Raw genomic sequence first — 55,870 nt, 5'->3', positions numbered from 1 at the left:
GCGCGTGACCGAACCCGAGGTGATGATGCTCTCCAGCACGCTGCGCGCCGTGGAGACGGGAATCGCGAAGCCGATGCCGAGCGAGCCGCCCGAGCGCGAGTAGATGGCCGTGTTGATGCCGAGCAGGTTGCCGTTCACGTCGACGAGCGCGCCGCCCGAGTTGCCCGGATTGATTGGCGCGTCGGTCTGAATGAAGTTTTCGAACGTGTTGATGCCGAGGTGATTGCGGCCCAGCGCGCTGATGATGCCCATCGTGACCGTTTGTCCCACCCCGAACGGGTTGCCGATGGCGAGCACGACGTCGCCCACGCGCGTCTGGTCCATGCGGCCGAGCGTGATGGTGGGCAGGTTCGGCAGGTTGATCTTGAGCACAGCGAGATCGGTTTCCGGGTCGATGCCGATCACCTTCGCGTTGGTGGTGCGGCCGTCGGAAAGCGCGATTTCGATCTGGTCCGCGCCGTCGATCACGTGCTGGTTCGTTAGAATGTAACCGTCCGGACTGACAATGACGCCCGAACCGAGGTTGGCGGCAGGCTGCTCCTGCTGCTTGTGGTTTTTGTTGCGATCGCCGAAGAAGTAGCGAAATAGCGGGTCGTTCTGGCGGGGGTCGGGCGGCAGCGACCCATCCTTGCTCGAGAACACGTTGACGACCGCGGGCATTGCCTTCTGGGCGGCGTCCGCATAGGAGCCCTGGGTGGTGCCTCCACCGATGCCTGGCGCCACCTCCCGCAGTGCGACGATCGGTTCGGCAAGCTGCTTGCCGAACTGCCCCTGGTGCTGCAGCCACTGCGGTTTGAGCGTGGCGATGATGAACATCAACGCCAGCAGGACCGTCACCGCCTGGGCGAAGAACAGCCAAAAGCGTCTAAGCATCTGAAGATTAGAGGATTATATGGATCGGATCGAACTGGAATTGTATCTGAACAATCTTCTGGAATCCGCGCGGTTCAAGGACTACTGCCCCAATGGTTTGCAGGTCGAAGGGCGGCGTCGGGTGGAGAAGATCGCCACGGGCGTGACCGCTTCACTCGCCTTCCTGGAAGCCGCGCTCGAGTGGGGCGCCGACGCCGTGCTCGTGCACCATGGCTACTTCTGGAAGAACGAAGCGCCGCAAATCACGGGCCGCAAATACCGGCGCCTGAAGACCTTGCTCGCGAACGATATCAACCTGTTCGCGTACCACCTGCCGCTCGATAGCCATCCGGAACTGGGCAATAACGCGCAGTTGGGCGCCAGATTCGGCTGGATCGGCGAACAACGCTTCGGCGAGCAGGATCTCGGCTGGATGGCCACGCTGCCCATGCCGATCACGCTTGCGCACTTCACCGCCGAGGTCACGCAAACGCTCGGCCGCGCGCCGCTCGTGCTGGGCGACCCCGACTGGCAGCTGCGCCGCGTGGCCTGGTGCACGGGCGCCGCGCAAAGCTACTTCGACGCCGCGATCGACGCCGGCGCCGACGTCTTCCTCACCGGCGAGATCTCCGAGCAGACCACGCACACGTCGGCGGAAAGCGGGGTGGCGTTTCTCGCGGCGGGCCACCACGCAACCGAGCGTTTCGGCGTGCAGGCGGTGGGCGCGCACCTCTCGGAAGCGTTCAACATCGAGCATCTTTTCATCGACATCGACAATCCCGTTTAAACGAACTTTTCCATGCGCATGCCGGCGTTCGCAAGGCGAAAATTGTCGTGGTGCAGCATCGTTTTATTCATCGGGCATTTACAAGCTGAAAAGAAAGTGGCCCTCTTTTCTGCGGGAAAACCCCGAGATATCAAGGACTTCCGAAGCTTTTTCGAGAACGCCCCTTGTAAATGCCAACTCCATTCGAGCAAACTAGCGTTCGGCAGCACCGCGGGTAAGCTGGCGTGACGGAAAAATCCAACTCAGAAGTGGGGCGATGTGATGCGAGACAACGAGAATGACCGCGTCGATGGCAGCCGCCGAACCTGGCTGATTGCGACGTCCGTAGCAGGTGGCATTGGAGGCGTGGCCACTGTCGTACCCTTCGTAGGTTCCTTTGCACCATCCGAAAAAGCGCGTGCCGCCGGCGCGCCCGTCGTAGCCGATATCACGAATCTGCAGCCCGGCTCGATGATGACCGTGGCCTGGCGCGGCAAGCCCGTGTGGATCCTGTACCGCACGGATCGCATGATGGCCGACGTGAAGAAGGCCGATCCCGACCTGGCCGATCCGAACTCCGAGCATCCGTTCTCGATGCCGATGCCGGAGTACTGCATGAACGAATTCCGTTCGCGCGCCGAGCATCAGAACATTCTCGTGGCGGTTGCCGTCTGCACCCATCTGGGCTGCACGCCGACGCCGCGCTTCCAGGAAGGCCCGCAGCCGAACCTGCCCGACAGCTGGCCGGGCGGCTTCCTGTGCCCGTGCCACGGCTCCACCTACGATCTCTCCGGCCGCGTGTTCAAGAACAAGCCGGCACCGCAAAACCTCGACATTCCGCGCTACATGTTCGCGTCCCCGACGCAGATCGTGATCGGCAAGGACGAAAAAGGAGAAGCGTGATGACGACGGGAACCGAAAAGGATGCGGGGGAGACGGCCGGCCTGCAGGGCTGGATCGACAAGCGCTTTCCGATGACCTCGACCTGGAAAGCGCACCTGACCGAGTATTACGCGCCGAAGAACTTCAACTTCTGGTACTTCTTCGGCTCGCTTGCGCTGCTCGTGCTGGTGAACCAGATCATCACCGGCATTTTCCTCACCATGAACTACAAGCCCGATGCGACGCTCGCGTTCGCCTCGGTCGAGTACATCATGCGCGAGGTGCCGTGGGGCTGGCTGATCCGCTACATGCACTCCACGGGCGCTTCCATGTTCTTCGTGGTCGTGTATCTGCACATGTTCCGCGGGCTGCTTTACGGCTCGTACCGCAAGCCGCGCGAACTCGTGTGGATTTTCGGCTGCGCGATTTTCCTGTGCCTGATGGCCGAGGCGTTCTTCGGCTACCTGCTGCCGTGGGGCCAGATGTCGTTCTGGGGCGCGCAGGTGATCGTGAACCTGTTCTCGGCGATCCCCTTCATCGGGCCGGATCTCTCGCTGTGGATTCGCGGCGATTACGTGGTGTCGGACGTCACGCTCAACCGCTTCTTCGCGTTCCACGTGATCGCCATTCCGCTCGTGCTGGTCGGGCTCGTGATCTGCCACATCATCGCGCTGCACGAAGTGGGCTCGAACAACCCGGATGGCATCGAGATCAAGGAGAAGAAGGACGCGAACGGCGTGCCGCTCGATGGCATTCCGTTTCATCCGTACTACTCGGTGCACGACTTCATGGGCGTGTGCATCTTCCTGATGATCTTCGCGGCGATCGTGTTCTTCGCGCCGGAAATGGGCGGCTACTTCCTCGAGGCGAATAACTTCGTGCCGGCCAATTCGTTGCAAACGCCGCCTGAAATCGCGCCGGTCTGGTACTTCACGGCGTTCTACGCGATGCTGCGCGCCACCACCGACCCGTTCAAGATCGTGCTGATGATCGTGATCGCGCTGCTCGGCCTGCTCGCGCTCGTGCGCGCCCGCGGCAAATGGCGCGCCGGGCTGCCGGTGCTGGCGGTGCTCGTGATCCTCGCCATGTACTTCACCGAGTCGAAGTTCTGGGGCGTGGTGGTCATGGGCACGGCGGTGGTCTCGCTCTTCTTCTTGCCGTGGCTCGATCGCTCGCCGGTGAAATCGATCCGCTACCGGCCGTTCTTCCACAAGGTGTTTCTCGGCATCTTCGTGCTGGCGTTCCTGACGCTCGCGTTCCTCGGCACGAAACCGCCATCGCCGGCGGCCACGCTGATCGCCCAGATCTGCGCGCTCGTCTATTTCGCCTTCTTCCTCGGCATGCCGTTCTGGACGCCGCTTGGCACGTTCAAGCAGCCGCCCGAACGCGTGCGGTTCAAGCCCCATTAAATGACGAGCGAGGAAGATATGACGAGAAAATCTCTTTTTTCGACGCTCGCGAAGGTGAGCATACGGGCTGCCGGCGTCCGGGCCGGCTTGGCCGCGCTGGCGCTCTCATGTGTATTCGGGGTCGGATCTGTGGCGGCGCAGGAAAACTTTCCGCTCGACCGCGCTCCCGATAACGGCGAAAATCTTGCTTCGCTGCAACACGGCGCCAAATTGTTTGTAAACTATTGCCTGAATTGCCATAGTGCGAACTTGATGCGCTACAGCCGGTTGCAGGATCTCGGCATTCCGCAGAAGCAAATCGAAGATAATCTGTTGTTTACGACCGACAAGGTCGGCAACACGATGTCCATCGCGATGCGCCCGGACGACGCGAAGGCGTGGTTCGGCGTGGCGCCGCCGGACCTCTCTGTGGAAGCGCGGGCGAAAGGGCGCGACTGGCTGTACACGTACCTGCGCACCTTCTACCGCGACGACACGCGGCCGACTGGCTGGAACAACCTGGTGTTCGAAAACGTGAGCATGCCGCACGTGCTGTGGCAGTTGCAGGGCATACGCACGGCGAAGTTCGAGGACACGACTGATGAGGAAACCGGGGAAAAAATCCGTCGCTTTGCCGGGTTCCAGCAGGTCACGCCCGGAACGCTAACGCCTGTGGATTATGATGCCGACGTGGCCGACCTGGTGGCCTACCTCGGCTGGATGGCCGAACCCGAGCAGAAAACCCGCAGGCAGCTTGGCGTGTGGGTGCTTCTGTTCCTCGGCGTCTTGAGCTTTTTCGCGTGGCGATTGAACGCCGCGTACTGGAAAGATATCAAATAGGCACGTCCTGACCGACGTGGGGCCGGTGCGACGAGATGCCGTCTGACGGTTCAGGGACCGTCAGGCGGTTTTTTCGCCCGCTGGCCTTTTGGGTTTATTGAGGAAATGTAAATCATGATGGTTCTGTACTCCGGCACTACCTGCCCGTTCTCCCAGCGCTGCCGGCTGGTGTTGTTCGAAAAGGGCATGGACTTCGAAATCCGCGACGTCGACCTGTTCAACAAACCGGAAGACATCGCCGTGATGAATCCGTACGGTCAGGTGCCGATTCTGGTCGAGCGCGACCTGATCCTGTACGAATCGAACATCATCAACGAGTACATCGACGAGCGCTTCCCGCATCCGCAGCTGATGCCGGCCGACCCCGTCCAGCGCGCCCGCGCGCGTCTGTTCCTGCTCAACTTCGAGAAGGAACTGTTCGTGCACGTGAGCACGCTCGAGAACGAGAAGGGCAAGGCCGCCGAGAAGAATCACGAGAAGGCGCGCCTCGCGATCCGCGACCGCCTCACGCAGCTCGCGCCGATCTTCCTGAAGAACAAGTACATGCTGGGCGAAGAGTTCTCGATGCTCGACGTCGCGATCGCGCCGCTGCTGTGGCGCCTCGACCACTACGGCATCGAGCTGTCGAAGAACGCCGCGCCGCTCATGAAGTACGCCGAGCGCATTTTCAGCCGTCCGGCGTACATCGAAGCGCTCACGCCGTCTGAAAAGGTCATGCGTCGTTAAGTAGTATCCTGGCGGTTGCAGGTAACAGAGGCGGCGTGCGCAGCGTGGGTGTGGATGCCGCCTCGTGAAAGGATTGTTGATGCAAGAGATTTCCACCAAGCCGTATCTGCTGCGCGCGCTGTACGAGTGGTGCACCGATAACGGCTTCACGCCGCATATCGCGGTGCGGGTCGACAACCGCACGCGCGTGCCGCGCCAGTTCGTGCGTGACGGCGAGATCGTGCTGAACATCAGCTTCGAGGCGACGAGCCAGCTGCAGATGGGCAACGAGATGATCGAGTTCCACGCGCGCTTCTCGGGCAAGTCGCACAAGATCGAGGTGCCGGTGTCGAACGTTCTCGCGATCTACGCGCGCGAGAACGGCCAGGGCATGGCGTTCCCGGTCGAGTCGCCGGCGGGCGACGCCGACGACGTGCTGTCCTCCGAGGACCACGAAGAAGCCGAAGCGCACGAAGTGCGCGACGAGCCTGCCGAGGAATCTGCCGCACCGCTCGCGCCCGTCGCGTCGCGCGCTGCCGATAAAGATGACGAAGGCGGCAACAAGGGCGGCAAGGGCCACCTCAAGATCGTGAAATGAAGTAGAATAGCGGGCTATGCCGGCTTAGCTCATCTGGTAGAGCAGTTGATTTGTAATCATCAGGTGGCGGGTTCGAGTCCTGCAGCCGGCACCAAATTCGAAGTAAAGCGTCAAGACAAAGGGTTACGTGAAATTCACGTAACCCTTTGTGCTTTCTGGGCTCACTCCGCCCATTCGGGGTCGCTCGTGAACATGATCGTGAGCCAGCGGTGCGACTCGTCTCCGCCTATGGCCCGGCCAATTTCGTCGCGGATCGCATCCCACTCGGCAATGCGCTTTGGCGGCATGTCGGGCGGCACGACGAAATACAACTCGATCTCGCGCGAACGCCCCACTTTCGCGACGTAGGCGCGGTAATACTCAAAGGCGTAGCGCTCGACGAAGCGTTTCGCGACGGCATCGACATGCTGCTTGAGATCCGCGGGCGCGACGAGCAGCACGTCCAGCAGGGCCTGGCGGATTTCCGCGAGCGGAATCGGAATGATCACCGCGCATACCACCACGAGCGCCGCCGGGTCGACGTAGGGCGTGAGGTGCTCCCACGCCGTTCCCTGAATCGCATAGCCGACGCTGAACGCGATCAGCAGCGCGGCCGTGATGCCCGCGGACATGATCCACGACTTGATGTCGAGGCGCACGAAGTCCGAGTGGATCCGGCGGTTCGCGCGCGATTCGAACACCGCCATCGCCACGCAGGCGCTCACGGTGAGCACGGCGTAGACGAGCGCCGGGCCGAAGTGCAGTTCGTGGCCGCCGGCGAGCAGGTTCGTCACGCCGTTGATCAGCGCATAGACGGCCACGCCCACGAGCAGCGTGCTGTTCAGGCCGAGCACCATGGGTTCGAGATGCCAGAAGCCCATGGTGAAGCGCTCGCGCCATTTACGCGGCAGGTCGACGTTGACCGCGTAGGAGGTGATGAGCCGCACGACGGCGAGCGCGAGCGCGCTCATGCTCGCGTCGATGAGCGAATAGACGCCGTCGAACACAATGGAAAACGAGCCGGAGATCAGGCCGAACAGGATGCCGATGAGGGCGATCACCAACGTCGTGGCGATCGATAACGTCAGCACGCTGCTCTCGTCGGAGGGACTGAAGAATCGTAGCCGTTCCATGATGTCTGCTCTCGCGCGAGGATGAGCAAGACTAGCCGACTCGCCGTGACGCCGTCGTGCGGCTGCCCGGTCAGCTTGCTTCGTGCGCGATCGGGCCGGTGCGGCCTTCCACGAGGTCGATCTCCTGCCCTGACAAGCCAAAAGCCGCGTAAAGGCGTCGATCTATCTCGCGCGCGATGTCTTCCACTTCCGGGGCGCCGCATCCGGACTCGTGAGCGCGCAGCAACCGGGTTACGCAGTCGGCGATCTCGTCGCGCACCGAAGCGCAGCCTGGCACGGGCAACGCGTCGATCATCGCTTTCGTGAATGCCACGCCGCCGTTGTAGCTTGACGATCCGTACTTCGCGCGAATCAGGAAAATCGAGAGCGGGCAGTTGAGGAGCGCCGCCGCGAGCTTGAGCACGGGCTCGTCGTTTGAGCGCAGGATAAGCGTGGTTTTGCCGGGGATGGTGTCGCCGGCGAGATCGAGTGTCGCGTCGAGCCGCGTGAGGCCTTTCACGATCACTTTTTTCGCATGGGCTTTCGCGCCGTAGCCGTTCGAGAACGTTGAGGCGAAACGCTCGCGCTCGACCACGGGTGCGTTGTAGCGTCGCCCGAGGTAGGTCATCGGCTTGCTGCCCCAGCGCGAGACGTAGCGCCCGAGCGTGCCGGTGTTCACCACGCGGTAGTGATGGTCAGCGAGCGCATGCTTTTCAGCTTCTTCGACGAGGGGCGCGAGCCGGTAGGCGTCCGACGTCGCGCATGCGTTTTCGCAGGGCAGCAAACCGCCGAGCGTGGGGTGCGCGCGGCCGATCCGCTGCACGAACGCGGCATGTGGCGAGAGCAGCGCGTCGAGCGGCCACGGCGCCTCTAGCGTGCGTTTGTCGGTTTGCGCCAGCTCGCGAAGCGTTTCGCCCTCGATGCGCGCAGTCGCGATGGCGGGCGTGCCCGACTCGCGAAAGACCGTGATGATCGAATCTACGCGCGCCTGTTCGAACACGTCACGCCCGAGCCCGACGATGCGTTCGATCTTGTCCAGATGCCGCGCGCGCAGCGCGTTGCCGAAGGGCTTCGAGAGCCACTTGTCGGGCGTGAGATACGCCATTGCGCCACCAGGCTTGAGGAGCGCGAGGCCTAGCTCCATGAACACGATGTACAGGTCCCAGTTGCCTCGCGCGCTCGGCCAGCGCTGCACGAGGCGCTCGCGCAGCGCGCGCTGGCCCTGGTTGATCATGCGCTCGGAATCGATATAGGGCGGATTCGCAATGACGGCGTCGAAACGCTCGAAGTGGCCTTCGTCGGTGAGTAGCTCTGCGAACTCGATGCGCCATTCGAACGCCGTGGCCTCTTTGGGCGGCGTTTGGGCCGGGATATTTGCAAGCGCGTTGCGCAACGTGTCGCGCAGTTGGGCGAATCGAGCGGCTTCGGCGCGTCTTGCGGCGCGTGTGTTGGTCGTCCGCAGTTTTGCTGCACTCGCACGATAGTTCGCGATTAGCGCTGCGTACTCGCGAATGGGCGTATCGAAGTCAAAACGGCTGAGCGTGGCGTTGCCTTGCTTGAGGTTGGTCTCGAGGTTTGGCAGCGAAGCGGTGAAGTCCGCGTGTTCGAGCAGTTCGATCCACAGCCGCAAACGCGCCATGCCGACCGAATCGGCATGGATGTCCACACCAAAGAGCGAGCGCTCTACGATGTCCCGCTTGACACGAAAGAGCGCGGCTTCGATCTTGCGGATGGCCTCGCCATCGCGCTCGTGTGTGAGCGGCTCGCCGTCCGCGTGCGTGACGCCAAGCCGGTCCGCAGTCACGTCGATGCGGCAGGCGCTGAGCGCTTCGAGGTCGCACGCGTTCAGCAAGCCAAGGCGGACTTTCAGCGCGAGCAACTCGTTGAGCGCTGAAACGAGCAGATGCCCTGATCCCACGGCGGGATCGCAGATGCGCAGCGAGTCCAGAATCGCCTGAGCTTCGTCGCGATCGTCTATCAATTCGGATAGCTGATCGATGCTCGTGCAGTGCCAGCCGTTGGCGCGATTCAATCGATTCAGCGCCGCATTCGCGATGGCGGGACGGGCGAGTTGCATCGCGACGCAGCCTGGCGTGTACCACGCGCCATCGCGGTAGCCATTGAGCTTTTCGAAGACGAGCCCGAGCGAAGAGCCGTCGAGGCAACGCGCGTTCGCCGCGGCTGGCTCGTGCGCGACCAAACCGGCGGAGAAGTCGAACGCGCCAAGAAAATCGAGCAGATACCCGAGCACGTGCCGCTCGCCGCCCGCATCGGTGAGCACGGTTGCGGCGAAAAGCGGTAGCGTGGCGCTCTCGTCGAGCGCGCCCATGCCGAGCAGGCTTGGGTCCAGGTCTTGCGGCTCGAAAAGCGAACCGTCGAAGCGGGGGAGGTGAGCGAAGCGAGCGGGCGACGCGGCTTCATCGCCATGGAGAACGGCGTCGCACAGTGCGTCGAGATCGCTGAATGAGCGGATGCGCCGTGCGTTCAAAAACGCGTACGGCGAATCGCCGCCGTGGAGCGTTAGCAGACGTGTTTCGAGCACCTTGAGAAAAACCAGGCGGCTGATCCAGGCGATGCAAAGCCGCAGCGCGAGTTCGAAGCGGTCGGCCTCCGTCCGTTCGTTCTGGCTCTCGACCTCGCACGCGGCAAGACGCGCTAGCGCGAGTTCGATCAGTGCGCCACGCAATCGCGTGTCCGGCGCGAGTCGCGTCACGGTGCGCCCTGCGCCGGAAACGTTCTCCCGCAGCCCTACGATATGCAGCAGTTCGGCGTAAAACCCCTCGTCGAGCCCACCTCCGGCGCTGGCGCGGCGCGTGCGCGGTTTGCGCGCGCGGCGTGTCGGCTGGGTGGTTTCTGGCATGGTCTCGAGCGGGTGGGCGTGGCCTGGCGAGGCGCGGTCGGCGCACATTTTACTGCCGCCCGCGTGCGTTTCGTCCTATGCCGTCTGGCCGAGTCGACGCGCCCGCACGTCTGAGCGATGATCGGTGCAAAGGCGATGCGGCGGAACGTGCCGCGTCGCCGTGCTATATGATGGCGCCGCGTAAGGCGCCCCGGGGCGCCAACCGGCGGCCCGGCAACGCATCGACGAACTGGCCCGCCGCATCGACTATCCGACCTATGACCGAACATCCCACTCTCACCTGGCCCGACACCGAAGGCCCGCGCACGGTGCGCTGGCGCTCCGAGGCGGGCGTGCCGGCGCCCAAACGCGTGGTCATCGCCGACGATCGCACGACCGCGGACACCGCGTACCGCCTCGCCTGCGAAGGCACCGCCCTGCTGTGGCGCGGCGACTTTCAGAACGCGCGTCAGTTGCTACTGGCCATGGCGCGCCGCGCGGAGCGCAAGCCCCGCAAGGCTGCGTCGCCCAAGGCGCCCGCCTCACCGCTCGAAGCGTTTCATCTGCACCGCCAGGCGCAGGCGCAGCGCGCCCGCACGCTCGCCATGGTGCTGATTCCGCTCGAAGGCGATTACGGCATCAACCTGCGCCGCGCGCCCGACGTTCGTCTTGCGTGCGAAGAGGCGTGGGGCGCGCCCGATGGCGAAGCTTCTGCTGTGTCGTTGCGTGAAATCCTCGGTCTCGTTGGTGCGCACGAATGGCGCAAGAAGGGCGTCGAGATCGCTGCGCTGAACGGGGCGCACATTCATCCGTACTACGGCGTGTTTTCGCCGGTGCGCGGCGAATATGTCGATCTCGTCGCGCGCACGGCGCTGCCGTCGCTCGAAAAGGCCTTCGATATCGGCACGGGCACGGGCGTGCTCTCCGCCGTGCTCGCCTCGCGCGGTGTGAAGCGCGTGGTCGCCACCGATCAGGACGCACGCGCGCTGGCGTGCGCGCGTGAGAACCTCGAGCGCCTCGGCTATGCCGCCCAGGTCGAGGTCGTCGAGGCAGACCTGTTTCCGCCGGGGCGCGCGCCGCTCGTCGTCTGCAATCCGCCGTGGGTGCCGGCGCGTCCCGCGTCGCCCATCGAATACGCCGTGTTCGATCCGGAGAGCCGCATGCTGCGCGGTTTTCTCGGCGGTCTCAAGGACCATCTCGAGCCGGGCGGCGAGGGCTGGTTGATCCTGTCCGATTTCGCGGAACATCTCGGGCTGCGCACGCGCGAATCGCTCGTCGAGATGATCGTGGAGGCTGGACTCGAAGTGGTGGGCCGGGAGGACATTCGTCCGCGGCACCCGAAAGCCTCGGATCCCAGCGATCCGCTGTATCGCGCGCGCGTGGCCGAGCTGACTTCGCTGTGGCGCCTCAAGGTGCGCGCGCAGTGAGCCGGCGGCGGGCAAAATCGTTGGCAAAAAAGAAGAGTACGGGCCGCTAACGGCCCGTATGGGAGTCGAGCATCGGCGTCGGCGGCGTTAGGCCGCCGCGCCGGATTGACGTCAGGTTCACATCGGCTTCACCCGGGATAGGCCTCGTCGACCTTGAGGCCTGCCAGCTTGAAAATCACGCGCAGCGTTTGCGGCTTGATATCGCGGCGCGACGCCAACGCCGACATCACGAAATCGAGCACCTTCGCGTACTTCAGCAGGATCAGGCAGGTTTCGAGATCCGATGGGCCGTCGCGCATGCTTTCCGCAACGCGCAGCATCTCCACCGAGATGTCGCGCGCCATTTCCAGTTCCAGTTGCTGCTTTTCCGTCCAGTCGGGAACCGTGATGAGTTTCGTAAGCAGTTCCTGGAATTTTTGCTCTGCGTTTCCGTCAGGTATCGTATTCATTGCATGCCCCATGCAAGGCCATACAGCGTCGTGCGCTCTTCGCGCAGCGAGGACTGCGCCAGCCTGATTCATCGCAACCGGCACTCCCGGAGCGACCTCCCAATGCGCGCCTGTCGATTCGTTGCCGGCTGGTCGCGCTACGTTTTGGTCCTTTTTTGGGCATCGGGGACGAAAATCCTCGTGTCTCTTCTACTCAACCCCTCCCTCCTGTCCGCACGTGGGTCAGCGTGCCTGGACGCTATTACGACACTCGCTGCTCTTATGGGTTCGGCAGCCTTGACTAGCTTTTTTCGTAAAATGACAGGAATACCGCAACCCTTCTGTCGCCTGTCGCACGTTTCGCGACATGCCACGCCTTTCCTGTGACCACGCCGATGTCCAGCAAGACCTACGAAGTCCGTCCGAACCAGTCTGTCGAACTCCTCAAGGAGCTCCACATCCTGACGCGCGACGGGAAAATGAACCAGGACAGCCGCCGCAAGCTGAAGCAGGTCTATCACCTGTTCCAGTTCATCGAGCCGCTGCTCAAGGATCTCAAGCAGGATGGCCGCGACGTGACCCTCGTCGATCACGGTGCGGGCAAGTCCTATCTGGGCTTTATTCTCTACGACCTGTTCTTCAAGGATCAGCGCGACAGGTCACACATTTATGGAATCGAAACGCGCGACGAACTCGTGCAGCATTCGCAGGAGCTGGCCAAACGGCTGGGCTTCGGCGGCATGTCGTTCCTGAACCTTTCGGTAGCCGACTCGATTACGTCGCCGCAACTGCCTGACACCATCGACATTGTCACAGCGCTGCACGCCTGCGATACGGCCACCGACGACGCCCTGCGCTTCGCACTGAAGAAGCGTGCGCGCTACATCGTGGTCGTGCCGTGCTGCCAGGCCGAGGTGGCGGGCGTGCTGCGCCGCAATAAGGGCAAGTCGCTCGGGCAGGCGCTCACGGAGATCTGGCGTCATCCGCTGCATACGCGCGAATTCGGGAGCCAGATCACCAACGTGCTGCGCTGCCTGCAGCTCGAGGCGCACGGCTATCAGGTGAGCGTGACGGAACTGGTGGGCTGGGAGCACTCGATGAAGAACGAACTCATCATCGCCCAGTACAAGGATTTGCCGCGGCGCCGTCCGGCGCAGCGGCTGAACGAGATTCTCGATACCTTTGGGCTCGCGGACCTGCGCGAGCGCTTTTTCGCCGACGAAGGCGAGGCGGCCCCGGAGGCGGCAACCGAGGGTTGAGCGTGTGGGCGGCGCGGCGTCAGTCGCGCTTGTTCATCCAGTCTTGCCAACCGTCGAAGCCGAGCTTGCGCAGCGTTTCCTGGTTGCGTTCGTAGATGTCGGCGGCGTCGGGGAATGCCTCGACCGCGCGCTCGATGCTCGCCTCCCGCAGCAAATGCAGGATCGGATACGGCGCGCGGTTCGTGTAGTTCTCGATGTCGTCGGGCTCGGTGCCCTCGAACTGGAATTGCGGGTGAAAGCTTGCGACCTGCAGCGTGCCTTCCAGCCGCAACTGTTGCACGAGGCGCTCGGCGAACCAGGTTGCGTCGTTGAAATCGGCGAAGTCGGCGAGCGCACGGGGCAGGATCAGCAGTGTCGTGTCGATCTCCGCGGCGTCGGCTTGGGCGAGTGTTTGCAGCTCGCGCTCGAGATCGATGAGGACACCTTCGAGATCGGTCGCCTCGCTAATCACGTAGCGAATCTGGTTTTTCACGTACACGCTCTTCGCGAACGGGCAGAGATTCAAGCCAATCACAGCGCGCGTGAGCCAGTGGCGGGTCGCTTCGAGAATGGCGGCGTGGTCGGGGGACAGGGCAGCGGGTTCGTTCATCGTGTCATTTTACGGGCGGCTAGCGCTGTGGACATGCCGCTTCGATCAACAGCTTTGCCATGCGCGGCGCCGCGAGAATCGGGCCGCAGCCGGGGCCGTAAGTCTGGCTTGCGGCGTAGATGCCTTCGACGAGCAGCGCGAGTTCCTCCGCAAGCGCGGCCGGATCGCTGGCTCCTGCTTCTTGCGCAAGCGTGGTGAGGCGCGCCATGAGCTTCGTCTTGTTGTTGTCGACGCTGCGCCGCGCGGGATGCGTGGCGTCGGGGAATTCGGTCGCGACGTTCACGAACGGGCAACCGCGATAGCCCGTCGCCGAGGCGCGGTGCGTGAGGTCCTCGAAATACTGCATCAACTGCTTCGCCGGCTCGCCCGGATGCTTCGCGAGACTGGCGTCGAAGCGCTCGAAAAAGCGCACATCGCAGCGCTGGAGGTAGGCGACGACGAGATCGTCCTTCGACGAAAACTGCCGGTACAAGCTCATCTTGTTGACGCCGGCGCGCTCGACCACAGCCTCGATGCCGACCGCGCGCACGCCCTCGCGGTAGAACAGTTCGTCGGCGGCGCGCAGCAGGTGCTCGTGGGCGCGCGCCCCGGCCGTTTGCACGCGGGGGCGGGGCTTGCGCGCAGAGGCGGTTGACGTTTCGTCGTGGCCTTCGTGTTTCATGAGGGCATCTCGCGATCAGGGTGATTGCTTGACATGTTACCGAGCGGTAACTACTATCGCAACACACTTGTGACCGATCGGTAACAATCGAACGATGGCGAATCGTCGCAGCTAGCGGTCATACCAACGAAAACATAGGCATGTCGAAACCCGGCGCGCCGTGACAGGAGCACCAATGAACTGGGCAGCGAAGCGAATAGGCGGGCGTTTCCACTACGGATGGCTCGTCGTGGCAGTGGTGTTTCTGGTGCTGCTGGCGGCGGCCGGCACGCGTGCGACGCCCAGCGTGATGATGGTGCCGCTCGAGCATCAATTCGGCTGGAGCCGGGCGACGATCTCGCTCGCCATCTCGGTGAACATCGCGCTCTATGGCCTCATGGGCCCGTTTGCGGCGGCGGCCATGCAGCGTTTCGGCGTGCGTCCCACGCTGCTCGCGGCGCTCGGCACGATGGCGGCGGGCGTGGCGCTTTCCGCGCTGATGACGCATCCGTGGCAGATGATCCTGATCTGGGGCGTGATGGTGGGCGGCGCCACCGGCGTAGCGGCGCTTTCGCTTTCGGCCACGGTCGTCACGCGCTGGTTCCACTCGCACCGCGGGCTTGCCATGGGCATCCTCACGGCGAGCTCGGCCACGGGCCAACTCGTGTTCCTGCCGCTCCTCGCGGCGATCGTGGAGAAGCACGGCTGGCAGTCGGTGGTGCTCGTGGTTGCCGTGGCCGCCGCCGCGGTGCTGCCGCTCGTGCTGTTCCTGCTGCCCGAGCGGCCCGCGAGCGTGAATCTGCGTCCGTTCGGCGAGGACGAAAGCACCCCCGTCGCGCCGCCGGCGCCGCATCAAAATCCGCTGAAGATCGCGTTCGACGCGCTCTTTTCGGCGAGCCGCACGCGCGACTTCTGGCTGCTCTTCTTCAGCTTCTTCATTTGCGGCGCGAGCACGAACGGCTATGTGGGCACGCACCTCATCGCCATGTGCGGCGACTATGGCATGACCGAAGTGCAGGGCGCCTCGCTGCTCGCCACGATGGGCATTTTCGACCTGTTCGGCACGACGCTCTCGGGCTGGCTCTCGGACCGCTTCAACAGCCGCGTGCTGCTGTTCTGGTACTACGGGCTGCGCGGACTTTCGTTGATCTATCTGCCGCATGCCTTCGGCATCGACTTCTTCGGGCTGCCGATTTTCGCGGTGTTCTACGGCCTCGACTGGATCGCGACGGTGCCGCCTACGGTGCGCCTTGCCACCGACGTTTTCGGCAAGGAGCGCGCGCCGATCGTGTTCGGCTGGGTCGTGGCGGGTCATCAGCTAGGCGCGGCATTCGCGGCGTTCGGCGCGGGCCTGTTGCGCGCGAGTCTCGGCACCTACACGGTGGCGTCGATGATTTCGGGGGGCCTGTGTCTCGTCGCGTCGTTCCTCGTGCTGCGCATCAACGGCGGGCCGCGCGCCGTGGGCGTGCAAACGGCCTGACGAGGCGCACGCGCACCGCGACTTGAACGCGCCGGTTCGCACTTCGACGTATTCCAACGGGCGACGCATGAGCGTCGCCCGTTGCGTTTGAGCGTATTTCACGCGCTGCGGTTATTCTAGTGACCCCCGGGCAAGCCGCCCGCCACCCCAAGGACACACAAGGCATGACGAAGCACAAACCCGCACCGACAGCCGTGCCCATTCACGAACTCATCGCCGGCCGCTGGAGCCCGCGCGCCTATTCGAGCGAGCCGGTGAGCCGCGAGGCGCTGCACGCGGTGATCGAGGCGGCGCGCTGGGCGCCCTCGGGCTACAACCTGCAGCCGTGGCGCTTTATCGTGTTCGACCGTAGCGCCGACGAAATCGCGTTCAAGCGCGCGTTCTCGACGCTCGTGCCGTTCAACCAGCAGTGGAACGCGCCGGCGCCGGTGCTGATCGCCGTGACGGCGCAGACGCTCAACGCGAAGGGGGAAGTGAACCGCACGGCGCAATACGACGCAGGCGCGGCGGCGATGTCGCTCGTGCTCCAGGCGCACGCGCTGGGCCTCGCTGCGCACCAGATGAGCGGTTTCGACGTGCAGGCGTTCCGCAAGGAATTTGCGCTGCCGAACGACGTGGAGCCGCTGTCGATCATCTCGATCGGCCACTACGGCGAAGCCGAGAAGCTGGAACCGGTGCTGCGCGATCGCGAGAAGGCGGAGCGCACGCGTTCGGCGGTGGGCGAGATCGCCTACGAAAACGGCTGGAAGCACCCCTTCAAGGGCTGAGCCGGACATAGCCCAACGCCCATGCGGGCAGCGGGTTATCGAACCGAGCAAAAACGCGCGGCGCGGGCCGCGCGTTTTTTACTTCCCGGGGCCGCATCATGGGCCTGCGGTTGCCGCGCGCCGCGCTTTCGTGCTACAAAGCCGATCCCCCCGACCTTTCCTCTCTTGCGCGCGCATTCGCTGCGGCGCGCTCTTGCCATGACCAGCTTCTGCGCGATTGACTTCGGAACTTCCAATTCGGCGGTGGCGCTCCCGGCAGCGGCCGACGGCGCGATGCGCCTCGCGCCGGTGGAAGGCGCGCACACCACCTTGCCCACGGCGGTGTTCTTCAACGTCGACGAACACACGCGCGAATTCGGGCGTGCGGCGCTTGCCTCCTATATCGACGGCTTCGACGGCCGGCTGATGCGCTCGATGAAGAGCATCCTCGGCTCGCCGCTTGCCGAAAGCACGACCGACCTCGGCGACGGTAGCGCGATTCCCTACACCGAGATCATCACGATCTTCCTGGAGCATCTGAAGCGCAGCGCCGAGCGTTGCTCGGGTGCGCCCATTACACGCGCTGTGCTGGGTCGCCCCGTCTTCTTCGTCGACGAAGACCCGCGCGCCGACCGGCTCGCCCAGGACCAGCTCGAAGCGGCCGCGCGCCGCGTGGGCTTTCGGGAAATCGAGTTCCAGTACGAGCCGATCGCGGCGGCGTTCGACTACGAGTCGCGCCTCGCGCAAGAAGGGCTCGTGCTCGTGGCCGACATTGGCGGGGGTACGTCGGACTTCTCGCTCGTGCGTGTGGGGCCGGATCGTATGTCGCGCCTCGAGCGCAAGGACGACGTGCTCGCGCACCACGGCGTGCACGTGGCGGGCACCGACTTCGACCGCCGCGTCGAACTCGCGACCATCCTGCGCGAACTGGGCTACCAGTCGCTCGACCCCGAGGGCCGCGAAGTGCCGAACCGCATCTATTTCGATCTGGCGACCTGGCACCTCATCAACACGATCTATACGCCCAAGCGCGCGACCGAGCTGAAGCTCATGCGCCATCTGTACCCGAACACGCGTCAACACGACCGGCTGATGCGCGTGGTCGACGAGCGGCTGGGGCACGCGCTCACGGCGCGCGCCGAGGAGGCGAAGATCGGTGTTTCCGCGGGCGGGGAGACGATGATCGACCTCGAGGCGGTCGAGACAGATCTGCGCCTTGCATTCGGCGACGCGCAACTCGTCGAGGCGGGCCGCGAGGAGACGCGGCGCATTGTGCAGGCCGCACGTGAAACGGTGCAGGCGGCGGGTGTGGCGCCCGGGCAGGTGAGCGCGCTTTACTTCACGGGCGGCTCCACCGGCCTCGTATTCCTCACGCAGGCGCTGGCGGAGGCGTTTCCGCAGTCGCAGGCCGTGTTCGGCGACCGTCTTGCCAGCGTGGCGACGGGCCTGGGCATTCACGCGCAGCGCCTGTTCGGCTGAATGCGCGGCTGAATGTGCGGCTGAATGTGCGGCTGAATGCGCGTCTCAATGCACGGCTGAACGCGCGGGGAAGCTAATCCCCGTTGAAAATCCGTTCTGAAAAACGCGGGCAAGAAAAAACCCCACCTTCGAGAAGAAGCGTGGGGTTTTTCGGTAAGCTTGCTAGTCAGGAACTTCGCAGAAGCTGCGTTCAGATCCTAAATGCCTTAGCAGACCAATAAGCGCAGTACTTAGACCGGCTTGATGTTGGCAGCTTGCTTGCCCTTCGGGCCCGTGCGGACTTCGAATTGAACCTTTTGGTTCTCTTGCAGCGTCTTGAAGCCGTCAACCTTGATTTCCGAGAAGTGCGCGAACAGGTCTTCGCCGCCGCCGTCCGGAGTGATAAAGCCAAAGCCCTTAGCGTCATTGAACCACTTGACGGTACCGGTTTCCATATTACTTTCCTAAAAATGAATGAAGGCCGAAGCCCGAGAGGTGCACGAAAATCAAGGAAGGGGTATGGGACCAGCCGGAGTACCGTTGATGGGCGAACTACGAAAGACCTATTCACACTCGCCGCTTGAAATCCTGCCCGAACTTTATACGGCTAAACGCCAGGAAGGTCAACTAGGTCCCCGGGAAAGTTCGTATTTTTTTGCTACAGGGTCGAAACTGACCCTTACAAACCTTGATAAGCAAATGACTTTTTTGTATTAGGCCGTCGTTTTTGGCGCCCTTCCGTGGTGCAACCGGTTAAACTACGCGCCGCGCTGAAGTTGCGCCTACAGGCGCAATCTTTCGTGTGGAGGTACGACAACTGCGGGAAACCCGCCCGCACAACAGACGGGATAAACGCGTTGTCGAGCTGCTCTTGAAACAGGAGAAGACGTGAAAAGTTCTATTCAACGGAACATCGGCCCGTTCGCGCTGATGTTCACCGGCCTCGGGTCGATCATCGGTTCGGGCTGGCTGTTCGGCGCGTGGAAGGCGGCGAAGATTGCAGGCCCGGCGGCCGTTTGCGCCTGGATCATCGGCGCCGTGGTCATTCTGGCCATCGCGCTCACCTACGCCGAACTCGGTGCGATGTTCCCGGAGTCGGGCGGTATGGTCCGTTACGCCCGCTACTCGCACGGCGCACTGGTGGGCTTCATCAGCGCGTGGGCCAACTGGATCGCCATTGTCTCGGTGATCCCGATCGAAGCCGAAGCCTCGATCCAGTACATGAGTACCTGGCCCTATGACTGGGCGCACGCGCTTTTCGTCGACGGGTCATTGACGCATTCAGGGCTCGGCCTTTCGGCGATTCTCGTGATCATCTACTTCATGCTCAACTATTGGGGTGTGAAGCTGTTCGCACGTGCCAACAGCGCGATCACGATCTTCAAGTTCATCATCCCGGGTCTGACGATCATTGGCCTGATGGCTGGAAGCTTCCACCACGAGAATTTCGGCCAGACGACCACGTTCGCGCCGTATGGCTGGTCGGCGGTGTTCACGGCGGTTGCCACCAGCGGCATCGTGTTCGCGTTCAACGGCTTCCAGAGCCCGATCAACCTCGCGGGCGAAGCGCGCAACCCGGCCAAGAGCGTGCCGTTTGCGGTCATTGGCTCGATCCTCTGCGCGCTCGTGATCTACGTGCTGCTGCAGATCGCGTATATCGGCGCGGTCAATCCGGCTGATGTCGCGAAGGGCTGGAACACGTTCAACTTCAAGTCGCCGTTCGCGGAACTCGCGATCGCGCTGAACCTGAACTGGCTCGCGATCCTGCTGTATGTGGACGCGTTCGTGAGCCCGAGCGGCACCGGTACGACCTACATGGCGACGACCTCGCGCATGATCTACGCGATGGAGCGCAACAACACGATGCCGAAGATGTTCGGCAACGTGCACCCGTTCTACGGCGTGCCGCGCAACGCGATGTGGTTCAACCTGCTCGTCTCGTTCATCTTCATGTTCTTCTTCCGCGGCTGGAGCTCGCTCGCGGCAGTGATCTCGGTGGCGACGGTGATTTCGTACCTGACCGGCCCGATCAGCCTGATGGCGCTCAAGCGCGCCGCCACGGACATCGAGCGCCCGCTGAACGTGCCGTTCATGAAGGTGATCGCGCCGTTCGCGTTCGTCTGCGCTTCGATGATCCTGTACTGGGCGAAGTGGCCGCTGACCGGCGAAATCATTCTGCTGATGGTCGTCGCGCTGCCGGTGTACTTCTACTTCCAGGGCAAGCAGGGCTATGAAGGCTGGGGCCAGGATCTGAAGGCTGCATGGTGGCTGTGCGCGTACCTGCCGATCATGGCGCTCCTCTCGCTGCTCGGCAGCAAGCAGTTCGGCGGCAGCGGTCTGCTTCCCTACGGTTGGGACATGCTCGTCGTCGCGCTGATCTCGCTCGTGTTCTATTACTGGGGCGTGAATTCGGGCTACCGCTCGCCGTACCTTGCGGAACGCGAGGAGCACGACGAAGTCCTCGAAGGTATCGGCGCGCACTAAGTATCAAAGCAAGCGTCGCGCAATACAAAAAGCCCGCCTGAAGCGATTCAGGCGGGCTTTTTTGCCTTTTGAGCAAACGCGAGCCTGCGTGGCGGCTCGCCGCGGCGTTATTGCACCGCGCTGCCGAACACGTAGTTCGTCATCGCGAGCGCGCGCTGGTAGGTGCCGAGCGACTGCACACCGAGTGTGTAGTCGTCGTCGGCTGCGCCTAGCGCCGCGAACACGGGCAGCAGATGCTCGTCGGTCGGGTGCATGAGCACGGCGTGCGGTGCACGCTGGCGGTAGTCGAGCAATGCGTCGATGTCGCGCGCGGCGAGGTGATTCTCGAACCACTGCGTGAACTCGGCCACGCGCGGATCGGCATCTTCCGGGCGCGCCGAGAAGTCCGCCTCGCGCAGGTTATGCGTGATCTGGCCCGAGCCGATCACCATCACGCCTTCGTCGCGCAGCGAGCGCAGCGCGCGGCCCAGCGCAAAGTGATGCGCGGCGTTGGCGCGTGGCTGCACCGAAAGCTGCGCGACGGGCACGTCGGCGTCGGGGAACATCAGCAGCATGGGCACCCACGCGCCATGGTCGAGGCCATGCGCTTGCTCATCGACAGGAATGCCTTGCTCGCGCAGCAGCGCCGCTGCGCGCTGCGCCATCTCGGGCGCGCCCGGCGCGGGGTACTGGATTTCGTACAGCGCGCGCGGAAAGCCGTAGAAGTCGTGGATGGTTTCAGGCTGCGAGGCGGTGCTCACCGCGGGGCGCATCGTGCCCCAATGCGCGGAAAGCATGAGCACCGACTGCGGACGCGGCAAATGCTGCGAGAGCGCGGTAAAGCCGCCAGAAGGCAGCGACGGGTCGATCGGCAGCGTAGGCGCACCGTGCGAGAGGAAAAGGGAAGGCGTGCGGGTGGTCATGATCGTGAGCTGGCCGCGCCGGGGCGGTCCGAAAGTATCGTATTGCGATCAATATAAGACCCAACCGTCGCGAATTAAACGGGGCGAAAGGGAATTGATTGTGTCGCCGATATTGATAATCGAAGCGGCGCAGAAAGATGCGGCGGGCGCTTACTCGTCGCCGCCGCGCAGCCCCGGCCAGGCGGGCGAGAGTGCGGGCCCGAGCGCGAACAGGTCGAGCACGCGCGCGACCGTGTGATCGACCATCTCGTCGATCGAAGCCGGCTGGTTGTAGAAGGCCGGCAGCGGCGGGAAGATCACGCCGCCCATTTCGGTCACTGCCGTCATGTTGCGCAGATGCGCGAGGTTGAACGGCGTTTCGCGTACGAGCAGCACGAGACGGCGGCGTTCCTTGAGCGTGACGTCGGCGGCGCGCGCAATCAGATTGTCGGAGAGGCCATGGGCGACGCTCGCGAGCGTTTTCATCGAGCAGGGCGCGACGATCATGCCGTCGGTCGCGAACGAACCCGAAGCGATGGTCGCGCCGACATCGCGTACTGAATGCACGACATCGGCTCGCGCGTGCAGGTCGTCTTTCGTGAGCTGCAGCTCGTGCTGGATGTTGAGCCAGCCCGCGGCGGAAACGAGCAGGTGCGTTTCGACGCCGCCCAGCTGCCGCAGCATGTCGAGCATGTGAACGCCGTAAATCGCGCCCGTGGCCCCCGTGATCGCGACGATCAGCCGGCGTTGCGGCAGTTGTGCGATAGCAGGCGAGGCTTGGGAGGCAGTATTCACGTCGGGCGGTCAGGCGGGAGTCGAAGCGAAGGCGAGGTGAGGTCGAGGCGAAGGCGCCTCAAGACTAGCGCCGGCGTAGCGCGCCGTGCGCTCGGGACGGCGCGGGCGCCACGCAATGCGCCCGATGCCGCCCCGTTGCCGGCAATTACGCCGCGGCGAAGAGCTGCTGCAGCTCGCCGTTCTGGTACATCTCCATCATGATGTCCGAGCCGCCGATGAACTCGCCCTTCACGTAGAGCTGCGGAATGGTCGGCCAGTTCGAGAATTCCTTGATGCCCTGGCGGACCGCGTCGTCCTCGAGCACGTTGACGGTCTTGAACTGATCGACGCCGCAGGCTTTCAGGATCTGCACCGCGCGACCGGAGAAGCCGCACATCGGGAACTGCGCGTTGCCCTTCATGAAGAGGACGACGGCGTTTTCGTCGACGATCTGCTTGATGCGTTGTTGGGTGTCCATGACTGACCTTGCGATTGAATTGATGCTGAATACGTTGGAATGCAGGATGAAATGATAGCGGATTTCGCCTGAGCGGGCCGGGCGTGGCCAGCGTTGTGTTCAGATGCGCCTGGTTACGCTCAGCCAGCCGGCAACGGAAGACGCCCGCCGCTGATGCGCTCGATCCCGGCGAGATCGCGCTCGGAGCGCACGTCCGTGAAACCGGCGCTTTCGAGCAACGCCCGCACAGCGGCCGCCTGGTCGTAGCCGTGTTCCATCCAGAGCACGCCACCCGGCGCGAGCCGGGCCGGTGCGCCCGCGACGATCGCGCGCAAGGCGGTGAGGCCGTCGGCTTCGTCGGTGAGCGCGCCGCGCGGCTCGAAGCGCAGGTCGCCTTGCTCCAGATGCGGGTCGCCGCTTGCGATATAGGGCGGATTGCTCACGATCGCCTCGAAGCGCAGCGCCGGATCGAGCGTGTCGTACCAGCTGCCCGCGACGAACGCGAGCAGGCCGCCGGGGCGCCCCGCGTCGAGCAGCTTCGCGGCGTTGCGCGACGCCACGTCGAGCGCGGCCGCCGAACGGTCGACGGCCCAGACGCGCGCATCGGGCCTTGCCGAGGCGAGCGCCACCGCAATCGCGCCGCTGCCGGTGCCGAGGTCGAGCACGCGCGGCTGTGCGATGCCTTCGAGCGCCGCAAGCGCGGTTTCCACGAGCACCTCGGTATCGGGGCGCGGAATCAGCACATCGGGTGTCACGTCGAAGTCGAGGCCGTAGAACTCGCGTGCGCCCACGAGCTGCGCAATCGGCTCGCCGTGCGCGCGGCGCGCTTCGAGGTCGCGGTAGGCCGCGACGGCGCTCGTTTCAAGCGCCTCGTCGCCGCGCGTGATGAGTTCGGTGCGGCGCCACCCGAGCACGTGCATCAGCAGAATGCGCGTCTCGAGCGCGGGCAGCGGCGAGGCGCGCAGCAGCGCCTCAGCGGTAACGGCTTCGCTCATGTTTGATGCACGCTCAATCCGCGTCGCCCAGCGACGCGAGCTGCTCGGCCTGATGCTCGGAAACGAGCGCGCCGATCAGTTCGCCGAGGTCGCCGTCCATGATTGCTTCGAGGCGATAGAGCGTGAGGTTGATACGGTGATCGGTGAGCCGCCCCTGCGGAAAGTTGTAGGTGCGGATGCGCTCCGAGCGGTCGCCCGAGCCCACGAGGCTCTTGCGCGTGGCCGCTTCCTTCGCGTGCTGCTCCTGGTACTGCTTGTCCTTGATGCGCGCGGCGAGCACCTTGAGCGCGCGATCCTTGTTCTTGTGCTGCGAACGGTCGTCCTGGCACTCCACGACGATGCCGGTCGGAAGGTGCGTCACGCGCACGGCCGAGTCGGTCTTGTTGATGTGCTGGCCGCCCGCGCCCGAGGCGCGGAACGTGTCGATGCGCAAGTCGGCGGGATTGATCTCGACTTCGCCGATCTCGTCGGCTTCCGGCATCACCGCAACCGTGCAGGCCGACGTGTGGATGCGGCCCTGCGTTTCGGTGGCGGGCACGCGCTGTACGCGATGGCCGCCCGACTCGAACTTGAGCTTCGAATACGCCGCCTCGCCGGCAATGCGCACGATCACTTCCTTGTAGCCGCCGAGATCCGACTCGCTCGCCGACATCATCTCGATCTGCCAGCGGTTGCGCTCCGCGTAGCGCAGATACATACGCAGCAGGTCGCCCGCGAAGAGGGCCGACTCGTCGCCGCCCGTGCCCGCGCGGATTTCGAGGAACACGTTGCGGTCATCGTTGGGGTCTTTCGGCAGCAGCATCATCTGCAATTCGTGCTGGAGCTGCGCCATGCGCTCGCGTGCGGCTTTCACCTCTTCTTCGGCGAAGTCGCGCATCGAGGCGTCGGAGAGCAGGTCTTTCGCCGCGGCCTCGTCGTCTTTGGCCTGTCGCCATTGGCCGTAGTGCTCAACCACCGGCCCCAGTTCCGCGTGCTCGCGCGTGAGCTTGCGGTACTGATCGCGGTTCGAGGTCACGTCGGGGCGGCTCAACAGGTCGTTTAGCTCGGCCAGGCGTGTAGTCAGCTGGTCGAGCTTCGATTGCATGCTCGTTTTCATCGGGCGGTGCGGAGCGAACTCCGGATAGGACTGCGAGAGAGAAGAGGCGGGCGTGCGGCCCGGTTGTGCAGGGTGCGCATGGCGCGCTCCCGAGCGCGGGCGTCGCTAACGGTCGGAGGAACCGGACGAATCAGAGGAGTCGGCGGAGCGCGAGGTGCCCGTGACATCCGTTGCGCTTTGCGAGACTTCGGTTGCCTTGGCCGGTTGGCCGTGGCGATAAAAGCCGCCCATCAGCTCGATGAGCGAGTCGCGCTGATCGCCGCTCGACGTGTTGAGCGCATGCGTCGGACCGTGGATCAGCTTGTTGGTGAGCGACTGCGACAGCGCTTCGAGCACGGCGGACGGATCGTCGCCGCGCGCAAGCATCTTGCGGGCGCGTTCGAGCTCGGTGCGACGCAGCGCGTCGGCCTGCGTGTGCATGTGGCGGATGACCGGCACGATGCTGCGCGAGTCGAGCCACTGCATGAAGTTCGCCACGCGCGACTCGATGATCGTCTCGGCTTGCGCGACGGCGGCCTGGCGCGAGGCATTGCCTTCGCGCACGATCGTGCCGAGATCGTCGACGGTATAGAGGAACACGTCTTCGAGCTGGGCGACTTCGGGCTCGATGTCGCGGGGCACCGCGAGATCGACCATGAAAATGGGGCGGTGACGACGCGCCTTCACCGCGCGCTCCACGGCACCCAAACCGATGATAGGCAGCGTGGACGCCGTGCACGAGACGATGATGTCGAACTCGTGCATGCGCGTGGGCAGGTCGGAGAGCGGAATGGCGTGCCCACCGAAACGTTCGGCAACATAGCGCCCGCGCTCGGCGGTGCGGTTTGCGACGACCAGTTCGCGCGGCTGCTGCGCGGCGAAGTGCGCGGCGCACAGTTCGATCATCTCGCCCGCGCCGATGAAGAGCACGCGCTGATTGGCGATCTTGTCGAAGATGCGCTGCGCGAGGCGCACGGCGGCAGCGGCCATGGAGACCGATTGCGCGCCAATTTCGGTCGTGCTGCGCACTTCCTTCGCCACGGCGAAGGTGCGCTGGAACAACTGGTTCAAATAGGTGCCGAGCGCGCCCGCTTCGGTCGCGGTGCGCACCGCGGTCTTCATCTGGCCGACGATCTGCGTTTCGCCCAGCACCATCGAATCGAGCCCCGAAGCCACCCGGAACGCGTGACGCACCGCTTCGGACTGCGGCAGCGTGTAGACGTGCGGCGCAAGTTCCTCTTCGCGGATGCCGTGGTAATGCGAAAGCCAGCTCACGGCGGCGTCGCGCGAGCTTTGCGCGTCGGTCGCGCAGTAAAGCTCGGTGCGGTTGCAGGTGGAGAGAATGGCGGCTTCCGGCGCGCTCAGCGAACGCTTGCCGGACCACGCTTCCTTGAACAGGGCGAGCGCGGGCTTGATCTGTTCGAGCGGAAACGCCACGCGTTCGCGCAAGGCGACGGGCGCGGTGTGGTGATTGATTCCGATCGTTAGAAGCTGCATACCATGGGGGCGAGATTTAGGCGGATATTATAACTTTTCCTCGCTTCCGACATTCGCGTCGACAGAGTCCGACACTCCGGCAGGTGATATGGGGAGTCTTTCGAGCTGGTAGCCAAAGCCGTACAAAGTGGTCAAACGCCAGCCGTACTCGGGCCCGAGCTGCAATTTGCTGCGCAGGCGGGAGGCGTGTGTGTCGAGCGTGCGCGACCGAACGTCGCGGTTCAGATTCCACACGGTTTCGAGGATGCGCGCTCGCGAAACGGGGCGCGATGCATTGGTAAAGAGCAGCAGCGCGAAGCGGTATTCCTTGGGCGTGAGCGTGACGGTGTGACCCCGAAACGATACTTCGTAACGGCCGGAATCGAAGAGGTAGTCCCCAAAGCCATGACGGGCGCGGTTGCGTGGCCGGCGTACGCCGGCGCGGCGCAGGAGCGCGTCGATGCGCGCGAGCATTTCAGGGCCGCGCACGGGCTTCGCGATGCAGTCGTCCGCACCGGCCTGCAGGCTCGCAACGATCTCGCTTTCATGGGGCGCGAGCATCAGGGCGATGGCGGGCAGACCGGGGAGCAACCTGCGCGCCTGGGGGATGACGTCGTCAGCGCCGACGTCGCCGCACCACCATGCCGCGATCAACAGGTCGAAGGTTTCGTCTTCGAGGGTTTCGAAGAGCTGGGCGCCAAGCGGGAAGTGCTGGCATGCGTGCCCGCCCGCAATGAGCAGGCGGACGAGGGTTTCGGCCTGACCGGCGTCTGGTTCGACAAGGGCGATTCGCATACGAGAGAGTGCGGCTGGAGCGGCCCGGATGCGCTTGCCTTGCGCCATCCTGCCCCCTACACTCAACCGCTACGCGGGAAGCGCCGAGCCGACCGTTTTCCAGTTTTAAAAGAGACTAACCAAGTTGCAAATGCTAGCTCTCGTGCTTCGGCAGTCCTATCAGACTTATCCGAAAACCTATAGGACAAGTCTTTAATGGGCTGGACCGGTATTGTCATTCTTGGTCTGGTGGTGGGCTGTGCGGGATGGTGGCTCCATCCCCAGCGCCGTGCCGCACGCCACTCGCTCGCACTGGCGGTCGTGGCCGGCGTGCTCGGCGCGGCGCTCGCGAACGCGGCCGGCAGTGCAACCGGTCTTTTCTACGATGGCGAGTTGCTCCAGTGGCCGCTTTGCACGGCACTCGCGCTCGTTTTCGTGGGTGTGTGCGTGGCGCTGCGCGCGCGGCGCAGCTAGCCGCGCGCAGCCGCCTTAGGCCAAACCCAGATCTTCCGCTTCGAATTCTTCGCAGGTGAAAACATGAACGCCCGACTCCCCGAAACCTCCTCGATTCCTGAACGCATTGCCGCCCTGCGCGCCGCGATGGCGCGCGCTGGCGTGGATGCCGCGCTCGTGCCGTCCGCCGATCCGCATCTGTCCGAATACCTGCCGCGCCGCTGGCAGGGGCGCGAATGGCTCTCGGGCTTCACGGGCTCGGTAGGCACGCTCGTGGTGACGAAGGATTTTGCGGGCGTCTGGGTCGACAGCCGTTACTGGGTGCAAGCCGAGCAGCAACTGGCCGGCACCGGCATTCAGCTCATGAAGATGATGGGCGGCCAGCAGAGCGCACCGCACATCGACTGGCTCGCGCAGAACGTGAGCGCGGGCGGCGCGGTGGCCGTGGACGGCGCGGTGCTCGGCGTGGCCTCGGCGCGCGCGCTGGCCGATGCGCTCAAGGCGCGCGACGTCGCGCTGCGCACGGACCTCGATCTGCTCGACGACGTCTGGCAGGGCCGCCCGTCGCTGCCGCTCGAGCCCGTGTACGAGCACGTCGCGCCGCACGCCGACACGAGCCGCGCCGGCAAGCTCGACCAGGTGCGCCGCGCGATGCAGGAGAAGGGCGCGCAGTGGCATTTCGTCTCCACGCTCGACGACCTCGCCTGGCTCTTCAACCTGCGCGGCGCGGACGTCAACTACAACCCGGTGTTCGTCGCGCACGCGCTGATCGGGCCGGACGAGGCGACGCTTTTCGTCGCCGACGGCAAGGTGAGCGAGGCGCTCGTGCAGTCGCTCGCGAAAGACAAGGTGCGCGTCGCGCCGTACTCGCAGGCCGCGGCGGCGCTCGCCGCGTTGCCGGAAAAGGCCGCGCTGCTCGTCGATCCGCGCCGCGTGACGTTCGGCCTGCTGCAGGCGGTGGCGTCGGCGGTGAAGCTCGTGGAGTCGGTCAATCCGAGCACGTTCTTCAAATCGCGCAAGACGGCCGCCGAAGCCGATCACGTGCGCGCGACCATGGAGCAGGACGGCGCGGCGCTCGCCGAATTCTTCGCGTGGTTCGAGGCAGCGCTTGGCCGCGAGACCATCACCGAACTGACCATCGACGAAAAGCTTTCCGCCGCGCGTGCGCGCCGCGCGGGCTTCAAGTCGCTCTCGTTCGCGACGATCGCCGGCTTCAACGCGAACGGCGCGATGCCGCACTACCGCGCCACGCCCGAATCGCACAGCGTGATCGAAGGCAATGGCCTGCTGCTCATCGACTCGGGTGGCCAGTACCTCGACGGCACCACCGACATCACGCGTGTCGTGCCGGTGGGCACACCGAGCGCGGAGCAAAAGCGCGACTTCACACTCGTGCTCAAGGGCATGATGGCGCTCTCGCGCGCGAAGTTCCCGCGCGGCATCCGCTCGCCGATGCTCGACGCCATCGCGCGCGCACCGATCTGGGAAGCGGGTGCGGACTACGGCCACGGCACCGGCCACGGTGTGGGCTACTTCCTGAACGTGCACGAAGGTCCGCAGGTCATCTCGCACTACGCGCCGGCCGAGCCCTGGACCGCGATGGAAGAGGGCATGATCACTTCGGTCGAGCCGGGCATCTACCGGCCGGGCAAGTGGGGTGTGCGCATCGAGAATCTCGTGCTGAACCAGCGCGCCGAAACGACCGAGTTCGGCGACTTCCTCGACTTCGAGACGCTCACGCTTTGCCCGATCGACACGCGCTGCATTGATCTGGCGCTATTTCGCGCGGACGAGCGTGAATGGCTCAATGCGTACCACCAGACGGTGCGTGTGCGCGTGGCGCCGCACGTGAGCGGCGATGCGCTCGCGTGGCTCGAAAAGCGCACGCAGCCGATCTGATTTCCTCAGGTGATCAAATTGGTGTTCAAGCGGAGCGCAAACGCATGACGATCAAGGCAGTGGTGTTCGATTTCGGCGGGGTGCTGGTGGACTGGAGTCCCGAGCATCTCTATCGCAAGCTCATTCCCAACGACGACGAGCGCCGCTGGTTCCTCACGAACGTCTGCAAGATGGACTGGGTGATCCGCCAGGACGGCGGCGAGCCCATCGCCGTCGGCACCGAGGAACTGGTCGCGAAGTTTCCCGAGCACGAGGCGCTCATTCGGGCGTTCTACGATCGCTGGCACGAGATGGTCGCCGGGCTGCTGGAGGGCGGCGTCGCCACCTTCGAGCGCCTGGAAGCGGCGGGCGTGCCGATCTTCGGTCTCACCAACTGGTCGGCCGAGACGTTTCCGTGGGCGTGGGAGCGCTTCGGCATCCTGCGGCGCTGCCGCGACATCGTCGTGTCGGGCCGCGTGAAGCTCGTGAAGCCCGATCCGGCGATCTTCCACGAGATGTTTCGCCGTATCGACGTGCAGTTGCCTGGCGTGAAGCCCGAGGAACTCGTTTTCATCGACGACAACGCGCACAACGCCAAAGCCGCCACCGCGCTCGGCTGGCATGGCGTGCATCACACGAGCAACGCCGCCACCGACGCGAAACTGCGCGAACTCGGCCTGCCGGTCTAACCGGGCTGGCGTCCGCGCCCCCGCGCGTTATTTCGATGCAGGTGCCGGCGCCACCGGCTGCAGCAAGCTGCGCAGCGCGTCGGCGATCCCCTTCGCGGTTTGCCCGGCGCCCTTCGCCACCCCTTCTGCGCTCACGCCGAGCGCCTGTGCGAAGCCTGCGCGCAACTCCGTCATCAGGTTTTCGTTGAGCTTGAATTTCGGGTCGCGCAGGTTGCCTTCGAGCACGAAATGCAGCGTGATCTCACCGTTGTGCGCCTTCAGTGCCGCCACGGCGGCGCGCGTTGGAATCGACAGGAAGGTGTCCACGGCGTCGCCGCTTTCCGCGAGTTGCAGGTTGTGCAGCGTGAGCGTGCCCGGCGCGTGCAGGTGATAGCCGCGCACGGTCGAATTCAGGTCGAGGTCGAGCGTGCCGCCCGTCACGTTGGCCTTCGCGCCAGCCTTTTTCAGCAGGTAGGGATCGATCGTGCGCACATCCATGCCGCGCAACGTCGTATGGAGTTGCGAGTCCTTGCTCGCGATCTGCATCCAGCCGTTGAACGTCATGCGTCCAGTGTGCTCCGGGCCGACGACATTGCCCGTCACCGAAACGCGCGTGGGCTCGCTCAGCGCGGGCAGATGGACATTGTCGACGCTCGCTTGCGCGCGGTTCACCGTGACGCGCCACGGCGGATTGCTCACCGAGCGATCGTAGAAGTCGAACGTGCCGTTTTCGAAGCCGATATGGTCGATGACCTTTTCCTGAGGCAGGCTGATGCCTCCCTGCGCGGCGCTCGCGTCGCTTTGCGTCATTTCTTCGCGCAGATTCGGCAGGATCTGGATCGAGCCGTTTTGCTGGCGCAGCACCGTCATCGTGAAGTCGCTCACGCTCACGTCGCGAATATGCACACGGTGTGAGAGCAGTGCGCGCAGGTCGGGCGTGATCGTAATGCGCACGGCGCGCAGCGTGTCGGCAGTGGGCCAGTGGGGCGGGGGCTTCAGGCGCACGTCGGTGAGTTCGACGGACGAGAGATCGAACGCCACATTCACGCTCGCTGCCGAGCCGACGGGCGCGAGCGCGCGCTCCACGTACGCCTTTGCCTCGCGCTGCAGTGCGTAGAGCGTGCCGAGCGCCGCGAGCACGAGCAGCGCGACGACGATCGCGACGATCAGGAGAACACGGTTGCGCAGCGGCGTCGCCATACGGAATTCCTTTCGGGGGAGGACCGGAGTTCAGGCCTTGAGTGACGCGAAGTGACCCCAAGCGTAGCGGCTTTCGAGCAACCGCCATGCCGCGCGCGCCGCCAAAACGACAACGGCGGCCCGCGGGCCGCCGTTGTTTGCTATCGATCCAGCACGCTTAGCGGCTGATCGGCTTGTAGCGCAGACGCTTCGGACGCGCGGCTTCTTCGCCGAGACGCTTGATCTTGTCGGCCTCGTACTCCTGATAGTTGCCGTCGAAGAACGTGACCTGCGAGTCGCCTTCGAAAGCGAGGATGTGCGTGGCGATACGGTCGAGGAACCAGCGATCGTGCGAAATCACCATGACCGAGCCCGCGAATTCGAGCAGGGCGTCTTCGAGCGCGCGCAGCGTTTCGACGTCGAGGTCGTTCGACGGCTCGTCGAGCAGCAGAACGTTGCCGCCCGAAATGAGCGTCTTGGCCAGATGCAGGCGACCACGCTCACCGCCCGAGAGGTTGCCGACGATCTTCTGCTGATCGCCGCCCTTGAAATTGAAGCGGCCGATGTACGCGCGCGAAGGCGTTTCGTACTTGCCCACGGTCAGCACGTCCGCGCCGCCCGAGATCTCTTCGAACACGGTCTTGTTGGCGGCCAGCGCATCGCGGCTCTGGTCGACATACGCGAGCTTGACCGTCGGGCCTTGCACGATCTCGCCCGAATCCGGCTGTTCCTTGCCCGTGAGCATGCGGAAGAGCGTCGACTTACCGGCGCCGTTCGGGCCGATGATGCCGACGATCGCGCCCGCCGGAATCTTGAAGCTCAGGTCGTCGATCAGCAGACGGTCGCCGTAAGACTTGCTGACGTTCTTGAACTCGATGACTTCGTTGCCCAGACGCTCGCCCGCCGGAATGAAGATTTCCTGCGTTTCGTTGCGCTTCTGGTAATCCGAGCTCGACAGTTCCTCGAAGCGGGCGATACGCGCCTTCGACTTCGCCTGACGGCCCTTCGGGTTCTGGCGCACCCACTCCAGTTCCTTCTTGATCGCCTTCTGGCGCGCGGATTCCGTCGCTTCTTCCTGCTTCAGGCGCTCTTCCTTCTGGTCGAGCCAGCTGGAGTAGTTGCCCTTCCAGGGAATGCCGTGGCCGCGGTCGAGTTCGAGAATCCACTCGGCGGCGTTATCGAGGAAGTAGCGGTCGTGGGTCACGGCGACCACGGTGCCCGGGAAGCGCGTGAGGAACTGCTCGAGCCACTCGACCGATTCGGCGTCGAGGTGGTTGGTCGGTTCGTCGAGCAGCAGCATGTCGGGCTTTTCGAGCAGCAGCTTGCACAGCGCCACGCGGCGCTTTTCACCGCCCGAGAGGTTGCCGATCTTCGCGTCCCAGGCCGGCAGGCGCAGGGCGTCTGCCGCGATTTCGATCTGTTGCTCCGCGCTGCCGTCGGTCGTCGCGAGAATCGCCTCGTACTTTGCCTGCTCGGCGGCGAGTGCGTCGAAGTCGGCGTCCGGCTCCGCGTAGGCCGCATAGATTTCGTCGAGCTTCTTCTGCGCGTTGAACACGTCGCCGAGACCTTCTTCGACCGCTTCGCGCACGGTCTTTTCCGGGTCGAGCTGCGGCTCCTGCGGCAGGTAGCCGATGTTGAGGTTGGGCATCGGCGTGGCTTCGCCTTCGATGTCCTTGTCGACGCCGGCCATGATCTTGATGAGCGTGGACTTGCCCGAGCCGTTCAGGCCGAGCAGGCCGATCTTCGCGCCGGGGAAGAACGACAGCGAGATGTCCTTCAGGATCTGGCGCTTGGGCGGCACGATCTTGCCGACCCGGTTCATGGTGAAGACGTATTGGGCCATGAGAGTGTCTTTGGAAACGGGAAAAAGGGGCGGAAGTATGTCTCGAACGCGGCGTGCGCCGCGTCGGAACCGCGAATTGGGGTGACGCGAAAACCGCTATTGTACGGGGCGTGGGCGGCGGGGGAGTGACGCTTGCCTGCCGCCGCGCTCTCGCGCGCTCAGCCGTAAAAAAGCCCGCTCACGAGCGGGCTTTTTTGGCATTGCCTCGCAACTGCGCTTACACGTTGAACAGGAAGTTCATCACGTCGCCGTCGTGCACGACGTATTCCTTGCCTTCGGCGCGCATCTTGCCGGCTTCCTTCGCGCCGGTTTCGCCCTTGTACTGGATGTAGTCGTCGAACGCGATGGTCTGCGCGCGGATGAAGCCGCGCTCGAAGTCGGTGTGGATCGCGCCGGCGGCCTGCGGTGCCGTGTCGCCGACATGGATCGTCCACGCGCGCACTTCCTTCACGCCAGCCGTGAAATACGTTTGCAGGCCGAGCAGCTTGAAGCCCGCGCGGATCACGCGGTCGAGGCCGGGCTCGTTCATGCCCATGTCGGCGAGGAAGGCGATCTTGTCTTCGTCGTCGAGGTCGGCGATTTCGGCTTCGATCGCCGCGCACACGGCCACGACCGGCGCGCCCTCGGCTTCGGCGTGCTTGCGCACGGCGTCGAGGTACGGGTTGTTCTCGAAGCCGTCGTCCTTCACGTTCGCGACGTACATCGTCTTCTTCGCGGTGATGAGGCAGAACGGCTTGAGGAGCGCCTGCTCGTCTTCGTTCAGGTCGAGCCCTCGCACGGGCTTGGCCTGGTCGAGCTGCGCGCGCACTTTTTCCAGCACGGCGACGAGCTTCGCGGCTTCCTTGTCGTTACCCGACTTCGCGGCCTTCGAGTAGCGCGTAAGCGACTTTTCGACGGTAGCGAGGTCGGCGAGTGCGAGTTCGGTGTTGATGACTTCGATGTCGGAGATCGGGTCGACCTTGCCCGCCACGTGGATCACGTTTTCGTCCTCGAAGCAGCGCACGACGTGCGTGATCGCATCGGTTTCGCGGATGTTGGCGAGGAACTGGTTGCCCAGGCCTTCACCCTTGCTCGCGCCCGCGACCAGACCCGCGATGTCGACGAACTCGACCACGGCCGGCACGACGCGCTCGGGCTTGACGATTTCCGAGAGCGCCTTCAGACGCGGATCCGGCACTTCGACCACGCCGACATTCGGCTCGATCGTGCAGAACGGGTAGTTCTCGGCCGCGATGCCCGCCTTGGTCAGCGCGTTGAAAAGGGTGGACTTGCCGACGTTAGGCAAGCCGACGATGCCGCATTGGAGGCTCATGAAAATCTCTGCATGTCAGGGTGGTGACGTGCGGCTCGCCGCGCGCGAAGGGCTCGGGGCCGGGCGTCTCGCGAAAGCGGGAGCGGCGGGCGGGGCGGCGCAGGGGGCACGTCGGGGGGCGTGACGCCGGCTCGCGCGGAGTCACGAAAACCGTAATTGTAACCTCGTCCGGGTGAGGGTTAGCCGCAGGCGTCGCCGTGCCCGTGGGATGGCGTCCTGCGACGACTTGCTGCGCCGCAACATCCGTGCCCTTCCGGCCCTGTCAGACAAGCACCCGCGGCTATAATGCGCGCATGACAGCAAGCAACCAGACCTTTGATGTCGCCGTGATCGGCGGCGGGCTCGTCGGCAAGTCGGCGGCGCTCGCGCTGACCCAGGGCGGCCTGCGCGTGGCGCTGCTCGCGCAGCCGTGCGCGCCGCTGCCCGCGGGCGCCGTGTTCGACGCGCGCGTGTACGCCTTCTCGCGCAGTTCGCAGGCGCTGTTCGAGCGGCTGCGGGTCTGGCAGGCCGCCGACGCCGCGCGCCTCACGCCCGTCTACGACATGCGCGTGTTCGGCGACGCTGCGGCGGAGCTGCACTTCTCGGCGTATCAGGCGTCGGTTGCGCAACTCGCGTGGATTGCCGAGTCGTCGGTCATCGAGCGCGCGCTCGACGCCGCGCTGAACTTCCAGCCCAATCTCGCGTGGATCGACACGCGCGCCGAGACGCTGGACGTGAAATCCGACGCGGCCGTGATCGGCCTCGCCAATGGCCGCACGATCGAAGCCGACCTCGCAATCGGCGCGGATGGCGCGCATTCGTGGGTGCGCGCGCAGATCGGCTCGAAGGTCGAGCGGCGCGAATACCGCCAAACCGGCGTGGTCGCCAATTTCCGCGCGCAAAAGCCGCACGGCGAAACGGCGTACCAGTGGTTCCGCGAGGGCGAGATCGTCGCCTTGCTGCCGCTGCCGGATCAGCACGTCTCGCTCGTCTGGTCGGCACAGACCGAACACGCCGACGCGCTGCTCAAGCTCGAGCCGGAGCAGCTTGCCGCTGAAGTCGAGCGCGTTTCGCAAAGCCAGCTCGGGGAGCTCGAATGCGTCACGGCTGCACGCGGGTTTCCGCTTTCGCTGCAAACCGTGGATCGGCTCGTGGCGCCGCGCGTTGCCCTGGTCGGGGACGCCGCGCATCTGATTCACCCGCTTGCGGGCCAGGGCGTGAACCTCGGTTTGCGCGACGTTGCCGCGCTCGTCGACGTCGTCACGAAGAAAGAGGCGTTCCGCGATCTCGGCGACATCGTGCTGCTGCGCCGCTACGAACGCAGCCGCCGCGAGGACATCCAGAAGCTCGTCGTCGCCACCGACGGCCTGCAGCGGCTCTTCTCGTTCCCCGGCACGCTGGCGCGCGCGGTGCGCAACACGGGCATGGCGTTCGTGGGCGCGCAGCCGCTGCTCAAGCGCTGGCTCGTGGCCTCGGCGCTCGGCTAATATTCTCAGGCTTTAGCGCTCATTGACCCCTCGAGCAGGCATTTCGGTTGCTTGAGGCCCGTGCAGCTTAGAATGGCCGTATTGGCCGCGGCCGCAGCGCATGCCGCCCCGGCCACTCAACGGAAATCTGCGCGCGTCGCCCCTCTCGCGGCGCGGGCGAATCAGGAATGCATCCCATGCAAACGCGTATTCGAATTGCCGCGCTCGTGATCGCGGTAGCCACCTCGGCGCTCGGCTGCTCGGCCCAGGCCGACCAGACCACCGACAAGATCCGGTCGGCGCTGCAGACGCGCCTCGGCATCGACGCCAGCGACATCAAGGGCATCACGAAGGCGCCGATGCCGGGCCTCTATGAGATCAACCTCGGCACGCAAATCGTCTACAGCGACGCCACTGGCGACTACGTGCTCAACGGCGAACTCATCGACACCAAGGCGCACCGCAATCTCACCGAGGCGCGCCTGAACGAAATCAACAAGGTCGATTTCGCGAAGCTGCCGTTCGAAAACGCGGTCAAGGTCGTGAAGGGCGACGGCAAGCGCAAGATGGCCGTGTTCTCCGACCCGAATTGCCCGTACTGCCATCAACTCGAAAACACGCTGAAGGCCGTGGACAACGTGACGGTCTACACCTTCCTGTATCCGGTGCTCTCGCCGGATTCGACGGCGAAGGCCAAGCAGATCTGGTGCTCGACCGACCGCGCGAAGGCGTGGGAGTCGTGGATGGTCGACCGCAAGGCGCCCACGGCTGCCGGCACGTGCGACACGGCCGCTATCGACAGCAATCTCGCGCTCGGCCAGAAGATGAACGTGACCGGCACGCCCACCGTGATCCTCGCCGACGGTACGCGCCTGCCCGGCGCGGTCAGCGCCGACCGGCTCGAACGCGGACTGAACGGCGCTCACTGACGCCTCGCCCGAACCCGCCGGCCGCTTTCGCGGCCGGTGCTTTTTTTGCCCGGCGCTTTTTGTCCGCTCTTGCGCGCCGGGCATACTGAAATTGCATTGCAGCGTCTGCTGACCGAATCTCTCACCGATCCCACCGATGAAGCCGATCCGATACACCATCGTCCCGAAGAATCCCGCCGCGCATCTGTTCGAGGTGACGCTTACCGTGGAAGACCCCGCGCCGGACGGTCAACGCTTCATGCTGCCCGTATGGATTCCGGGCAGCTACATGGTGCGCGAGTTCGCGCGCAACATCGTCACGCTGCGCGCCTTCAACGACGCAGGCCGCAAGGTGCGCGTGACGAAGACCGACAAGCACTCGTGGCAGGCCGCGCCGGTGAAGGGCGCGCTCACGCTGCGCTACGAGGTCTACGCATGGGATATGTCGGTGCGTGCGGCGCACCTCGACGACACGGTGGGTTTCTTCAACGGCACGAGCGTGTTTCTCGCGGCGCTCGGCCATGAGGACGCGCAGCACGCGGTCGATATCCAGCGTCCGGACGGTCACGCGTATCGCCACTGGCGCGTGGGCACGGCGCTCACGGAAGCGCGCGGCACGAAGCGTTACGGCTTCGGCGAGTACACCGCCGCGAATTACGACGAGCTGATCGATCATCCCGTGACGCTCGGCGAGTTCACGCTCGCGAGCTTCAAGGCGCACGGCGTGCCGCACGACATCGTGATCGCGGGCCGCGTGGTCGCGCTCGACACCGAGCGTCTCGCCGCGGACCTGAAGAAGATCTGCGAGGCGCAAATCGCGCTGTTCGAGCCGCGCACGAAGCGCGCGCCGATGGAACGCTACGTGTTCATGACGCAAGCCGTGAGCGACGGTTACGGCGGCCTCGAGCATCGCGCGTCGACGGCGCTCATCTGCAATCGCACGGATCTGCCGGTGAAGGGCAAGCCGGAGACGTCGGACGGCTATCGCACCTATCTCGGCCTGTGCAGCCACGAGTACTTCCACACCTGGAACGTGAAGCGCATCAAGCCGGCCGCATTCGTGCCGTACGACCTCACGCGTGAGGACTACACCTCGCTCTTGTGGCTATTCGAAGGCTTTACGTCCTACTACGACGACCTCATGCTCGTGCGCAGCGGGCTCATTTCCTCGGATGAATACTTCGGTCTCCTCGGCAAGACGATCGCTGGCGTGCTGCGCGGCGCGGGGCGCCTGAAGCAGAGCGTCGCGGAAAGCTCGTTCGACGCGTGGGTGAAGTACTACCGCCAGGACGAGAACGCATCGAATGCGATCGTGAGCTACTACACGAAGGGCTCGCTCGTAGCTTTGGCGTTCGATTTGTCGATTCGCGCGCAGACGAATGGCCGTAAATCGCTCGACGACGTCATGCGCCTCTTGTGGCAGCGCTATGGCCGCGACTTCTATCGCGGCAAGCCGGTGGGCGTGGGCGAGGACGACGTCGAGGCATTGATTGCCGAAGCGACCGGCGTGGAACTGGGCGTGCTCTTTAGCGACGCCGTGCGCGGTACGCGCGACCTGCCGCTCGCGACGCTGTTCGAGCCGTTCGGCGTGACGCTCGAAGGGGAGCCGGAGCGCGGCGCGAAGCCCTCGCTCGGCGCGCGGCTGCGTGGCGGCGCGGACGCAACGCTCGCGGTGGTCTACGAAGGCGGCGCGGCGCAGAAGGCGGGACTTTCGGCCGGCGACGCGCTCGTCGCGCTCGACGGCCTGCGCGTGACGGGCTCGAATCTCGACGCGCTGCTCTCGCGCTACCAGCCGGGCACGAAGGTCGAGATCCACGCGTTCCGCCGCGACGAGCTTCGCGTGGCGCGTCTGACCCTCGATGCGCCTGAAGTCGCGCGCTACAAGCTCGCCGCATCCGACAAGCGTGCGCCAGCGCGCGGCTTGCGGGACCGCTGGCTGGCGGCGTAAGCCGCACGGCAGTGCTAGAAACGGCGTGGGTGCCTGGCCCCACGCCGTTTTTTCATGCCGGGGATTGTTCTATCGCTGCAACAATCCGTCATTGGCGGACTACTTTTTCGGGGGGCGGTAAAAAAACACAATGCCTTCACTCGCGCAACGTTGCGCAACTGAGACCCGAAGGAGCCACCATGACCACGATCCTGCAAATCAATTCCGCCGCCCGCTCGCAAGGCGCCCAGTCGACGCTGCTCGTCAACGAACTGACGGCCAAGCTGCAACAAGCGAATCCGGGTGCGCAAGTCGTTACGCGTAACCTGCAAGCCGATCCGCTGCCGCACCTCGACGACGCCGTGCTCGGCGCGTTCTTCACGCCGGCCGAGCAGCGCACGCCGGAGCAGCAGGCTATCGCGGCACGCAGCGAAGCGCTGATCGCAGAACTGCAGGCAGCGGACGTCATCGTGATCGGCGCGCCGATGTACAACTTCGGCGTCTCGTCGCAGCTCAAGACGTACTTCGACTGGATCGCGCGTGCCGGCATCACGTTCCGCTACACCGCGAACGGCCCGGAAGGTCTCGTGAACGGTAAGAAGGTGCATATCGTTTCGGCGCGCGGCGGCAAGTATCAAGGCACCCCGCACGACAGCCAGACGCCGTACCTGAAGTCGTTCCTCGGCTTCCTCGGCATGACCGACGTGAACTTCATCTACGCCGAAGGCCTGAACATGGGCCCGGACGCAGCCAGCGCAGCGCTCGCGGGCGCGCGTGAAGCGATCGCTGCGGCGTAAAGCTCGCGCTTGACGGCTGTAAAAGCAAAAACGCCACGAGAGTGAATCTCGTGGCGTTTTTTTCATTGCGCGTCGTGTCGCGCATCTTGAAGCTCAAGCGAGCACGAGGCCTTCCTCCGGCAAACGCCAGTCGATCGGCTGGCGGCCTTGCGCCTCCAGATACGCGTTGGCCTGCGCAAAATGCCCGCAGCCGAGAAAGCCGCGATGCGCAGAAAGCGGCGACGGATGCGGCGCTTCCAGCACGCAATGCGCGCCCGAGAGCAGCGCACGCTTGTTCTGCGCATGCGCGCCCCACAGCATGAACACGAGATGCTCGTGGCGTGCGGCGAGTTGCTGGATCAGCGTGTCGGTGCAGCGCTCCCAGCCGCGCTTCGCGTGGCTCGCGGCGCTGGCGCGCTCGACGGTGAGCACCGTGTTCAGCAGCAGCACGCCCTGGCGCGCCCAGGCGTCAAGACAGCCGTGCGCGGGCGCCTGAATGCCGAGGCTCGCCGCGATCTCCTTGAAGATGTTGCGCAGCGAAGGCGGGGGGCGCACCGAGGGCGGCACCGAGAACGCCAGGCCGTGCGCCTGCGGCGTGCCCCGATCGTCGCCGTGGTACGGGTCCTGGCCGAGGATCACGACCTTCACGTCGTCGGGCGAAGTGAGGCGCAGCGCCCGGAACACGTCGGCGGGATAGACGGTCTTGCCGGCGGCGCGCTCGTCATCGACGAAGCGGCACAACGGCGCGTAGACGTCGCTCGCGATGAACGGCGCGAGCAATTCGCGCCAGGCGGCGGGCAGCGCGTCGAACTGGTCTTCGAGTCGCGTGGTGTCGATTCCGGCCTGCGGCGCGGCGGGTTCGTTGGACATGTCGGATGCGGACGTATTGGCAATCATCGCGGCGTGCGTGCGGGCGGGCGCGGGGAATTCGTCGGCGTCGAACAGCGAGAAGATCGTGATCTGACGCGGATCGACTTCGGGCAGCGGCGGCTCGTCGAGCGTGGCTTGCGCGGTGTCGGTCAGATCGTCGTCGAACAGCGACGCTTGCACCGGCATCGCGACGCGCGGGCGTTTCGTGGAGGTCATGGGCGGCAAGTGTCGCAGCAATTGCGCGGCGATTCAATCCGGCGCGGGCGCGGCGGCGCGGCATTTTGCGGCATCGGCGCTGATGATGCAACTAACAGCGCTCTTTTTTTGGGGTGTTTGCGCGGCGCTTCGAGGTTGCGCCGCGTCGTTCTCAGCCTTCGCGCAGCTTGTACCCGCGCTGGGCCTTGCTGATGTCGTCCGGCGCGAGGCCTGGCAGCGCCTTGGCAAGTTCGGCAGCAAGCGTGTGCAATGCCGCTTCGTCGCCCGCCTTCAGTTCAAGCTCGATTTCGCAGATCGGCGCGCGGCGCGTTTCGCCGTTCACGTCCGCGACGATTTCGCCCTGATCGATGGCCGCTTCCACCTGTGCGCCGTCGACGTCGAGCGTCCACAGCGTGCGTGTGAAGTCGGTGCGAAAGAGCGGGATCAGGTTCGCGGCGGCATCCGAGAGCGCCGTCGACACGCCGGCCTCATCGCACTCATGCAGCAGCCGGTCGATTTCGAGCGCTTCGCCCGCCACCGGCATTTCCCACTCGTGCCGCGCGTGCAGCCCGTTTTGCGCTACACCCACGGTCTTGAACGTCTGCAGCCAGCCTTCGGGCGCGCGGCGCAGGCGCAGCGCGCTCTTTGCGCCCGAGAGTGCGAGCGCCGGCGTGTCGAAGTAGACGTTTTCGAGCCTGATGGCACGACCGGGCATACCGGCGCGCGTCTCGAACAGACGCAGCGCCGCGTCCACCTGGCCGCGCGGCAGCGCGAGCTTGATTTCGCGTTCGATACCCATCGTGCTGCGCAATCAGAAGAACATGCGGGCGAGTTCCGCGCCCGGATGTTCGGCGCGCATGAACGCTTCGCCCACGAGGAACGTGTGCACGGAGAGCGAGCGCATCTTCTCGACATCGGCGCGCGAGAGAATGCCCGACTCGGTCACGACGATTCGGTCTTCGGGCACGTCGTCGAGCATGCCGATGGTCGTATCCAGCGTGGTTTCGAACGTGCGCAGATTGCGGTTGTTGATGCCGATGAGCGGCGTCTTCAGCGTGAGCGCGTGCTTGAGTTCTTCGCGGTCATGCACCTCGACCAGCACCGCGAGACCGAGCGAATGCGCAAGCGCCTCGAGGTCGCGCATTTCGCCGGGCTGCAGCGCGGCGGCGATCAGCAGGATCGCATCGGCGCCCATCGCGCGTGCTTCGACGATCTGGTACGGATCGACGATGAAGTCCTTGCGCAGCACCGGCAGATTGCACGCGGCGCGCGCGGCTTCGAGGTACGCCACGCTGCCCTGGAAGAACTGCACGTCGGTGAGCACGGAAAGGCAGGCCGCGCCGCCTTCGGCGTACGAGCGCGCGATTTCGGCTGGCTGGAAGTTTTCGCGCAGCACGCCTTTCGACGGGCTTGCCTTCTTCACTTCGGCGATCACGGCCGCCTGGCCGTTCTCGTGCTTCGCGCGCAAGGCGCCGACGAAATCGCGCAAGTCGCGCGTGCTGGCCTGCAGACGCAGTTCTTCGAGCGGGGCGCTCTGCTCGGCGGCGCGCACTTCTTCGCGCTTGACCGCAATGATCTTGTCGAGGATGTCACTCATGATATTCGGAGGCAAAAAACGGTGCTGGATCAGCGTTTGAACTGTTGCGTGAAGCGTACCAGTTCGTCGACTTTGGCGCGCGCGCGGCCGCTGGCGAGGGTCTCACGCGCCAGCGCGATGCCTTCGGCGATCGAGTCGGCCACGTTCGCCGAGTAGAGCGCCGTGCCCGCGTTCAACGCGACGATCTCGCGCGCGGTGCCCGCTTCGTTCGAGAGCGCGCCGAGCAGCATCGCTTTCGATTCGTCGGCGTTTTCGACCTTGAGCGAACGGTTCGAGACCATCTGCATGCCGAAGTCTTCGGGGTGGATCTCGTACTCGCGAATCTGGCCGTCCTTCAACTCGCCCACGAGCGTGGCCGCACCGAGCGACACCTCGTCCATGCCGTCCTTGCCGTACACGACGCACACGTGCTTGGCGCCCAGACGCTCCATCACGCGCACCTGAATGCCGACGAGGTCCGGGTGAAACACGCCCATCAGCTGATTCGGCGCGCCGGCCGGATTCGTGAGCGGCCCGAGGATGTTGAAGATCGTGCGCACGCCAAGCTCGCGGCGCACGGCGGCGATGTTCTTCATCGCGGGATGATGATTGGGCGCGAACATGAAGCCCATGCCCGTTTCGGCGATCGATGCGGCCACCTGATCCGGCTGCAGGTCGATGTTCACGCCGAGCGCCTCGAGTACATCCGCGCTGCCCGACTTGCTCGATACGCCACGATTGCCGTGCTTGGCGACTTTTGCACCCGCCGCGGCGACGACGAACATCGAAGCCGTGGAGATATTAAAGGTGTGCGAACCATCGCCGCCCGTGCCGACGATGTCGATGAAGTTCGAGTTGTCCTTCACCTCGACGTGATTCGCGAACTCGCGCATCACCGTCGCGGCGGCGGTGATCTCGCCGATCGTTTCCTTCTTCACGCGCAGGCCGGTGATGATGGCGGCCGAAAGCACGGGCGAAAGCTCGCCGCGCATGATGAGGCGCATGAGATGGAGCATCTCGTCGTGAAAAATCTCGCGATGCTCGATCGTGCGTTGGAGCGCTTCCTGCGGGGTAATCATGTGGGTGGCCTCCGGGTTAGGCGCTCTTGGTTTGCTTCAGGAAGTTCTCGAACAGCGCGTGGCCGTGCTCCGAGAGAATCGACTCCGGATGGAACTGCACGCCTTCCACTGCAAGTTCGCGGTGACGCACGCCCATGATTTCGCCGTCGTCGGTCCACGCCGATACTTCCAGGCAGTCGGGCAGCGATTCGCGCTCGATGGCGAGCGAGTGGTAGCGCGTGACGTTGAAGTGCTTCGGCAGGTCGGCGAACACGCCTTTGCAGTCGGTTTCGATCTGGCTCACCTTGCCGTGCATGATGGTCTTCGCGCGCACCACACGGCCGCCGAACGCTTCGCCAATCGCCTGATGACCGAGGCACACGCCGAGAATCGGCGTCTTGCCCGCGAATTCGCGCAGCACGTCGAGCGTGATGCCCGCGTGCTGCGGGTTGCTCGGTCCCGGCGAGAGGCAGATGCGAGCAGGATTGAGCTTCGCGATTTCGTCGATGGTGATTTCGTCGTTACGGTACGTATGAACGTCTTCGCCGAGCTCGCCGAAGTACTGGACGATGTTGTAGGTAAACGAATCGTAGTTGTCGATCATGAGCAACATGGTCTTTTCTCCGCTCAGAAGTCGCTGTCGAGGCCGTCCTGCACCTGCTCGGCGGCGCGCAGCACGGCGCGCGCCTTATTCTCGGTTTCCTGCCATTCGGACTCGGGCACCGAATCCGCAACCACGCCCGCGGCGGCCTGCACATACAGATTGCCGTTGTGGATGAGGCCGGTGCGGATCGCGATCGCGAGGTCCATTTCGCCGTTGAACGAGAGATAGCCCACGGCACCACCGTACAGGCCGCGCTTCACCGGTTCGAGTTCGTCGATGAGTTCCATCGCGCGCACCTTCGGCGCACCCGAGAGCGTGCCGGCCGGGAAGGTGGCGCGCAGCACGTCGAAGTTGTTCATGCCGGGCTTGAGCTTGCCCTCCACCGAACTCACGATGTGCTGCACGTGCGAGTACTTTTCGATGATCATCTTGTCGGTCACGCTCACCGAGCCGATTTCGGCGATGCGGCCCACGTCGTTGCGCGCGAGGTCGATCAGCATGACGTGCTCGGCGATTTCCTTCGGGTCATTGAGCAATTCGGTCGCGAGTTCGGCGTCGCGCTCGGGCGTGTTGCCGCGCGGGCGAGTGCCGGCGAGCGGCCGGATCGTCACGATGCGGTCCTCGCCGCGCTTTTCCTGGCGCACGAGAATTTCCGGCGACGCGCCCACCACGTGGAATTCGCCGAAGTTGTAGTAGTACATGTACGGCGACGGGTTCAGCGAACGCAGCGCGCGGTAGAGCGAAAGCGGATTGTCGCGATACGGCTTCGTGAGGCGCTGGCCCACCTGAACCTGCATCAGTTCGCCCGCCGCGATGTATTCCTTCGCCTTGCGCACGGCGGCGAGGTAGTCGTCCTTCTTGAACTCGCGGAACGTTTCGGTGCGCACGCTCGCGCTCGTCACGGGCGGCTGCACCGTGGTGCGCAGGCGCTGCTTGAGTTCGCGCAGGCGATGCTTGGCCTTGGTGTAGGCCTCGGGCGTTTGCGGGTCGGCGTAGACGATCAGGTAGAGCTTGCCCGCGAGATTGTCGATCACGGCGACTTCTTCGGTCAGCAGCAACTGGATGTCGGGCAGGCCGAGGTCGTCGGTCGGGCAGGTGTCGGCGAGCTTTTTCTCGATGTAGCGCACCGCGTCGTAGCCGAAGTAGCCCGCGAGGCCGCCGCAGAAGCGCGGCAAGCCCGGACGCTGCGCGACCTTGAAGCGCGCCTGGTACTTCGCGATGAATTCGAGCGGATCTTCGTGATGCGTCTCGATCACCTGGCCGTCGCGCACGACTTCCGAAACGCCGTTGCGCGTACGGATCAGCGAGCGCGCGGGCAGGCCGATGAACGAGTAGCGCCCAAAGCGCTCGCCGCCCACCACGGACTCCAGCAGGAAAGAGTTGGCGCCGCCGCGCTCGGGTTGCGCGAGCTTGAGGTACAGCGAAAGCGGCGTTTCGAGATCGGCGAGCGCTTCGGCGATCAGCGGGATGCGGTTGTAGCCCTCGTTGGCGAGGGACTGAAATTCGAGTTCGGTCATGTTCCGATCCTGTTCGTGCTGCCGGTCGCGGCGGGTGCGGGCCCAGTGCGGCTCAAAACGGGGCGCGCGGTGAGCGCGAGGCGTTTGTTTTTGAGTGCTAGATGGCCGCTGGCGCTCGCTCGTGCTGCCCGATAAGCGCATTAAAGCGCCTGCCGGGCCGGCGTGCAGTACATCGACGGAAGGTGAGGCGTAGCCGCTCGCGCCTCGCGCACTTCGCCACGAACGGCGAAACAATACGCAAGGACCACGAAAGCCAACGGCGAGACCAGCCGACGGGTTACTGCAACAGTTTAGAGTCGAGACACGCGCGAGTGCGCAGCGAAGTAAAAAACGGTGCTGAAGACGAACGAATACGCAACTTCAGCGAACCTCGGGTGAGGTTAGCGCGACCAGCGACGCCAGGGCCAGGCTCCCCGGTCGATCGTGCTCAGACTCCGTTTTTTATTCAGAAACATGAGGATAGTTGACGTTCAGTTGAGAACTTAAGTCAGATCATTGTGCGCTGCGACCGCCTTGGCGGCGTCGAGCAGCGAGGCAACTATACCATCCGATTCAATTTTTTGTACAGGTTGGCCGTGGTTGTAGCCGTAGGGCACCGTGAGCGTGGCCATACCGGCCGCGCGGCCAGCAATCGCATCGTTCTCCGAATCGCCGATCGCCACCGCCGCTGCGGGCGCAACGCCCAGGCGCTCGCACGCCGTGAGCATCGGCAGCGGGTCCGGCTTTTTCTTCGCCAGGCTGTCGCCGCCGATCACCACTTCGAAGTACGCCGCGAGGCCGTATTGCTGCAAAAGCTCAACGGCGAAGCGGTGCGGCTTGTTGGTCACGCACGCGAGCTTGATGCCCTGGTCGCGCAGCGCAGCGAGGCCCGCAACGACTTCCGGGTACAGATGCGTATGGCGGCCGTTGATCTTCGCGTACTCGTCCTGGTAGAGCGCGAGCGCTTCGTCGAAGCGTGCCTCCACGTTGTCCGCCGCAAAGCGCGGCGCAAGCACGCTGCGGATCAGGTGCTCCGAGCCCTTGCCCACGTAGCCCATCACTTCCTCGCGCGTGGTTTCCTCGGCGTCGAGCTGCGCGAGCATGCCGTTCAGGCCGGCGGCGAAGTCGTCGGCGGTGTCGACCATCGTGCCGTCCAGGTCGATCAGCGCCGCTTCGATGCGCGGCGCGGTGAATCGGACAGGGGCGTTCATTTCGCGGTTGCGGCGTTGGCAACGCTTGCGAGCTGCGCGCGCATCTGATCGATCACGGCCTTGTAGTCCGGCTTGCCGAAGATCGCCGAGCCCGCCACGAAGGTGTCTGCGCCTGCCGCCGCGATTTCGGCGATGTTGTCCACCTTCACGCCGCCGTCCACTTCGAGGTGGATTTCGCGGCCCGTGCGCGCCGTGTAGGCGTCGATCTTCGCGCGGGCCTCACGCAGCTTGTTGAGCGCCTCCGGAATGAACGACTGGCCGCCGAAGCCAGGATTCACCGACATGATGAGCACGAGGTCGACCTTGTCCATCACGTGGTCGAGATAGTTCAGCGGCGTGGCCGGGTTGAACACGAGGCCCGCCTTGCAGCCGTGGTCGCGGATCAGCGAGAGCGTGCGGTCGATATGGTCCGAGCCTTCCGGGTGGAAGCTGATGAGGTTCGCGCCGGCCTTGGCGAAGTCGGGCACGATGCGATCGACCGGGCGCACCATCAGATGCACGTCGATAGGTACGTTCACGTGCGGGCGAATCGCCTCGCACACCAGCGGGCCGATAGTGAGGTTCGGCACGTAATGGTTGTCCATCACGTCGAAGTGGATCCAGTCGGCGCCGGCGGCGACGACATTGCGGACTTCCTCGCCAAGACGCGCGAAGTCGGCGGAGAGAATGCTGGGGGCGATGCGGAATTGCGTCATGGCGGCCATCGAAAAACTGTCGGAAAAACCGTATTTTACCGTCAGTAGGAGAGCCGTTCGCGGCGGCCGCCACGGGCTGCGCCGGGTTGCGGGTGCCCGTTGCATCAAGCAGAATGCCAAACCATGTGCCGCGCCTCGCGGCGCGCTCGCGAGCGCCTTGCTGCGCGGGCGTCTCAGTCAACGCACTCAGCCGCACCCGGGCGAATGGAACAAGGATGAGCCAGTACGAATTCAGCGTGACGTCGCAGGTGCGCTACCTGCCCGAAGAATCGGACCCGGAGCGCCGGCAATATGCCTTCGCGTACACGTTGACCATTCGCAATACCGGTCAGGTGAGCGCCCAGCTCATTGCACGCCACTGGGTGATCACCGACAGCGAAAATCAGGTGCAGGAAGTGAAGGGGCTCGGCGTGGTCGGCCATCAGCCGCTCTTGAAACCGGGCGAGCAGTTCGAGTACACGAGCTGGGCCGTGATCGCGACCCCGGTGGGCACCATGCGCGGCGAGTACTTCTGTGTGGCCGAGGACGCCGAGCGTTTCGAGGCGCCCGTGCCCGAGTTCGTGTTGCGCATGCCGCGCACGCTGCATTGAACCGCAGCGCGAATTCGGGGTCTGCTAGTCCTGACGCCGGTCGTCGCGCGAGGCTTGTTTCTTCCTGCCCGACGCGGTCCACACAACGATGAAAATCAGCAGGAACAGCGCAAGGAGCGCTTCCAGACCAAACATGAGCATCGGGTATTCGTCGAGCAGTTCTGACATGGCGGCATCCATCGAGAGCCAGTATTGTAGGCGTGATTTTGACGTCGATTCAGGTCGTAATGACCCGGTGATGCCGGGATTCACAAAGGCGGAATATCGCGCGGGGTCAGCGCTTCGGCGCGGGGTGGTCCGATTGGGTGGCCGGTTAGGCGGCTGGTTGGGTGCCGTTTCGCTGGCGGCCTTGCTTGCCGCATGCGGTGGCCCGAGCTACGTGCGTAACGCCCCGCCCAAGGGTGCGCCCACGCTGCCGTCACAACTCGCCGCGCAGCGTCTCACGGCGGTCGCGTGGCAGCAGGTGCCGGGCTGGCAGGACGACTCGCTGATCGGCGTGACCGCGGCGCTGCGCGCGAACTGCACGCGCCTCGCGCGCGATCCCCGCTGGCAGCGCGCGTGCTCGGCCGCCTCGCAACTCGACGACCTCGATGCATCGAGCGCTCGGGCATTCTTCGAAACGTATTTCACCCCCTATCAGTTCGCCAACACCGACGGCACGCTAGACGGCCTCGTGACCGGCTACTACGAGCCGCTGCTGCATGGTTCGCGCACGCGTCACGGCATCTACCAGACCGCGCTGTATCGCTGGCCGTCCGCCTATCGTCCGGGCGCCGCGATGCCGGCGCGCGCGCAACTCGAACGCTCGGGCGTGCTCAACGGCAACGAGCTCGTGTGGGTCGACGATCCGATCGAAGCGTTCTTCCTGCAGGTGCAGGGCTCGGGGCGCGTCGTGATGGAAGACGGCAGCGTGATGCGCGTGGGTTTTGGCGGCACCAACAACCAGCCGTACAAGTCGATTGGGCGCTGGCTGCTCGACCGCGGTGAACTCACGCCCGCGCAGGCGACCATGCAGGGCATCAAGGCGTGGGCGCGCGCGAACCCCACGCGCGTGGACGCGCTCCTCGACACCAATCCGCGCTTCGTGTTTTTCCGCGAAATGGGCGGCTCCGAGGGCGACGCGCAGGGTGGGTCGGATGGCCCGATCGGTGCGCTCGGCGTGCCGCTCACGCCGGAACGCTCGATTGCCGTCGATCCGTCTTCGATTCCGCTTGGCACGCCGGTGTTTCTGCAGACCACGCGGCCACTCACGAACACGCCGCTCAACCGGCTCGTGTTCGCGCAAGATACGGGCTCGGCAATCAAGGGCGGCGTGCGCGCCGACTACTTCTGGGGTCTTGGCGACGACGCCGGCGATCTGGCCGGCAAGATGAAGCAGGGCGGCCGAATGTGGCTACTGTTCCCGAACTCGTGAGTGCCGCAGCGTTTTCAGCGCGCACGTAGCGTGAAGCGAAAAAGCCGGCGGCAGCCGGCTTTTTCTTTTGCTACGCGTTGCGAACCGCGCTCACTTCGGCCGCTTGTCGATCACGCGCTTCGCCTTGCCGACCGAACGTTCGATGCCGTTGACCTCCAGCACGTTCACCTTGCACGTCACGCCGATCAGCGCCTTGATGTCGTAAGCGAGCGCCTTGCTTGCCGCGTCGAGCGCGCCGTAATCGGGCGCGGTTTCCGGACATGGTTCGCAGTTGAGCGCCATCACGTCCATCGGACCTTCCTTCGTCAGGACGATCTGATAGTGCGGCGCGAGCGCCGGCTGCTTGAGCAGCAGTTCCTCGATCTGCGTGGGGAACACGTTCACGCCGCGGATGATCAGCATGTCGTCAGAGCGGCCCGTGATCTTCTCCATGCGGCGCATGGTGCGCGCCGTACCCGGCAACAGACGTGTGAGGTCACGCGTGCGGTAACGGATGATAGGCAGCGCTTCCTTGGTGAGCGAGGTGAAGACGAGTTCGCCGAATTCGCCGTCAGGCAGCACTTCGCCTGTTTCCGGGTTGATGATCTCGGGATAGAAGTGGTCTTCCCAGATCGTCGGGCCGTCCTTGGTTTCCGCACATTCCGAGGCAACGCCCGGGCCCATCACTTCCGAAAGACCGTAGATGTCGACCGCCGTGATGCCCATGCGTTCTTCGATCGCCCGGCGCATGTCGTTGGTCCACGGCTCCGCGCCGAAGATGCCGATGCGCAGCGAACTGGTGCGCGGATCGATGCCCTGGCGCTCCATTTCGTCGGCGATCGCGAGCATATAGCTCGGCGTGACCATGATGATGTCGGGACGGAAGTCCTGGATCAGCTGAACTTGCTTCTCGGTCTGACCGCCACCGAACGGAATGACCGTGAGGCCCGCGCGTTCGGCACCGTAGTGCGCGCCAAGGCCACCCGTAAAGAGTCCGTAGCCGTAGCTGATGTGTACCTTATCGCCGCGCCGTGCGCCCGCTGCGCGCACCGAACGCGCGACGAGATTCGCCCAGGTGTCGATGTCGCGCGCCGTGTAGGCAACCACGGTGGGCTTGCCCGTCGTACCCGAGGACGCATGGATACGCGAAATCTGGTCTTGCGGCACGGCGAACATGCCGAAGGGGTAGTTATCGCGCAAATCCTTCTTCGTGGTGAACGGGAAGCGCGCGAGATCGGCGAGCGACTGCACCTGCGACGGATGCACGCCTGCTTCGTCGAATTTGCGGCGATAGACCGGCGAATTCTCGTAAGCATGGTTCAGGGACCATTTCAGGCGCTCGAGCTGCAGGGCAGCAAGCTCGTCGCGGCTCGCCTTTTCGATGGATTCGAGCGGCAGCGTGGTACTCATGGGTGTCTCCTGGATCTTAAGAACTTTACTCGTGACGCGTAGGGAATCGAGAAGGGGAAACCCGCTTCACGTTGCGACTGGAATGACATTGCCGCGAATCTGCGCGGACTTGCCTCGGAAAAGCGCGACGGTTTCGCCTGCCCGGTTCGTCACGCGGATGTCGTAGACCCCGTTACGTCCCGATAGCACCTGTTCGACGGCTTCGGCGGTCAACACCTCGTCGCGCAGGACGGGACGCAGGAACTCGATCGAGCAGCCGGCCGCTACGGTGTTGATGTTGTATGAATTGCACGCGAAGGCGAACGCCGAATCCGCGAGCGAGAAAATCATCCCGCCGTGGCAGGTCTGATGGCCGTTCAGGAACTCGGGCCGCACGGCCATGCGCAGGCGCGCGTAACCGGCGCGCACTTCGAGGAGTTCCATGCCGAGCGCGCGGGTGCAGCCGTCGGATTCGTACATCGCTAGCGCGGCCGCGCGGGCGAGTTCGTCGGGCGACATGTCGTGCTCAGGCCGTTGCGAGACTTGCGTGGACATCTCAGCGGCCCTCGAAATGCGGTGCGCGTTTTTCGATGAAGGCCTGGACGCCTTCCGCGTAGTCGTACGACGCGCCGAGTTCGCGCTGCAGATCGCGTTCGAGATCGAGTTGCTGGTCGAGCGTGTTCGTGGCCGATGCGCGCAGCGCTTCGCGCGTGGCGACGATGGCGCGCGTAGGTTGCTGCGCGAGGCGTGCGGCGAGCGCGCCGGCCGTTTGCGCGAGTTCCGCATCGTCGGTCACTTGCCAGACGAGGCCCCAGCTCTCCGCCTTTTCCGCGCCGAGTTTTTCGCCGGTCATGGCGAGCCCGAGTGCGCGTGCCATGCCCACGCGCTTGGGCAGGAACCACGTGCCGCCGGAATCGGGCACGAGGCCGATCTTCACGAACGCCTGGATGAAGCTGGCAGAGCGTGCGGCGAGCACGAGGTCGCAGGCGAGGGCGAGATTTGCGCCAGCGCCGGCGGCGGTGCCGTTGACAGCGGCGATCACGGGCATCGGCAGCGCTTGCAGCCGCTTGATCAGCGGATTGAAATGCTCGTCGATGAGGTCGCCCAGGTCGGTCATCGCTCCCGGTGTGAAGTCGAGATCGGCGAGATCCTGGCCCGCGCAGAAGCCGCGGCCCGCGCCTGTCAGCACAAGGGCGCGCGCGCCGGCTGCGACGACTTCGTCGAGTGCTGCGGCAAGCTCTGCGTGCATGACACGCGTGAAGCTGTTGAGCTTGTCGGGGCGGTTGAGCGTGATGGTGGCCACGCGGGTGGATGCGTCGATTTCGACGCGGATCGCATCGTAGGGCATCGGTTGTCTCCTGTCGGCGGGGCCTGGCGCTTAAGCGCCGAGTCCCGCTCAATGCAAAGCAGTTTGCTGCCTGAGACCGCCGAATGCATCGCCCGGCGGCCGGTCGATACTGCGCGTGTTACGCCTCGATGCGTTCGATCGCGAGGGCAATGCCCTGGCCGACGCCGATGCACATCGTGCAAAGCGCGAAACGTCCATTCGTGCGCTCCAGCTGATGGAGCGCCGTTGTAACGAGCCGTGCGCCCGAGGCGCCGAGCGGGTGGCCCAGTGCAATCGCGCCCCCATTCGGGTTCACGCGCGGATCGTCGTCGGCAATGCCGAGTGCGCGCAGCACGGCGAGACCTTGCGAGGCGAATGCTTCATTGAGCTCGATCACATCGAACTGGTCCAGCGTCATGCCGAGTTGCTTGAGCAGCTTTTGCGTAGCGGGCGCGGGGCCGATGCCCATGATGCGCGGCGCGACGCCAGCGGTCGCCATGCCAAGTACGCGCGCGCGGCGACGCAGGCCATATTGCTTTGCGGCTTCCTCATTGGCGAGCAGCAGGGCGCAGGCGCCGTCGTTGACGCCCGAGGCGTTGCCCGCCGTGACGGTGCCGTCCGGCTTCACGACGCCCTTGAGTTTGGCGAGCGATTCGAGCGAAGTCTCGCGCGGGTGTTCGTCGAGCGTCACGCGAACTGGGTCACCCTTCTTTTGCGCAATCTCGACCGCTACGATTTCCTGCGCGAGCGTGCCGTCCTTCTGCGCGCGCGCTGCTTTTTGCTGGCTGCGCAGCGCGAACGCGTCCTGATCGGCGCGATTGATCTTGAATTCCTCGGCGACGTTTTCCGCTGTTTCCGGCATTGAATCGACACCGTACTGTTGCTTCATCAGCTTGTTGACGAAGCGCCAGCCAATGGTCGTGTCATAGATGGCCGCTTCACGCGAGAACGCCGAAGCAGCCTTGCCCATGACGAACGGCGCGCGCGTCATGCTTTCCACGCCGCCCGCGATCATGAGGCGCGCTTCGCCCGCCTTGATCGCGCGTGCGGCACTGCCCACGGCGTCGAGGCCCGAGCCGCACAGGCGGTTGAGCGTGCCGCCCGGAGCGTCGGTGGGCAGGCCCGCGAGCAGCGCGGCCATGCGCGCGACGTTGCGATTGTCCTCGCCGGCCTGGTTGGCACAGCCGTAGAGCACGTCGTCGAGCGCGTTCCAGTCCACGCCGGGATTGCGCTCCACGAGTGCGCGGATGGGCACGGCGGCGAGGTCGTCCGCGCGCACGTCTTTGAGGGCGCCGCCGTAGCGGCCGAACGGGGTGCGAATCGCGTCGCAGATATAGGCTTCGGTCATCTCGGGTTCCTGGGGCGCGAGCGCAGAAGTGCACTCACGCCTTGCATGCTAGAGGGATGGGCAAGCGGGCGCTATTCGGCTGAACGGCATAGACCGTTCAGCTGGCTACCGCGGGGGCCGCTTTCGGTTCAACATGAACGCGGCTCTGAACCACACGGAAGCGGTTCGCCACGAAGGCGGCGTCGGCGAGTGCGGCGTTCGCCGCGGGGTTCGCGCCGGTGCCGTGGAAGTCCGAGAACGCAGCCGACTGGTTCACGAACACGCCGCCCGTCAGGTTGATCGAGAGCGCCACGCCGCCGGTGACGGCGGCTTCGTGAGCCGCTTCGATCACGGCGTCGTCCGTGCTGTAGACGGAGAGCGTGAGCGCGCCGTGGTCGCGAGCGGTCTCGCCGGCCAGCTTGAGCGACTGGGCGGTCGAATCCGTGGCGATCACGAACGAGATCGGGCCGAACCACTCGCGTGTGAACTGGGCGGCGTCGCGGGCTGCGTCGAGCGAAAGCACGAGCGGTGTGCGTACACGAGCGCCGGTGAACTGCGGGTGTTCCAGCGTTTGGCTGTCGGCGAGCACGGTGCCGAGCTTGCGGGCCTCGTCGATGCGAGCGGTCACACCTTCATTCTGGATCGCGCCGAGCACTTCGACGGCGCGCGCCGGGTCGGACACGAACTTCTGCACGGCGCCGGCAATTGCCTGAGCGACGGCCTCGAAGCTCACCTGGCCTTCAGCAGTGCGGATGCCGTCACGCGGCACATAGATGTTCTGCGGAGCCGTGCACATCTGGCCCGAGTAAAGCGAGAGCGAGAAGGCAATGTTGCGGGCGGCGGCCTTCAGGTCATCCACGGAGTCGATCACGATCTGGTTCACGCCGGCCTTTTCTGTGTAGACCTGCGCCTGGTGCGCATTGCGCTCGAGCCAGTCGCCGTTTTGCGTGCTGCCCGTGAAGTCGATCAGCTTGATCTCGGGGCGCAGCGCGAGCGCTTGCACGAGCGCGCCGTCGTTGGGATCGGTGGCGAGCAGGGTCACGATGTTCGGATCGAAGCCGGCTTCACGCAGGACGTCACGCGCAATGCGCACGGTGATCGCGAGCGGCAGGATCGCGCCCGGGTGCGGCTTGACGATAACGGTGTTGCCGGTCGCGAGATCGGCAAAGAGGCCGGGGTAGCCGTTCCAGGTCGGAAACGTGCAGCAGCCAAGCACGAGGCCGGTGCCACGCGGCACGATGGTGAAGCGCTTTTGCATCGCGAGCGGCGGGTTCTTGCCCTGCGGCTTTTCCCAGTGCGCGTCGGCGGGAATGCGGCGCAACTGGTCGTATGCGTAAGCGACGGCTTCGAGCGCCCGGTCCTGAGCGTGCGGGCCGCCGGCCTGGAACGCCATCATGAACGCCTGGCCGGTCGTGTGCATCACGCTGAAGGCGATCTCGAAGCTTGCGCGGTTAAGGCGCTCGAGAATTTCGAGGCTCACGCCAGCCCATGCTTGCGGGCCCGCTGCACGCCAGTTGCGCTGGGCGTTCTGGGCGGCTTCGATCAACTGATCAGGCGTCGATTTCGGATAGCGCGCGCCGAGCGCGAAACCGAACGGCGAGGCCTCGCTGCCGACAGTTTCGCCGGTCGACGGCTGGTCGAGTACGAAGGCGCGATTCAGGTGGGCCTTGAACGCGGCTTCGCCATCTGCGCTAGCGGTTTCCCCGTACACTTTGGGGCTAGGCATTTCGGCGAACGGGCTCCAGTAGCCACGGGTCTCAATGGCGGCAAGCGCTTTTTGAAGCGCGCCCTCATGCTTGGCGAACAGCGAATGTGTCATGGCTCAACGTTGGTAGAGAGGGTGGACAGGGCCCGCATCAATTAATTGACCGACCGGTTGGTTGGGCAATGTTAGCATTAGTCAAAGTTCGGCGTAAAAAATTTTTTTGGGGACTTTCTTTAGATGAAAGGAGGAGCTATGGGGTACGAAAACATCCTGGTCGAGACGCGCGGCAAGGTCGGTCTGGTCACGCTGAACCGGCCAAAGGCGCTCAATGCGCTTAACGATGCGCTCATGGACGAACTGGGCGCAGCGCTCAAGGCGTTCGACGCCGATGAGGGCGTGGGTGCGATCGTCATCACGGGTAGCGAAAAGGCGTTTGCGGCCGGCGCGGACATCGGGATGATGGCGACCTACACCTTCATGGATGTGTACAAAGGCGACTACATCACGCGCAACTGGGAGACGATCCGCTCGATTCGCAAGCCGATCATTGCGGCGGTTGCCGGCTTCGCGCTAGGTGGCGGCTGTGAGCTGGCCATGATGTGCGACATGATCTTCGCCGCCGATACGGCGAAGTTCGGTCAGCCCGAGATCAAGTTGGGCGTGATTCCTGGGGCGGGTGGTACGCAGCGTCTGCCGCGCGCGGTATCGAAAGCCAAGGCAATGGATCTGTGCCTGACCGCGCGGATGATGGGTGCGGAAGAGGCGGAGCGTGCCGGGCTTGTATCTCGAGTCATTCCGGCTGCGGATTTGCTGAATGAAACGCTCGCGGCCGCGGCGACCATCTGCGAATTCTCCCTGCCCGCCGTCATGATGGCGAAGGAGTCGGTCAACCGCGCCTACGAAACCACGCTCGCAGAGGGCGTGCATTTCGAGCGTCGCCTGTTTCATTCGCTCTTCGCAACGGAAGATCAAAAAGAAGGGATGGCGGCATTTGTCGAAAAGCGCAAGCCCGCGTTCAAGAACAAGTAACGACGCGGCGGGATTCGACCGCTGCGAGCGGCGGTCGGAATTATTTTTCGCCACCCCTTGCGCGGCGCCGTCGGGGGCGCTAAGATTCGCCCCCTTCGCAGTTCGATGTCAG

Annotated in this window: 52 protein-coding genes, 1 tRNA gene and 1 pseudogene (1 of these 54 cut by a window edge); 23 read left to right on the top strand and 31 right to left on the bottom strand. The window is 64.6% G+C overall.

The genetic code is table 11. The annotated features are described in order from the left end of the window. Positions 1-873, bottom strand: the 5' portion of a protein-coding gene (locus tag U5A57_RS33035; protein WP_321915880.1) for a Do family serine endopeptidase. 345 nt of this gene lie to the left of the window's left edge; only the first 873 of its 1,218 coding nucleotides appear in the window; the start codon lies at positions 871-873; its stop codon lies off the left edge, out of view. A gap of 19 nt (positions 874-892) precedes the next feature. On the opposite strand from U5A57_RS33035, the gene U5A57_RS33030 reads away from it, so the two are divergent. The 7 genes from U5A57_RS33030 to U5A57_RS33000 all read left to right on the top strand — a co-directional run bounded on the left by U5A57_RS33030 (position 893) and on the right by U5A57_RS33000 (position 6,125). Beyond that, entirely contained in the window at positions 893-1,639 is a 747-nt protein-coding gene (locus tag U5A57_RS33030; protein ID WP_321915879.1) for a Nif3-like dinuclear metal center hexameric protein, read from the top strand. Positions 1,640-1,900: 261 nt separating this feature from the next. Then, positions 1,901-2,521: a ubiquinol-cytochrome c reductase iron-sulfur subunit gene (gene petA / locus U5A57_RS33025; RefSeq protein WP_321915878.1), complete on the top strand. Its 621-nt coding sequence runs from the start codon at positions 1,901-1,903 to the stop codon at positions 2,519-2,521. Beyond that, positions 2,521-3,909: a cytochrome bc complex cytochrome b subunit gene (locus tag U5A57_RS33020; RefSeq protein ID WP_321915877.1), complete on the top strand. Its 1,389-nt coding sequence runs from the start codon at positions 2,521-2,523 to the stop codon at positions 3,907-3,909. Before petA ends, U5A57_RS33020 begins: the two co-directional genes overlap by 1 nt. Before the next feature lie 18 nt (positions 3,910-3,927). Further along, the gene (locus U5A57_RS33015; protein WP_415774688.1) at positions 3,928-4,728 is read left to right on the top strand and encodes a cytochrome c1; all 801 of its coding nucleotides are present in this window, start codon (positions 3,928-3,930) and stop codon (positions 4,726-4,728) included. A gap of 114 nt (positions 4,729-4,842) precedes the next feature. After that, positions 4,843-5,454, top strand: a complete 612-nt coding sequence (locus U5A57_RS33010) for a glutathione S-transferase N-terminal domain-containing protein (RefSeq protein ID WP_027797364.1) — start codon at positions 4,843-4,845, stop codon at positions 5,452-5,454. A gap of 79 nt (positions 5,455-5,533) precedes the next feature. Further along, complete coding sequence (locus U5A57_RS33005) at positions 5,534-6,031, top strand: ClpXP protease specificity-enhancing factor (RefSeq protein WP_321915876.1); 498 nt, start codon at positions 5,534-5,536, stop codon at positions 6,029-6,031. Between the two features lie 18 nt (positions 6,032-6,049). Further along, positions 6,050-6,125: transfer RNA gene (locus tag U5A57_RS33000), tRNA-Thr, on the top strand. 67 nt (positions 6,126-6,192) lie between these two features. Here the strand turns inward: U5A57_RS33000 and U5A57_RS32995 are convergent. Together U5A57_RS32995 and U5A57_RS32990 are read right to left on the bottom strand one after the other, a co-directional pair. Next, the gene (locus U5A57_RS32995; protein ID WP_321915875.1) at positions 6,193-7,143 is read right to left on the bottom strand and encodes a cation diffusion facilitator family transporter; all 951 of its coding nucleotides are present in this window, start codon (positions 7,141-7,143) and stop codon (positions 6,193-6,195) included. 70 nt (positions 7,144-7,213) lie between these two features. Continuing rightward, complete coding sequence (locus tag U5A57_RS32990) at positions 7,214-9,982, bottom strand: Eco57I restriction-modification methylase domain-containing protein (protein WP_321915874.1); 2,769 nt, start codon at positions 9,980-9,982, stop codon at positions 7,214-7,216. A 257-nt stretch (positions 9,983-10,239) separates the two neighbouring features. On the opposite strand from U5A57_RS32990, the gene U5A57_RS32985 reads away from it, so the two are divergent. Then, the gene (locus tag U5A57_RS32985; RefSeq protein ID WP_321915873.1) at positions 10,240-11,388 is read left to right on the top strand and encodes a class I SAM-dependent methyltransferase; all 1,149 of its coding nucleotides are present in this window, start codon (positions 10,240-10,242) and stop codon (positions 11,386-11,388) included. Positions 11,389-11,516: 128 nt separating this feature from the next. Here U5A57_RS32985 and U5A57_RS32980 read toward each other — a convergent pair whose 3' ends face one another. Next, positions 11,517-11,837 carry a DNA-binding protein gene (locus U5A57_RS32980; RefSeq protein WP_233883048.1) on the bottom strand — a complete coding sequence of 107 codons (321 nt, stop codon included), beginning with the start codon at positions 11,835-11,837 and terminating at the stop codon, positions 11,517-11,519. 374 nt (positions 11,838-12,211) lie between these two features. Between U5A57_RS32980 and U5A57_RS32975 the strand changes: the two genes are divergently transcribed. After that, positions 12,212-13,075: an SAM-dependent methyltransferase gene (locus tag U5A57_RS32975; protein ID WP_321915872.1), complete on the top strand. Its 864-nt coding sequence runs from the start codon at positions 12,212-12,214 to the stop codon at positions 13,073-13,075. 19 nt (positions 13,076-13,094) lie between these two features. Here the strand turns inward: U5A57_RS32975 and U5A57_RS32970 are convergent, their stop codons facing one another. Together U5A57_RS32970 and U5A57_RS32965 are read right to left on the bottom strand one after the other, a co-directional pair. Next, positions 13,095-13,664: a DUF1415 domain-containing protein gene (locus tag U5A57_RS32970; RefSeq protein WP_321915871.1), complete on the bottom strand. Its 570-nt coding sequence runs from the start codon at positions 13,662-13,664 to the stop codon at positions 13,095-13,097. A 19-nt stretch (positions 13,665-13,683) separates the two neighbouring features. After that, a complete protein-coding gene (locus tag U5A57_RS32965) occupies positions 13,684-14,325 on the bottom strand; it encodes a TetR/AcrR family transcriptional regulator (protein ID WP_321915870.1) in 642 nt (213 codons plus the stop codon). A 175-nt stretch (positions 14,326-14,500) separates the two neighbouring features. Between U5A57_RS32965 and U5A57_RS32960 the strand changes: the two genes are divergently transcribed. From U5A57_RS32960 to U5A57_RS32950, 3 genes are all read left to right on the top strand, one after another. Further along, entirely contained in the window at positions 14,501-15,784 is a 1,284-nt protein-coding gene (locus U5A57_RS32960) for an MFS transporter (protein WP_321915869.1), read from the top strand. A 164-nt stretch (positions 15,785-15,948) separates the two neighbouring features. Beyond that, complete coding sequence (locus tag U5A57_RS32955) at positions 15,949-16,551, top strand: nitroreductase family protein (RefSeq protein ID WP_321915868.1); 603 nt, start codon at positions 15,949-15,951, stop codon at positions 16,549-16,551. A 198-nt stretch (positions 16,552-16,749) separates the two neighbouring features. Then, positions 16,750-18,009 carry an Hsp70 family protein gene (locus U5A57_RS32950; protein ID WP_321915867.1) on the top strand — a complete coding sequence of 420 codons (1,260 nt, stop codon included), beginning with the start codon at positions 16,750-16,752 and terminating at the stop codon, positions 18,007-18,009. Positions 18,010-18,239: 230 nt separating this feature from the next. Here U5A57_RS32950 and U5A57_RS32945 read toward each other — a convergent pair whose 3' ends face one another. Further along, positions 18,240-18,443 carry a cold-shock protein gene (locus tag U5A57_RS32945; protein ID WP_027797379.1) on the bottom strand — a complete coding sequence of 68 codons (204 nt, stop codon included), beginning with the start codon at positions 18,441-18,443 and terminating at the stop codon, positions 18,240-18,242. Between the two features lie 433 nt (positions 18,444-18,876). Here U5A57_RS32945 and U5A57_RS32940 point away from each other — a divergent pair, with 433 nt between their 5' ends. Beyond that, positions 18,877-20,472, top strand: coding sequence for an APC family permease (locus U5A57_RS32940; protein WP_321915866.1), 1,596 nt, complete (start codon positions 18,877-18,879; stop codon positions 20,470-20,472). Positions 20,473-20,579: 107 nt separating this feature from the next. On the opposite strand, the gene U5A57_RS32935 is transcribed toward U5A57_RS32940, so the two are convergent. From U5A57_RS32935 to U5A57_RS32905, 7 genes and pseudogenes are all read right to left on the bottom strand, one after another. Next, positions 20,580-21,374 carry a class III extradiol ring-cleavage dioxygenase gene (locus U5A57_RS32935; RefSeq protein WP_321915865.1) on the bottom strand — a complete coding sequence of 265 codons (795 nt, stop codon included), beginning with the start codon at positions 21,372-21,374 and terminating at the stop codon, positions 20,580-20,582. A 150-nt stretch (positions 21,375-21,524) separates the two neighbouring features. After that, positions 21,525-22,148 (bottom strand): UbiX family flavin prenyltransferase, encoded by a 624-nt coding sequence (locus U5A57_RS32930; protein ID WP_321915864.1) that lies wholly within the window; start codon positions 22,146-22,148, stop codon positions 21,525-21,527. Positions 22,149-22,293: 145 nt separating this feature from the next. Then, positions 22,294-22,605, bottom strand: coding sequence for a Grx4 family monothiol glutaredoxin (grxD, locus tag U5A57_RS32925; protein ID WP_158758724.1), 312 nt, complete (start codon positions 22,603-22,605; stop codon positions 22,294-22,296). A 119-nt stretch (positions 22,606-22,724) separates the two neighbouring features. Continuing rightward, the gene (gene prmC, locus U5A57_RS32920; protein WP_321915863.1) at positions 22,725-23,579 is read right to left on the bottom strand and encodes a peptide chain release factor N(5)-glutamine methyltransferase; all 855 of its coding nucleotides are present in this window, start codon (positions 23,577-23,579) and stop codon (positions 22,725-22,727) included. A 13-nt stretch (positions 23,580-23,592) separates the two neighbouring features. Further along, entirely contained in the window at positions 23,593-24,675 is a 1,083-nt protein-coding gene (gene prfA, locus U5A57_RS32915) for a peptide chain release factor 1 (RefSeq protein ID WP_158758722.1), read from the bottom strand. A gap of 189 nt (positions 24,676-24,864) precedes the next feature. Further along, positions 24,865-26,151, bottom strand: a pseudogene (hemA, locus tag U5A57_RS32910) (glutamyl-tRNA reductase); the annotation flags it as partial. 27 nt (positions 26,152-26,178) lie between these two features. After that, positions 26,179-26,925 (bottom strand): response regulator transcription factor, encoded by a 747-nt coding sequence (locus tag U5A57_RS32905; RefSeq protein WP_321915922.1) that lies wholly within the window; start codon positions 26,923-26,925, stop codon positions 26,179-26,181. Between the two features lie 195 nt (positions 26,926-27,120). On the opposite strand from U5A57_RS32905, the gene U5A57_RS32900 reads away from it, so the two are divergent. The 3 genes from U5A57_RS32900 to U5A57_RS32890 all read left to right on the top strand — a co-directional run bounded on the left by U5A57_RS32900 (position 27,121) and on the right by U5A57_RS32890 (position 29,924). Further along, on the top strand, positions 27,121-27,378 hold the full coding sequence (locus U5A57_RS32900) for a hypothetical protein (protein ID WP_321915862.1): 258 nt from the start codon (positions 27,121-27,123) through the stop codon (positions 27,376-27,378). A 63-nt stretch (positions 27,379-27,441) separates the two neighbouring features. Continuing rightward, positions 27,442-29,256: an aminopeptidase P family protein gene (locus tag U5A57_RS32895; protein WP_321915861.1), complete on the top strand. Its 1,815-nt coding sequence runs from the start codon at positions 27,442-27,444 to the stop codon at positions 29,254-29,256. Positions 29,257-29,300: 44 nt separating this feature from the next. After that, positions 29,301-29,924 carry an HAD family phosphatase gene (locus U5A57_RS32890; protein WP_321915860.1) on the top strand — a complete coding sequence of 208 codons (624 nt, stop codon included), beginning with the start codon at positions 29,301-29,303 and terminating at the stop codon, positions 29,922-29,924. Between the two features lie 27 nt (positions 29,925-29,951). Here U5A57_RS32890 and U5A57_RS32885 read toward each other — a convergent pair whose 3' ends face one another. The 3 genes from U5A57_RS32885 to ychF all read right to left on the bottom strand — a co-directional run bounded on the left by U5A57_RS32885 (position 29,952) and on the right by ychF (position 34,237). After that, positions 29,952-31,103: a DUF748 domain-containing protein gene (locus tag U5A57_RS32885; protein ID WP_321915859.1), complete on the bottom strand. Its 1,152-nt coding sequence runs from the start codon at positions 31,101-31,103 to the stop codon at positions 29,952-29,954. A 157-nt stretch (positions 31,104-31,260) separates the two neighbouring features. Further along, positions 31,261-32,925, bottom strand: a complete 1,665-nt coding sequence (gene ettA, locus U5A57_RS32880) for an energy-dependent translational throttle protein EttA (protein WP_028218401.1) — start codon at positions 32,923-32,925, stop codon at positions 31,261-31,263. A gap of 217 nt (positions 32,926-33,142) precedes the next feature. After that, positions 33,143-34,237, bottom strand: a complete 1,095-nt coding sequence (ychF, locus tag U5A57_RS32875; protein ID WP_321915858.1) for a redox-regulated ATPase YchF — start codon at positions 34,235-34,237, stop codon at positions 33,143-33,145. Positions 34,238-34,530: 293 nt separating this feature from the next. On the opposite strand from ychF, the gene U5A57_RS32870 reads away from it, so the two are divergent. The 4 genes from U5A57_RS32870 (at position 34,531) to U5A57_RS32855 (ending at position 39,314) form a co-directional block, all read left to right on the top strand. Beyond that, positions 34,531-35,703, top strand: a complete 1,173-nt coding sequence (locus U5A57_RS32870; protein WP_321915857.1) for a UbiH/UbiF family hydroxylase — start codon at positions 34,531-34,533, stop codon at positions 35,701-35,703. A 176-nt stretch (positions 35,704-35,879) separates the two neighbouring features. Continuing rightward, the gene (locus U5A57_RS32865) at positions 35,880-36,611 is read left to right on the top strand and encodes a DsbC family protein (RefSeq protein ID WP_321915856.1); all 732 of its coding nucleotides are present in this window, start codon (positions 35,880-35,882) and stop codon (positions 36,609-36,611) included. Between the two features lie 136 nt (positions 36,612-36,747). Next, positions 36,748-38,538, top strand: coding sequence for a PDZ domain-containing protein (locus tag U5A57_RS32860; protein WP_321915855.1), 1,791 nt, complete (start codon positions 36,748-36,750; stop codon positions 38,536-38,538). 179 nt (positions 38,539-38,717) lie between these two features. Beyond that, the gene (locus tag U5A57_RS32855; RefSeq protein WP_321915854.1) at positions 38,718-39,314 is read left to right on the top strand and encodes an FMN-dependent NADH-azoreductase; all 597 of its coding nucleotides are present in this window, start codon (positions 38,718-38,720) and stop codon (positions 39,312-39,314) included. 93 nt (positions 39,315-39,407) lie between these two features. Here the strand turns inward: U5A57_RS32855 and U5A57_RS32850 are convergent, their stop codons facing one another. The 8 genes from U5A57_RS32850 to rpe all read right to left on the bottom strand — a co-directional run bounded on the left by U5A57_RS32850 (position 39,408) and on the right by rpe (position 46,998). Continuing rightward, positions 39,408-40,379, bottom strand: coding sequence for a uracil-DNA glycosylase (locus tag U5A57_RS32850; protein WP_321915853.1), 972 nt, complete (start codon positions 40,377-40,379; stop codon positions 39,408-39,410). Positions 40,380-40,530: 151 nt separating this feature from the next. Next, on the bottom strand, positions 40,531-41,157 hold the full coding sequence (locus tag U5A57_RS32845) for a CYTH domain-containing protein (protein ID WP_321915852.1): 627 nt from the start codon (positions 41,155-41,157) through the stop codon (positions 40,531-40,533). A gap of 12 nt (positions 41,158-41,169) precedes the next feature. Next, positions 41,170-41,955 carry an indole-3-glycerol phosphate synthase TrpC gene (trpC, locus tag U5A57_RS32840; RefSeq protein WP_321915851.1) on the bottom strand — a complete coding sequence of 262 codons (786 nt, stop codon included), beginning with the start codon at positions 41,953-41,955 and terminating at the stop codon, positions 41,170-41,172. Positions 41,956-41,984: 29 nt separating this feature from the next. Further along, positions 41,985-43,013, bottom strand: a complete 1,029-nt coding sequence (gene trpD / locus U5A57_RS32835) for an anthranilate phosphoribosyltransferase (RefSeq protein WP_321915850.1) — start codon at positions 43,011-43,013, stop codon at positions 41,985-41,987. Between the two features lie 16 nt (positions 43,014-43,029). Then, a complete protein-coding gene (locus tag U5A57_RS32830) occupies positions 43,030-43,605 on the bottom strand; it encodes an aminodeoxychorismate/anthranilate synthase component II (RefSeq protein WP_069269170.1) in 576 nt (191 codons plus the stop codon). Positions 43,606-43,619: 14 nt separating this feature from the next. Further along, positions 43,620-45,113 carry an anthranilate synthase component I gene (gene trpE, locus U5A57_RS32825; RefSeq protein WP_321915849.1) on the bottom strand — a complete coding sequence of 498 codons (1,494 nt, stop codon included), beginning with the start codon at positions 45,111-45,113 and terminating at the stop codon, positions 43,620-43,622. 482 nt (positions 45,114-45,595) lie between these two features. Further along, on the bottom strand, positions 45,596-46,303 hold the full coding sequence (locus U5A57_RS32820; RefSeq protein WP_321915848.1) for a phosphoglycolate phosphatase: 708 nt from the start codon (positions 46,301-46,303) through the stop codon (positions 45,596-45,598). Continuing rightward, positions 46,300-46,998, bottom strand: coding sequence for a ribulose-phosphate 3-epimerase (gene rpe, locus U5A57_RS32815; protein WP_321915847.1), 699 nt, complete (start codon positions 46,996-46,998; stop codon positions 46,300-46,302). Before rpe ends, U5A57_RS32820 begins: the two co-directional genes overlap by 4 nt. A gap of 215 nt (positions 46,999-47,213) precedes the next feature. Between rpe and apaG the strand changes: the two genes are divergently transcribed. Continuing rightward, the gene (apaG, locus tag U5A57_RS32810) at positions 47,214-47,588 is read left to right on the top strand and encodes a Co2+/Mg2+ efflux protein ApaG (RefSeq protein ID WP_321915846.1); all 375 of its coding nucleotides are present in this window, start codon (positions 47,214-47,216) and stop codon (positions 47,586-47,588) included. 24 nt (positions 47,589-47,612) lie between these two features. On the opposite strand, the gene U5A57_RS32805 is transcribed toward apaG, so the two are convergent. Then, the gene (locus tag U5A57_RS32805; RefSeq protein WP_165822966.1) at positions 47,613-47,756 is read right to left on the bottom strand and encodes a hypothetical protein; all 144 of its coding nucleotides are present in this window, start codon (positions 47,754-47,756) and stop codon (positions 47,613-47,615) included. Between U5A57_RS32805 and U5A57_RS32800 the strand changes: the two genes are divergently transcribed. After that, complete coding sequence (locus U5A57_RS32800) at positions 47,722-49,002, top strand: murein transglycosylase A (protein WP_321915845.1); 1,281 nt, start codon at positions 47,722-47,724, stop codon at positions 49,000-49,002. The genes U5A57_RS32805 and U5A57_RS32800 overlap by 35 nt on opposite strands. A gap of 90 nt (positions 49,003-49,092) precedes the next feature. On the opposite strand, the gene paaK is transcribed toward U5A57_RS32800, so the two are convergent. The 5 genes from paaK to paaN form a co-directional block, all read right to left on the bottom strand. Continuing rightward, the gene (gene paaK / locus U5A57_RS32795) at positions 49,093-50,391 is read right to left on the bottom strand and encodes a phenylacetate--CoA ligase PaaK (RefSeq protein ID WP_321915844.1); all 1,299 of its coding nucleotides are present in this window, start codon (positions 50,389-50,391) and stop codon (positions 49,093-49,095) included. 66 nt (positions 50,392-50,457) lie between these two features. Next, positions 50,458-50,925, bottom strand: coding sequence for a hydroxyphenylacetyl-CoA thioesterase PaaI (gene paaI, locus U5A57_RS32790; RefSeq protein WP_321915843.1), 468 nt, complete (start codon positions 50,923-50,925; stop codon positions 50,458-50,460). Between the two features lies 1 nt (position 50,926). Continuing rightward, positions 50,927-51,718, bottom strand: coding sequence for a 2-(1,2-epoxy-1,2-dihydrophenyl)acetyl-CoA isomerase PaaG (gene paaG / locus U5A57_RS32785; protein ID WP_321915842.1), 792 nt, complete (start codon positions 51,716-51,718; stop codon positions 50,927-50,929). A 118-nt stretch (positions 51,719-51,836) separates the two neighbouring features. Then, a complete protein-coding gene (gene pcaF / locus U5A57_RS32780) occupies positions 51,837-53,045 on the bottom strand; it encodes a 3-oxoadipyl-CoA thiolase (protein WP_321915841.1) in 1,209 nt (402 codons plus the stop codon). 97 nt (positions 53,046-53,142) lie between these two features. Then, positions 53,143-54,843, bottom strand: a complete 1,701-nt coding sequence (gene paaN / locus U5A57_RS32775; protein ID WP_321915840.1) for a phenylacetic acid degradation protein PaaN — start codon at positions 54,841-54,843, stop codon at positions 53,143-53,145. 138 nt (positions 54,844-54,981) lie between these two features. Between paaN and U5A57_RS32770 the strand changes: the two genes are divergently transcribed. Then, on the top strand, positions 54,982-55,758 hold the full coding sequence (locus tag U5A57_RS32770; protein ID WP_321915839.1) for an enoyl-CoA hydratase: 777 nt from the start codon (positions 54,982-54,984) through the stop codon (positions 55,756-55,758). Positions 55,759-55,870 lie beyond the last annotated feature (112 nt).

The sequence above is a fragment of the Paraburkholderia sp. J11-2 genome, assembly GCF_905220185.1.
In the GTDB taxonomy this organism is placed as follows: Bacteria; Pseudomonadota; Gammaproteobacteria; order Burkholderiales; family Burkholderiaceae; genus Paraburkholderia.
This window is presented reverse-complemented; position numbering and strand designations above follow the sequence as displayed.

Bases quoted from the DNA above. Each gene is read 5' to 3' on its own strand.
- U5A57_RS33030 (WP_321915879.1), top strand. From the start codon at position 893: ATGGATCGGATCGAACTGGAATTGTATCTGAACAATCTTCTGGAATCC.
- petA (WP_321915878.1), top strand. From the start codon at position 1,901: ATGCGAGACAACGAGAATGACCGCGTCGATGGCAGCCGCCGAACCTGG.
- U5A57_RS33020 (WP_321915877.1), top strand. From the start codon at position 2,521: ATGACGACGGGAACCGAAAAGGATGCGGGGGAGACGGCCGGCCTGCAG.
- U5A57_RS33015 (WP_415774688.1), top strand. From the start codon at position 3,928: ATGACGAGAAAATCTCTTTTTTCGACGCTCGCGAAGGTGAGCATACGG.
- U5A57_RS33010 (WP_027797364.1), top strand. From the start codon at position 4,843: ATGATGGTTCTGTACTCCGGCACTACCTGCCCGTTCTCCCAGCGCTGC.
- U5A57_RS33005 (WP_321915876.1), top strand. From the start codon at position 5,534: ATGCAAGAGATTTCCACCAAGCCGTATCTGCTGCGCGCGCTGTACGAG.
- U5A57_RS32995 (WP_321915875.1), bottom strand. From the start codon at position 7,143: ATGGAACGGCTACGATTCTTCAGTCCCTCCGACGAGAGCAGCGTGCTG.
- U5A57_RS32990 (WP_321915874.1), bottom strand. From the start codon at position 9,982: ATGCCAGAAACCACCCAGCCGACACGCCGCGCGCGCAAACCGCGCACG.
- U5A57_RS32985 (WP_321915873.1), top strand. From the start codon at position 10,240: ATGACCGAACATCCCACTCTCACCTGGCCCGACACCGAAGGCCCGCGC.
- U5A57_RS32980 (WP_233883048.1), bottom strand. From the start codon at position 11,837: ATGAATACGATACCTGACGGAAACGCAGAGCAAAAATTCCAGGAACTG.
- U5A57_RS32975 (WP_321915872.1), top strand. From the start codon at position 12,212: ATGTCCAGCAAGACCTACGAAGTCCGTCCGAACCAGTCTGTCGAACTC.
- U5A57_RS32970 (WP_321915871.1), bottom strand. From the start codon at position 13,664: ATGAACGAACCCGCTGCCCTGTCCCCCGACCACGCCGCCATTCTCGAA.
- U5A57_RS32965 (WP_321915870.1), bottom strand. From the start codon at position 14,325: ATGAAACACGAAGGCCACGACGAAACGTCAACCGCCTCTGCGCGCAAG.
- U5A57_RS32960 (WP_321915869.1), top strand. From the start codon at position 14,501: ATGAACTGGGCAGCGAAGCGAATAGGCGGGCGTTTCCACTACGGATGG.
- U5A57_RS32955 (WP_321915868.1), top strand. From the start codon at position 15,949: ATGACGAAGCACAAACCCGCACCGACAGCCGTGCCCATTCACGAACTC.
- U5A57_RS32950 (WP_321915867.1), top strand. From the start codon at position 16,750: ATGACCAGCTTCTGCGCGATTGACTTCGGAACTTCCAATTCGGCGGTG.
- U5A57_RS32945 (WP_027797379.1), bottom strand. From the start codon at position 18,443: ATGGAAACCGGTACCGTCAAGTGGTTCAATGACGCTAAGGGCTTTGGC.
- U5A57_RS32935 (WP_321915865.1), bottom strand. From the start codon at position 21,374: ATGACCACCCGCACGCCTTCCCTTTTCCTCTCGCACGGTGCGCCTACG.
- grxD (WP_158758724.1), bottom strand. From the start codon at position 22,605: ATGGACACCCAACAACGCATCAAGCAGATCGTCGACGAAAACGCCGTC.
- prmC (WP_321915863.1), bottom strand. From the start codon at position 23,579: ATGAGCGAAGCCGTTACCGCTGAGGCGCTGCTGCGCGCCTCGCCGCTG.
- prfA (WP_158758722.1), bottom strand. From the start codon at position 24,675: ATGAAAACGAGCATGCAATCGAAGCTCGACCAGCTGACTACACGCCTG.
- U5A57_RS32905 (WP_321915922.1), bottom strand. From the start codon at position 26,925: ATGCGAATCGCCCTTGTCGAACCAGACGCCGGTCAGGCCGAAACCCTC.
- U5A57_RS32900 (WP_321915862.1), top strand. From the start codon at position 27,121: ATGGGCTGGACCGGTATTGTCATTCTTGGTCTGGTGGTGGGCTGTGCG.
- U5A57_RS32895 (WP_321915861.1), top strand. From the start codon at position 27,442: ATGAACGCCCGACTCCCCGAAACCTCCTCGATTCCTGAACGCATTGCC.
- U5A57_RS32890 (WP_321915860.1), top strand. From the start codon at position 29,301: ATGACGATCAAGGCAGTGGTGTTCGATTTCGGCGGGGTGCTGGTGGAC.
- U5A57_RS32885 (WP_321915859.1), bottom strand. From the start codon at position 31,103: ATGGCGACGCCGCTGCGCAACCGTGTTCTCCTGATCGTCGCGATCGTC.
- ettA (WP_028218401.1), bottom strand. From the start codon at position 32,925: ATGGCCCAATACGTCTTCACCATGAACCGGGTCGGCAAGATCGTGCCG.
- ychF (WP_321915858.1), bottom strand. From the start codon at position 34,237: ATGAGCCTCCAATGCGGCATCGTCGGCTTGCCTAACGTCGGCAAGTCC.
- U5A57_RS32870 (WP_321915857.1), top strand. From the start codon at position 34,531: ATGACAGCAAGCAACCAGACCTTTGATGTCGCCGTGATCGGCGGCGGG.
- U5A57_RS32865 (WP_321915856.1), top strand. From the start codon at position 35,880: ATGCAAACGCGTATTCGAATTGCCGCGCTCGTGATCGCGGTAGCCACC.
- U5A57_RS32860 (WP_321915855.1), top strand. From the start codon at position 36,748: ATGAAGCCGATCCGATACACCATCGTCCCGAAGAATCCCGCCGCGCAT.
- U5A57_RS32855 (WP_321915854.1), top strand. From the start codon at position 38,718: ATGACCACGATCCTGCAAATCAATTCCGCCGCCCGCTCGCAAGGCGCC.
- U5A57_RS32850 (WP_321915853.1), bottom strand. From the start codon at position 40,379: ATGACCTCCACGAAACGCCCGCGCGTCGCGATGCCGGTGCAAGCGTCG.
- U5A57_RS32845 (WP_321915852.1), bottom strand. From the start codon at position 41,157: ATGGGTATCGAACGCGAAATCAAGCTCGCGCTGCCGCGCGGCCAGGTG.
- trpC (WP_321915851.1), bottom strand. From the start codon at position 41,955: ATGAGTGACATCCTCGACAAGATCATTGCGGTCAAGCGCGAAGAAGTG.
- trpD (WP_321915850.1), bottom strand. From the start codon at position 43,013: ATGATTACCCCGCAGGAAGCGCTCCAACGCACGATCGAGCATCGCGAG.
- U5A57_RS32830 (WP_069269170.1), bottom strand. From the start codon at position 43,605: ATGTTGCTCATGATCGACAACTACGATTCGTTTACCTACAACATCGTC.
- trpE (WP_321915849.1), bottom strand. From the start codon at position 45,113: ATGACCGAACTCGAATTTCAGTCCCTCGCCAACGAGGGCTACAACCGC.
- U5A57_RS32820 (WP_321915848.1), bottom strand. From the start codon at position 46,303: ATGAACGCCCCTGTCCGATTCACCGCGCCGCGCATCGAAGCGGCGCTG.
- rpe (WP_321915847.1), bottom strand. From the start codon at position 46,998: ATGACGCAATTCCGCATCGCCCCCAGCATTCTCTCCGCCGACTTCGCG.
- apaG (WP_321915846.1), top strand. From the start codon at position 47,214: ATGAGCCAGTACGAATTCAGCGTGACGTCGCAGGTGCGCTACCTGCCC.
- U5A57_RS32800 (WP_321915845.1), top strand. From the start codon at position 47,722: ATGAGCATCGGGTATTCGTCGAGCAGTTCTGACATGGCGGCATCCATC.
- U5A57_RS32805 (WP_165822966.1), bottom strand. From the start codon at position 47,756: ATGTCAGAACTGCTCGACGAATACCCGATGCTCATGTTTGGTCTGGAA.
- paaK (WP_321915844.1), bottom strand. From the start codon at position 50,391: ATGAGTACCACGCTGCCGCTCGAATCCATCGAAAAGGCGAGCCGCGAC.
- paaI (WP_321915843.1), bottom strand. From the start codon at position 50,925: ATGTCCACGCAAGTCTCGCAACGGCCTGAGCACGACATGTCGCCCGAC.
- paaG (WP_321915842.1), bottom strand. From the start codon at position 51,718: ATGCCCTACGATGCGATCCGCGTCGAAATCGACGCATCCACCCGCGTG.
- pcaF (WP_321915841.1), bottom strand. From the start codon at position 53,045: ATGACCGAAGCCTATATCTGCGACGCGATTCGCACCCCGTTCGGCCGC.
- paaN (WP_321915840.1), bottom strand. From the start codon at position 54,843: ATGACACATTCGCTGTTCGCCAAGCATGAGGGCGCGCTTCAAAAAGCG.
- U5A57_RS32770 (WP_321915839.1), top strand. From the start codon at position 54,982: ATGGGGTACGAAAACATCCTGGTCGAGACGCGCGGCAAGGTCGGTCTG.